The following is a 57671-nucleotide window of genomic DNA, read 5'->3' as shown; positions in this document are numbered from 1 at the left end:
AGACAAAGAGTCGGTTCATAGACCACAGGCATCGGAACGGTCGGCGAATCCGAGCGAACCAGGCTGACACCGGCAATCGGTGTCGGGTGTATGCCGTCAGTCGGAGTGTGACGGCGGATGAGATCGACCAGCGTTTCCAGAGAGCCCATGTTTGCTCCTTTGAGGGTCAGGCCTGTTGCGCACCCGGATAATCGTGCAAGGACACAGGACGATCCGGCTACAGGCAGGCGCACTACTGAATGCAGACTGACGCCTACGGATTTCAGGTTCCACTTTCTGTCAGGAGTTCAGTATGTCCACTCTTTCAGCACTCGACCATTACCGCCTGCTCGGACGATCAGGCATGCGCGTTTCGCCACTCGCCCTTGGCACCATGACCTTCGGCTCTGACTGGGGCTGGGGCGCGGATGAAGCCCAGGCCCGGCAGATCTTCGACACGTACGTCGATAATGGCGGCAATTTCATCGATACCGCTGTCAATTACACCAATGGAGCCTCGGAGCGAATCCTGGGCCAGTTCCTCAAGGGCAAGCGTGACCGCCTGGTAGTCTCGACCAAATACACCATGGCCCGCGACCCTGGCGACCCCAATTCCGGCGGCAACCATCGCATGAATCTGGTTCGTTCGGTGGAAACCAGCCTCAGGCAACTCGACACGGATCGCATCGAATTGCTGTATCTGCATGCCTGGGACTTCACTACCTCTGCCGACGAAGTGATGCGGGCACTGGATGATCTGGTGCGCAGCGGCAAGGTGCTCTACCTCGGTATCTGCAACACCCCGGCGTGGAAGGTCGCGCAGTTGCAAACCCTTGCCGACCTTCGCGGCTGGTCGCCTCTGGTGGCCTTGCAGATCGAATACAGCCTGGTCGAACGCAGCGTCGAACACGAGTTGATCCCGATGGCACAGGCAATGGGCCTTGGCGTGCTGCCGTGGTCGCCGCTGGGTGGCGGCATCCTGTCCGGCAAATACAGCCGTGACGATCTGAGCCAGGCCAGCGAAGCGAATGTTTCCCCGACCCGCAAGGGCGTGATCAGCTCATCCGGCCATATGAATGAACGCTCTCTGGAAATCGCCAGTGTGGTCAGCGAGATCGCCAAAGAGACCAATGCGACGCCTTCCCGGGTAGCGCTGGCCTGGACACTGCTGAACCCCGCCGTCGTCGCGCCAGTCATGGGTGCCAGAACCCTGGCTCAGGCGCTGGACAACCTGGCCGCGCTCAGCCTGCAACTGGACGACGAACATATTGCGCGCCTGGATCAGGCCAGTGCGCCCGAACCGATCTTCCCGGCCCGTTTCGTATCAAGGCCGATGGTGCAGCAACTGATATTTGGTGGCTCTCGTGGGCCTGGCCTGGAAAGGAGTCTTTGACATGGCCCTATCAAACCCTGGAAAAGCCCTGGCGTTCGTTGTGCTGATCATGTCGAGCATGGTTACTGCAGCTTCGGAGCCAGACGTTGCTGCACGCAACAAGCAAATCGTCAGCGAGGCATTTGATCGCTGGGCCGCGGGTGGCAACAGTTTTTTCAGTGAAATGCTGACACCGGACATCGTCTGGACGATCAAGGGCTCGGGGCCGAGTGCCGGAGTCTACCGAGGCCTCGACCCGTTTATCGAGCAGGCCATCCGGCCATTTGTATCCCGGCTGTCCAGACCGGTAAGGCCCGTCAGCAAGCAGGTATGGGCGGATGGCGATCACGTCATCATCCAGTGGGAGGGTGCCGGTATGGCGCGTGACGGGCAGGCCTATAACAACAGCTATGCCTGGATCTTTCATATGCGCAACGGCAAGGCAGTGGAAGTCACTGCCTTTCTCGACCTTGCGCCTTATGACGATGTCTTGCGGCGCATTCCCGAGGCTACGGCGTCACGTCAACCAGTGCCATAACAGCAGCGTGCCGATCAGCCCGACGACCGAAACGATGGTCTGCAGCACGGACCAGACCCAAATCGTCTGCTTCAGTTGCAGCCCGAAGTATTCGCGGACCATCCAGAAACCGGCATCGTTGACGTGGCAGAAAAACACCGAGCCCGCACCGATCACCAAGGCCACCAGCGATGCCTCGACCGGTGCAAGACCAGCCATCATCGGTGCCAGGATGCCCGCGGTCGTGGTGGTTGCCACGGTGGCCGAACCGGTTGCCTGTCGCAGCGCCACGGCAATCAGCCAGGCCAGCAGCAGATACGGCATGTGTGCGCCCTCCGCCACTTTGCTGATGGTCTGGCTGACACCGGCATCCAGCAGTGTCTGCTTCAAGCCGCCACCGGCACCGATGGTCAGCAACAGCACGGCGATTGGTGCCAGGCTTTTACGCAAGGTCCCGCCTACATGCTCACGGGAAAGACCGTTGGCCCAGCCCAGACACACCGTTGCAACCAACACCGCGATACCCAGGGCAACCAGCGGCTCGCCGAGAAACTTCAAGGTCAGCGCGACGCTGCTTTCAGGCTCCATGAGCACCTTGGCCAGGGTGCTGCCGAGCATCAGAATCACCGGCAAAAGAATGATCAGCAACGAAATGCCAAAACTCGGCTGGCGGCGGACATCGGGCTTGGCACTGAACAGTTCGCCCAGCTCCGCTGGCTCTTCAATGTGCATGCGTTTCGACAGCCAGTTGCCATAAAGAGGCCCCGCAAGAATCACCGCAGGCACCGCAATACACAGCCCCAGCAACATGGTCAGCCCCAGATCGGCGTGCAAGGCACTGACCGCAATCAGCGGCCCGGGATGCGGAGGCATCAAGGCATGCAGCGTGGTCATGCCCGCCAGTGCCGGAATGGCGATTTTCAGCAGCGGCTGATTGGACTGACGCGCCATGACAAAAATGATCGGCACCATCATCACCAGCCCGACCTCAAAGAACAGCGGCAGGCCGATAACCATTGCCACCAGCGCCATGACCCAAGGCAACGTCTTGCCTTTGCCCAGCCCGAGCAAGGTGGAAGCAATCCGGTCCGCCGCCCCCGATTCGGCCATCAACGCACCAAGCATCGCGCCCAGGGCAATGATGATCCCCGCCTCGCCCAGAATACCGCCCGCGCCTTTACTGAACGCTTTTGCAACGGCCTCAGGCGGCAACCCCGCGCCGATACCGGCAATGAAAGTCCCCACCAGAATCGACAAAAACGGCGGGAGTTTGGTGGCGCTGATCAGCACGATGATCGTGGCAATCGCAATCAGGCAGCAGATGATCAGGCGGGTGTCATGCAACACCCACGCAGCAGACGACAGATCCAACGTAAACCCCTTCTCGGCATGGTTTCATCACGAAAGAATTGAAACAATTTGTCTCAATTTTTCAGAACCATACCGGAATGCGGCATTGTGACGCAGTTAAATTTTCACAAAAGGTCACATGCAGCGCGGTCGTGCAGCAAACAGGGGCTGGTGATTGCTGAGAGGAAACGGATGAATCTTCTTGTGTGGGAGCGAATTTATTCGCGAAAGGTCGCTACACCCGACAAATACTGGTCGTCTGGAATAGCGTCTCAGTGCTTGTGCACTGGCGAAGTTTCTCGGCAATTCATGACCACATTCAAAGGTTTGTGCAAGCGCAGACCAAAGGTGTCGAACCCGACACCAGGGGCACGCGACAGTCAATGTTCTGGAAAAGTGATGGCGGTGAAATATGGCAGATAAGGCGCAGTTGATCGAGCAGGCAAAACAGGCATCCGAGACTCTGTTTACCTGGGCCGACTTTGTCGCACACACCGAGTTTCTGTGGCAGGACAACACACTGATTGAAGATGCCGAAGCCTGGCAACGCCAGTGGTTTGAGCTGGAGATCCTCAATGGCCTGGCGCTGGCCGAGTGGGAAGAACAAGGGCGGCCTGCCGACTGGTCAGCAGCCTGGCGCAACACCTATCAGCAGGGCGCACGTGAGTTGGCGGCTGAACTGCTGACGTTGATTGCCTGATCGCTGATTCACGGAGAAGAGTGCATGTATCGCAAAACCGCCGTCGCCCTGTTGCTGATGTTATCCAGCGGCTGTAGCCAGTTTCCCCACAATAGTTTTTTCACCCCGCCCGCCGCTGGCCCGGATACGGCGCGGGTGCGTATTGTGGGCGGCACCGAACTGGCCTCTATCGAGCAGGAACTCAATGGCCAACGCACTGGCGGCCTGGTGCGCAGCAGTGAATTCATACTCACACGAACCCAGGATCTCGGGATGCCTGTGGACAGCGAACAGGACAAATCGACCTGGAGCGATTATTACGAAACGCCTGTGATTGCAGGCCGGAAAACAAGCATCGGCCTCGCCTATCACGGCCCTGATAACCTGTGCAGCAGCCACATGACCTTTGTGCCGCAGAAGGGTCACTATTACCAGTTCGGCCTGCAAGTCGATGTGCGCCTGCGCCAGTGTCGCGGTTTACCGTATGAACTGATCAAAAATGAGCAGGGACAGTGGAAACTCCAGCGTCAGAAGGATGTAGTCTGGGGCGGGAAATATGGCCATGAAGATGAGAACTGGCAGAAGATGCCAGACTGACTGATGCCTCCTGCTGTTTCGTATGAGATTCGGTGAGAATGTGGGCAATTCGATGTCTGCAGAATTAAGGTCTTCAATCATGGCCCTATATCGAAACATCGCGCTGGCAACCCTTTTAAGCATTCCAGCCCTTTCTCATGCTGAACCGAACATTCAGGTCGGATTCTCTCCGGAAGGTTCGGCGCGAACGCTGGTCTTGCAAACCATCGCCAGTGCGCAGCACAGTATCCAGATGCTTGCCTACTCATTCCAGGCCCCCGACATCATGCAGGCTCTGGTCGATGCAAAAAATCGTGGAGTCGATGTACGCATCGTGATCGACAAGAAACGAAACCAGAATAAAACCAGCAAGGCCGCCATGGACTTTGTGACCTCGAACGCTGTGGAACTGCGGACCAACGACCGCTTCCATATCCATCACGACAAGACGATCATCGTCGACGGCAATACCGTCGAAACAGGCTCCTTCAACTTTGCGTCATCCGCCGAAACGGCCAACTCCGAGAACGTGGTCGTCATTCGCGACATGCCAGAAGTTACGCGCCAGTACGTTGCGCACTGGCAGTCACGCTGGGACCATGGCGAGCCTTATCCGAATTCTGCTCTACCGAATTGAATTGAAGTCATATACCGCTGAATGACCGGGCTGCCCTTTCGGCACCGGAACGCCTTTGGGGATGAAAAACGTTGCGGTATGTGCGCCGTACAGGCCGGCCGGAGTGCTTAGCTGCTCTGTATGGCGCGCTTTCGCTCAATCTGTGTCTAACATTTTCCTCTTGACCGCCCTAGCATCGGCCGCTCCGTCCAGGTGCATGCAATGAAAGATATCCCCGGCAACCTTGATTTTTCAGGCTTGACGGCCCGTCGATTAGAGCCAAATGACCGTGAAATCATTTGTGTGCACCGCGAAACGATGTTCCTTGAAGCGGGAGGAGACCCATCGGAGTTGCAGGTAATGACTGAGCACTTTCGGCCTTGATTGCACCAGCGCTTAATCGATGGCCGCTACTACGGTTTTGCGCTGATGGACACAGAGCAGCCTGTGGCGGCGATAGGACTGATGAGCATCGACTGGCCACCTCATCCGTCCCATCCGACCTTAGACCAGCGCGGCTATGTACTGAACGTTTTCGTCGAACCCGCTTACCGGTGCCGGGGCCTGGCCTCAACCCTGATGAAGTTGGCTGAAGCCGAGTTCGCCCAACGCGGAATAAGTTTTGCTGTACTACACGCGACCAAGGCCGGCAAATCGGTGTATGAGACTGGGCTGGTCGGCTACCTTTGAGATGGCGAAAACCGTTTCGTGATTTGACTGCTTGGCTCAGGAGCCTGGTCGCCGCTTCCGACCCTTTATGAAAGGCTTTTCCGGGTCGATTCGGTCAGTCGCGGAAGTCAGAAATCGACCCAAAGTTACCCGTTGCATCAGGCAGAAAACGGCCAAAAGCGGTCACTTACCTCTTGGGTAAAACTCTCACTTGTAGTCCGCGCAGCCACGCCACTGTCCTGCATCAAGTGCTGGCTTCAGCTTGTGCAAAACCACGCGATGGTGAAATATCACTAATTATCACGGTTCATCACCAAACGATCAGTGGTGGCGTTTTTCCCAGTTGGTAGGCTGAGCTCTCTACTCACATAGCTAAGGAGCACCAACATGACCAAGCAGAACGATGACAAGGCAAACGCCCACAATCGTAACCCTGGCACCAACGGCACCAACAAGACCTGGGACAAAAACCACGGTCACACTGGCTGGCAAAAGAACCCTGAGAACCCACAGAATCAGGTGAAAAAGTCATAACGTGTTAGGGGGAGCTTTGCTCCCCTTATTTTTTTAAGCGGGAGATACATGGAAGATCAGTCCGAAAGAAGTAAAGGGAAAAGTGCTAAGAAAAAGCCTTTTAAGCTGACGCGACAGCTGATTCGTCTCGCGCTCAATGATGGCTGGGCGCAGAGAGAAATTGCAGAAAAGTGTCGAGTTCAGCAATCCATTGTAAGTGCCTGGAGCAAGGGGGCCAAGTGCGCGACTGAGGTACAGTTAATGCCGTTGCTTGAGATCTACGGGCACAAGTTAAGAAGACATACATTCCGTGTGTATTGGGCGTTCGACTCGAACACGCAAGCCAAGACGTTCTTCCGGATTGAAGGAAAGGTGGTGCTTGCCGAAGTGGTGTTTGAGCTTAAAGAGTCCAGCGGAAAGGCAACCAAAAAAATACCCGTGATGAAATTGATAATTCACCATCAGGGTGCCGATAGTTTCAGAAGTGTGGTTCAGCGCAGAATTGAATTAGATTCACCTATCACGCTCACTCTAAGCAGTGCGGAGGATGCGGTGTGGTCATCCGAAGTATCGGATCAGAAAAGTAGCGCTGAGCTCATTGCCTGGTTAGATGGCTACGCCAATAGCTTAAGCGAGAAACACCCGCACATTGGGCTTACTCTGCCATTTTTGCTTCGGCAGGCACTAATGAATCATGGCTTTCCAGTAGAGGGTGTTGTTGACTATCCGACTGTATGGTAGGTTGATCGAACACTAATCGGAACGAGGGCACCGTAATGCCCTCACTGCGGTATATCCGCGTTGGCCTGTACACCCTTTGGGGTTAGCCCCGTGAAAAGCCTGTCGCTTTCACGGCGCGATTCAGGCCTTTTTAGGACGGTAGATTGCGGCCTTTGCAGGCTAGGCGAAAGGGAAACTGATTAGCCGAAACGCCATCAGCCTAAAGGGTATGGGGTGGGACGAAACCCAAGCCGCCAGTCTCTGGCCGCTTGGGTTTTTTAAGTCTATCAAACATTAATCACCCAATTGAGTCGTACCAGCTTTCGTAGGCATAGGGCGACCGCGTCTGGCCAGTGCCTGTCTGGTGCGACAGGCGAGTCCCGGCCAAGAGCGGACGCTCCACCGCCCAACTGATTGCGCCTCTTACAAGACAAAGCTTGTAGTGGTCGCTCGCTAACGCAGTGCCGAAAGTGGAGGCGGGTATATGTCGCACTTGAAGAAAGTCCTCAAGTATTCCCAGGGTGATCCTATCTGGGTCTTTTTTGCCCCCCCTTAAAAAAACGTGAAACCTTTAACATCTTCGTCGGGTTAGTCATTTAAAATTTGGCAGTGAACGAGAGGTTTGAACCCACGTTGCATTAGCTGCTCCCTTCAAACCCATCCTGGCTCAATGACTGCTTTTGGCCGATTGTGTTGAAAAAAGCGATTTTTTCGGAATTCCAAATCATGGGTTGATGAAAGCGCCTCTTTTTAGCGCGCTTCTGCGTAAAATCTGAGTCCGAAAGGCTCTGCGGAGATTCAAGATTTCAATCTCCGACGCGTACCTTTTTCCCTCATAAGTCGCAGCCAACTTTTTCAACACAATCGGCCGAAAACTGCCACTCTAAGGCATCGACGAAAAGTCGGGAGCTCAGCTTTTGTTGATTGACGCGATGGCTTAATAAGGCCGCATGGAAGAAGCCTTGCCGTTGGCCAAGGTTTCTGCGTTTTTCGTGAGCAAGGTCACTACCTTGCGGCTGGCATACTGACCCCGTCCCGCACCTGCATCAGCGCAAACCCCAGTAGATTCAAGCCTTTCCACAGATTTGGATTGTTCGCATCCGCGTTGTCCTGTGCGAGCCCTATACCCCAGATGTTATCAACCGGGCTGGCTTCGACAATAACGCGCGAACCTGTTTGTAGAAGATATTCCTTTAACTGCGGATTCTGAGAAAACTTGGCCTGGTTCGCTCGAACGACGATGTCGTATCGGTGTTGTAGCCAAACCTTATCATCAAACCCGCGCACGTTACGACCAAGTGCTTTGGCAGCATTGGGAGTAGACGCTTGGAGCACCTGCGCACGAATTTCCTGATCGTCGAACAAGGCCGCTTTCTCGGCCATCATGAAGTGTTCGGCCGTTGGGTAATGTTGACCCTCGACAGTAAACCCGGCCTCGAACCATTGGCTGAAGCACGAAGCTGTGACGACAGCTTTGCTGCGCTGGTGCCCCCAGAAAAACAAAAAGCTCAGGTGCTCTCCTGAGTTGAAACGGGCGCACAGTTCTTTCAGATGTTCAGAGTTGTTCAATGAGATGCCCTCGCTAGCTGAAGATCGAAGCTACAGCTACAGTGCTGACCAAGGCAACCACGAAGTTTGGTAGGTTTTCGGCTGACAAATCAGTATAGGGTTCTCGCATATTAACCAAACAGCAATCCGGTAGACCTATTCTGGTCGTTAGCAGTCGTCTGCAAAGCGCTGCCTTGGGCCGAAAGCAATCCCTGTCACCAACCTTCTACGCCCCCCATCAAACCGCCCCCGCGCCGCCCGAAACTCCTCCGCATTCTCCAGCAACCACGTCCACAACGGCACCATATGCGCCAGAAAACTCCGCCCCAGCGGAGTCAGCTCATAATCAACCCGCGGCGGGACCTCGCCGTAATCGCAACGCGAGATCAGGCCGTCTCGTTCGAGTTGCCGCAAGCTGCGGGTCAGCATGCGTTGGGTGATGCCTTGCAAGCGGCGGCCGATTTCGGCGTGGCGCAGTTTGCCCTCTACTCCCAGCGTATGGACGATCCCCAGTGACCAGCGATTGCCTGCATGGGTCAGGACTTCGCGTTTGAGGCCGTCATCCTCGGCGCTGAGCGCGTCGCAGGTGGCTTGGGAAAGGCGGATGACCTCATCTTCACTCATTGCTTTCATGCGGTATCACTCGTGTGCCTTCTTCTGAATGTTCGTCAAGGATGACAGGATAAAACATCGCTGATCATTCACCGGGAATTCCTGATGCACTCACACGACTCTGCAAAAACCGACACTATTCTGGTCCTGGGCGCGGGCGAGCTGGGCATGGCGGTGCTTCGCGAACTGGCAGCGCAGCCGGCTGCGCGCGTCACTGTCATGCTGCGGCCATCGGCTCTGGACACGACGTCTGAACCTAAACGCCAAACTCTCGACGAGCTGAACGCTCTAGGCATTGAGGTGGTGTCTGCCGATGCTGCAAACGACTCCGAGGAAAGCCTGGCTGCGCTGTTCAGCGGATTCGACACGGTGGTCAGTTGCCTGGGTTTTGCGGGCGGTGCCGGGACACAACTCAAGCTGACCCGCGCCGTGTTGCAGTCCGACGCGAAACGTTATGTGCCGTGGCAATTCGGTGTGGATTACGACGTGATCGGCTATGGCAGCCCTCAAACCCTGTTTGACGAGCAACTGGACGTGCGTCAATTGCTGCGCGGCCAGTCGCGTGTGCAATGGCTGATCATTTCCACCGGCATGTTCACCAGCTTTCTGTTTGAACCTGCGTTTGGTGTGGTCGATCTCAGCCAGAACATCGTACGTGCCTTGGGCAGTTGGGACACTGCCGTGACGGTCACCACGCCGGAAGATATCGGCCGCCTGACCGCGTCCATCCTCTTTGAGCCCGCTCTGATCAATGAAGTGGTCTTCACGGCGGGCGACACCCTCACCTACCGGCAATTGGCGGACACGGTTGATCAGTTGCTCAATCGCACGGTTGAACGTGTGGAGTGGACGGTGCCTGCGCTCAAGGCCGATCTGGCAGCGGCACCCGACGATTCGCTGCGCAAGTACCGGGCGGTGTTCGCTGAAGGCAAAGGCGTCGCCTGGCCCAAGGCGCACAGTTACAACGCCGAACGGCAGATCGATACCATCACTGTTGGTCAGTGGATTGAGCAACATCTGCTCTGAGCAGGTGGCGTGAGCTGCGACCTGCCCTTTACCTGACCAGACTCAAGACCGCATCCCCATCCAGATCACCGCTTCAGTCCAGGCCGTCACAACCGGTGTCAGCGCCCTGAACCAGGGATCGCGAACATCGATCTGCGCGGCTGAGTGGTCATGATGGTGCTGCTCTTCTTCCACGATCGAGGTAATGGCCGTTACTGCATGAGGATCGATATCGCGTAGCTCATGCAGTTGATGGGCAAGGTGTTTAAGCACCACACTTTCAACCGCGACGGTGGTTGCGACAATGGCTTTGCGGCCACAGAGGCCGGTGATCAGGCCCAGCGCCAGGCCGCCGATACCGCATAGCCAGTAACTGCGGCAGCGGGGATAGTTGCGGCGTTGCAGTTCTGCCTGAAAGACGGTTCGATGGCGGCGTTCGTGGGAGAGAAATTCCTTGAGTTCATCCACCATGCCCGGCGCGAACAACCGGGCCATGAACAGCTGGCCGCTGTAGATGCAAATCGCGCCATGCTCGCCTGCATGGTCAACCTTCATCATGCGGTTGCCGAGGTCACTTCCATTAGCCATGTCGTCTGGGGAGTTCACGCTGAGATGCCTTGTTCGATGGGGAGCAGCTTGCTGTAACGTCAGGCAGATAAGCAAGCGCTGACTTGGGGCCTAAGCCCCCAACAACTCGGTAATCCAGCAAATCTGCCGGTTAATTTCCTGCATCTTCTCTTCGGGCACGACCTGTCGTGCCTGGGCGAAACTGGTCAAGGTCTTCTGCCTCTTGAGTAGCAAGCGCTGCCATTTGAGCAAGAAAGCCGGGCTGCGGGCCTGCATCTGCAGCGGGCCGAAGAACAGCTCTTCGGCAGAGTAGACCACCGGCCCGGAGCGGTCGGCAACAATGATTTCGTAGTCGAAACGGTTTTCCCGCAGCACTTCTTCGCAGAGGATGCGGTAGCCATTTTCCATCAGCCAGTGGCGCAGCGGTTGCTCGCCGCCGTTGGGTTGCAGGACCAGACGTTCCTGACCGCTCAGATACACGTTGCCGCTGTCGAGGATGTCACGAATCGTCTCGCCGCCCATGCCGCACAGGCTGATCGCGGTGATTCCGTCTTCCGGTCTGATCGCCGCCAAGCCATTGGCCTGGCGCACGGTAATCGATTGCTCAAGGTCGTTCTCACGCACGGTACGTTGCGCCGCATGGAACGGCGTCAAGGCCACCTCCCCCGCCACCGCTGACACGATGGCGCCACGGCGCATCAGGGCCACGGGCAGGTAAGCGTGGTCCGAGCCGATATCGGCCAGACGCGCACCTGCTGGTACATGTGCAGCTACACGCTCCAGGCGCATGGACAATGTCTGTTCGTTCAACTGCCGCCCCTTTTCAACACGAACGACCCGCACTGTTGGCCGATCGGGGCGGGATTCTGTCGAGTAATGGCGGGGATTTCAAATGTTTGGCCAATAACGTAAAGACAAGCCGAACTAGCACACCCCTGAAGAGGTTTCAATAGACTGCCTGAGCTATAGGTTTTATCGAGCCCGCGTGGAGAATGTCTTGTTGAACAGTGTTGCCGCTTATCAGGCCCTGCACTACCTACCTGTACATCACGTGGATACGAAAAATGACCCTGAATAAAACTGTTATTCAACTACTCATGGCCGGCGCGGCGGTTTCGTTGCTTCAGGGTTGCGGGATCGTGGCATCCAAAACCGTCAGTGATACGAGTTTGCAGGAAAAGGCAGCTGTGACCCTCAACACCACGCCAGAGAAAGTCAGGATTTTCGACAAGCGCGGTGAACTGGACTCGGTGAAGTTCAAGGCACAAAGCAGCAAAGGTGTTTATAACTGCTACTACACAACCCTCGTAGCTCTGGATTCAGACACGCTTTGCTCGGGCCCGGTGGAAGGTTCCGGTAAACAGACACCGTCCGACACTGCGGCCCCAGCCAACTGCAATGCGCTGCTGAAAGCAGCCGGGCGCTGCGGATCATGAAAGGCGCCGTTAGCGCGCTGTTCACGCTGACGCTGGGCAGCCTGACACTGAGTGGTTGCGTGCCGATAGCGCCGCCCGGTCAAGGGTTCAACGCCATGTCGGCCCAGCCGGTTTCGCAGCCAACTTCGATGCTGGAAGCACGCAAGGCTCATGACGAGATGTTTGCCCGGTTCAAGACCTCAGGCAAAGCCATTCTGGTCGTGCCAAGCGCCAGTCTGGACAGCCTCAAGACAGACTTCGGGAACAACGATGACATCGCCCTGTTCCTGCGACTGCGCTCTGGCGTTACCGAATGGACCAACACTTCTCGCCCGTCTTCCAGGATCAAGGTCGGTTACGACACCAGTAACAACACCGATGAAAACAACAGGGAAAACTCATACTTCCAGCTGGTATTCGGCAGAACGCTCTACAAGATCTACCTGGTCGATCCCGGCCATTACAGCATCAGTGGCGTGAGCTACAACTTGCCCCGCACAGCCGCATTCGAGCCGCCTGGCGGACGCAACATTCAGCCTTCGTCGCTGGGTTACGCCATGCTCAAGTCGATAACATTCGATGAGTTCGAGCGGGGCAAGAAATGGCAAGACGCCAGCTACCGCAACGAAACCGTGCAGGAGGATTACTGCACCTCCGTGCGCGTGGTCAATAACGAATGCACGAGCTGGGGGAAGAGCTCCTACGACGTCAAACGAGAGAGCTCGCCAGCAGGCTGGACGGAAAGCATAAAGCAGCGAACCATTGAAGCCCGCAGCGTGACGGCCAAGATCAACAAGGAGTTCGCGAGCTTCGATATTGCCTCGGGTGAAGTGATCCTGATCGATGGCTTCTTTGCCGAACCACCTGCCGCCGAACTGCGGGAAAACAGTTGCAAGCAGGCCGATCAGGAACAGATGCGCTGTGAGCTGAAGCAACTGACCCTGGTGCAACTGCTGGGGGAAGTCGAGGAAGTCAGGAAAAGTCAGAACCCGGCGGACTGGGGTTTGCCGAAAATGGCTGAAGTCCTCAAAGAGCTGACCTATCGACCGATCACTATCAAGGCGCGTGAAACCAGCGGCAAGTCGGTGTGGGGGCCGTCGTATAGCGTGAAGGCGAACTGAGGAAGAGTGATCGCCTTGCCGCCAGCGTGGGGCAAGGCGTTGTCATTCGTTTTCACAGATCAGCGTCGCCCGCTGCGGGTGCTCACATCGACCCACACGGCCAGTACCAGAATGCTGCCCTTGACGATCATCTGCCAGTAGCTGTCTACGTCGAGCATGGACATGCCGTTGTCCAGGCTGGTGATGACCAGTGCTCCGAGCAACGCGCCATACACCGTGCCGGAGCCGCCGCGCATGGAGGTGCCGCCGATAAAGCAGGCAGCAATGGCGTCGAGTTCGCCCATGCTGCCAGCCGAGGGCGAGCCTGCGGCCAGGCGTGCGGTGTTGACCATGCCGGCAAGCGCGCACATCACGCCCATGATGCCGAAGATCCACAGCTTCACGGCCTGCACGTTGATGCCGGACAGCCTAGTGGCTTCCATATTGCTGCCCACGGAATAGACGCGACGTCCGAAGACGGTCTGGCTGGTCACGTAGCTGAATACGCCCAGCAGAACCAGCAAGAGCAGCACCGGCACGGGAATGCCGTCGTAGCTATTGAGGGTATGAACGAACCCGGCCAGCACCGCGCCAATCAACACCACCCGCAGGATGTCGCGCACCAGTGAGTGCGCCGCCAGCCCGTGGAGGGCGCGATTGCGGCGTTGTTTCCAGGTCAGGAACAGCGTCAGTGCAAACAGCACAATCCCAAGGCCCGTTCCCACCGCATGCGGCAGATAGCCCTGCCCCACGTAAACAAGCTCCGGCGAAACCGGGGCGATGGTGGTGCCGCCGGTGATGCCCAGCAGGATGCCGCGAAACGCCAGCATGCCGCCCAACCCGACAATGAATGACGGGATGCGCAGGTAGGCGGTCATGTAGCCGTTGGCGATGCCGATCATCAGCCCGCACAGCACCACAATGCTCAGGTTCGCCAGCAGCGGTACGTGGTAGATCACGTCGAGAATCGCCGCCAGTCCACCGAGCAGGCCCAGCAATGAGCCCACCGACAGATCGATCTCGCCACTGATGATCACCAGCACCATACCGCAGGCCAGAATCCCGGTGATGGACATCTGGCGCAACAGGTTGGAAAGATTGCGCGGGGTAAGGAACCCGCCTTCGGTCTGCCAACTGAAAAACAGCCAGATAATCGCCACGGCGATGACCAGTGCGAGCATTTTGTAGCGGGTGAAGAGCTGTTTGACCTGGTTCATCTACGCAGACTTCCGATCATTATTGTTATGGCCAGCGGACTGGCTGAGGGCAGCGGCGAGCACCTGTTCCTGAGTGAGATCGCGGTTGATGAAGTCGCCGCGCAACTGACCTTCGCCGATTACCAGCACCCGATCCGACACGCCGAGCACTTCGGCCAGCTCCGAGGACACCATGATGATCGACACGCCTTCAGCCGCCAGCGCGCCCATCAACTTGTAGATTTCGTACTTGGCACCGACATCCACGCCACGGGTGGGCTCATCGAGAATCAGCACTTTGGGCTTGGTCAGCAGCATCTTCGCCAGCACGGCCTTTTGCTGATTGCCGCCAGACAGGCTGGTGATCGGCAGCGACGGGCTCGCGGTCTTGAGGTGCATGCGCGAGATTTCCTGATCGATGCCATGCAGCTCGGCTTCGGCGTCGATACGGCTCAGCCGCGAGTAGTTCTCCAGCACGGCCAGGGTGATGTTCTGACCGACGTCCAGATCCGGAATGATGCCCTGGCGCTTGCGGTCTTCGGGGACCATGCACAGGCCGGCACGGATGGATTTGAGCGGCGTGCTGGTATCGACTCGCTGACCCTCCAGCCAGACTTCGCCTTCATAACGACCGGGATACGCGCCGAACAGCGCCGAAACCAGCTCTGTGCGCCCCGCTCCCACCAGCCCGGCGATACCGAGGATTTCGCCGCGCTTGAGGACGAAGGAAATGCCGTCGACCCGCTTGCGTTTGGGGGTGTCGACGTCATAGCAGGTGATGTGGCGTGCCTCGAAAATCACCTCGCCAATGCTGTGGGGTTCGGTGGGATACAGGTTGCTCATTTCCCTCCCGACCATCTGGGTGATGATCCGGGGAATGTCCATGTCCGCCATGTCGGTCGTGGCGATGTGCTTGCCATCACGGATCACCGAAATGGTGTCGCACACGGCGGCCACTTCATCAAGCTTGTGGGAGATATAGACGCACGCAACCCCCTTGGCCTTGAGGTCGCGGATGATGTCCAGCAGCACCTCGATTTCCGAACGGGTCAGGGCCGAGGACGGCTCATCGAGGATCAGCAGACGCGCCTGCTTGTTCAGCGCCTTGGCGATTTCCACCAGTTGCTGGTAGCCACCGCCGTACTGGGAAACCGGCAGCGAGACGTTCATGTCCGGCACTTTCAGCTCACGCATCAGGGCTTCGGCGCGGCGGGTCATGGCCGGGTAATTCATGCGTCCGCCGAACAATGTCAGCTCATGGCCCATGAAAATGTTTTCGGTCACCGACAGGTCGGGAACCAGGGTCAGTTCCTGATGAATGATGACGATGCCGGCGGCTTCGGTTTCGCTGATCGACTGGGCCTTGAGCGGCTGGCCGTCCCAGAGAATTTCACCGTCCCAGGTGCCATGGGGATAGACCGCCGACAGCACTTTCATCAGGGTGGATTTACCGGCACCGTTTTCGCCGCACAGCCCGACGCACTCTCCCGGCCTGATCCTGATGTCGATGCCATTGAGGGCTTTGACACCGTCAAAGGTTTTGACGATGCCGTTCATTTGCAGCAGGTACTCGGACATGGCAAAGGCTCACACAAGGGGTCCACTCCCCGGCATCGCCGGGGGTTGTACTCGGGTCAGTCAGATCACTGCCCGGCTATCTGCGCCTTGGTATAGAAGCCGTCCTTTTCCAGCAGGTCGATGTTGTCCTTGGTCAACGGCGTCGGGGTGAGCAGGATGGTGTCGACCTTCTTGCTGCCATTGTCGTACTGCGAGCTGTAGGTGGGTTTCTCGTTACGCGCCAGTTGTACCGACAGCTTTGCGGCTTCGGAAGCGATCAGCTTCAGAGGCTTGTAAACGGTCATGGTCTGGGTGCCATCGATCACCCGCTTGACTGCTGCCAGGTCTGCATCCTGCCCCGAAATCGGCACCTTGCCGGCCAGTTTCTGCGCGGCCAGTGCCTGAATCGCACCGCCTGCGGTGGCGTCGTTGGAGGCGACGATGCCATCGATCTTGTTGTTATTACGCGTCAGGGCATTTTCGACAATGCTCAGCGCTTCGGTGGGGTTCCACTCCTTGACCCACTGTTGGCCGACGATCTTGATGTCTCCCTTGTCGATGGCCGGTTGCAGCACTTTCAACTGGCCTTCGCGCAGGATCTTGGCGTTGTTGTCGGTGGGCGCGCCGCCCAGCAGAAAGTAATTGCCCTTGGGCGCAGCTTGCAGCACACCACTGGCCTGCATCTCGCCGACCTTTTCGTTATCGAAGGAAATATAGGCGTCGATATCGGCGTTGAGAATCAGGCGGTCATAGGACACTACCTTGATCCCGGCTTTCTTGGCTTCGGCGACGGCGTTGGTCAGCACGGTGGCGTTGAACGGCACGATGACGATCACATCGACGCCACGGGAGATCAGGTTTTCGATCTGGGAAATCTGCTTCTGCTCGTTGGCATCCGCTGACTGGACAAAGACCTTGGCATTGAGTTTTTCGGCCGCCGCGACGAAGTAATCCCGGTCCCGCGACCAACGCTCAAGGCGCAGGTCATCAATGGAGAAACCGATTTTCGGGTTGGCAGAATCGGCCATGGCCGGGATGGACAGCAGGGCCAGAGCACTGGCCAATAAGGTGCGTTTGACTTTATTCATGGTGGTGCGTCCTTTTATTGTTGTTTGAAAGACACTGCCTGACGATGAGTATCGTGCTGGTACAACTGTAGAGCGTCGTGAAGCCGGACCCGTACAGATTTGTCGTGGGAATGTAACAACCGCGCCAAACCGACGAACGGGGCTGACCGTCAGCTGTAAATGAACCGGTTGACGACGTTTTCGAGCATTTCCTGCCTGCCGCTCACGGCCTGCGGGTTCAGTTCCTGGGCGAAGGCATGTTCGGCCAGTGATTCCAGGCTGAAGCCACCCGCCAGCACCTTTTGCCCCAACGGCTGCTGCCAGCCTGCGTAACGTTGATCCTTGAACTGCTGAAGCCGGTCGTTCTGCAGCATGGCCGCGGCACGCTCCAGGGACAGGGCGAGGACATCCATCGCGGCCACATGGCCATGGAACAGGTCCACTTCATCGAGACTCTGGCGGCGCACCTTGGAGTCGAAGTTGAAGCCGCCATTCTTGAAACCACCGGCCTTGAGAATTTCGTAGGTGGCCAGGGTCATCTCTTCGACGCTGTTGGGAAACTGGTCGGTGTCCCAGCCGTTCTGCGGATCGCCACGGTTGGCATCGATGCTGCCAAAGATCCCCAACGAAGCGGCGGTGGCAATCTCGTGATGGAAGCTATGCCCCGCCAGCGTCGCGTGGTTGGCCTCGATATTGACCTTGATTTCGTTTTCCAGACCGAACTGCTGCAAGAAGCCGAAGACCGTGGCGCTGTCGTAATCGTACTGGTGCTTGGTGGGCTCCTGCGGCTTGGGCTCGATCAACAGGTCGCCCTTGAAACCGATCTTGTGCTTGTGCTCGACCACCATCTGCATGAAGCGGCCCATTTGCTCGCGTTCGCGCTTCAGGTCGGTATTGAGCAGGGTTTCATAGCCTTCACGCCCACCCCACAACACGTAGTTGGAGCCTTTGAGGCGCTGGGTGGCGTTCATGGCGCTGAACACCTGAGCGGCTGCGCAGGCGAACACTTCAGGGTCCGGGTTGCTGGCGGCACCTGCGGCAAAACGCGGATTGCTGAAACAGTTGGCGGTGCCCCACAACAACTTGATGCCGCTCTGTTCCTGATGCTGCTCCAGATGATCGACCATCTGCGCAAAGTGGTTGCGATACTCCTTCAGCGAACTGCCTTCCGGGGCCACATCGGTATCGTGGAAACAGTAATAGTCGATCCCGAGTTTGGTGAAAAACTCAAAGGCCGCCTCCGCTTTGCCAATGGCCACTTCCAGCGGGTCGCCCGCACGCTGCCACGGACGCTTGAATGTCCCCGCCCCGAACACATCGGAGCCCGGCCAGACGAAGGTGTGCCAATAACAAGCAGCCATACGCAAGTGCTCGCGCATGGGTTTGCCGAGGATGACCTTGTTGGCGTCGTAGTGGCGGAAAGCCAAGGGAGAATCGCTGGCCGGGCCTTCGTAGCGAATCCTGTCGATATCGGGGAAGTACGGCATGGGGCGTGTCCTTTTGTTGTTCTTGTCGGTGCCTCGATACTAGCAACGGCGCTGTGCCCGAAAATTATGAAAGTCACCAAGACAGAGTGCGATTTTGAGTATTGAGATTCACCCCAAGCGCGCCTAGGCTGTGACGACCACCTTGGTGTTGGCAGACCCGGGACAATAACAATGAAAACCGTACCGCCCGTTCACCGCGTTGCACTGTTGTTCAACGGCAGCAAGATCTACGACCGCGGCATCATCAGCGGCATCGGCAATTACCTGAGCAGCACCCGCGCCTCCTGGGACCTGTTTCTTGAGGAAGATTTCCTGTGCCGGTTGAAAGGCATCGAACGCTGGCAAGGCGACGGGATCATTGCCGACTTCGACGACCCGCTGATCGGCGAGGCGCTGGCTGGAAGCAAACTGCCTGTAGTGGCTGTGGGCGGCTCGTACCAGGATGAGCGCGCCTACCCGCAAGGCATCCCCTACGTCGCCACCGACAACAAAGCCATGATGACCTTGGCCTACGAGCACCTGATCGAAGCCGGATTGACGCGCTTCGCCTGCTTCAGCCTGCCCGAAGCCCAGGCCAATCGCTGGGCACAGGAACGGGAAAAGGCCTTTCGCTGGCTGATGCAGCGCGATGGCCTGCATGCCGAGGTCTATCGCGGCATGGGCACCAGCGCGCCGCTGTGGGACAGCGCCGTCGAACAACAGATCGCCTGGCTGCAAAGCCTGCCCAAACCCATCGGCATCATCGCCGTCAGCGACGCACGCGCCCGACAATTGCTACAAGCCTGCCTGACCGCCGGGATTGCCGTGCCGGAACAAGTGGCCCTGATCGGCATCGACAACGACCCGCTGACCCGCAGCCTGACCCGAGTACCGCTGAGTTCGGTCATCCAGGGCACCGAAACCATGGGCCGAACCGCAGCACGCCTGCTCCACCAGATGCTGCACGGCATGCCGGCCAAAGGTACACAAATCCTGATCCCGCCGGAATCGATCAACGTACAGGTATCGAGCCTGCATCAACCCTTGGGCGACCCCTACGTCATGCAAGCCCTGCTGTTCATCCGCCAATACGCCTGCCAGGGCATCAAGACTGCACAAGTGGCGGCTTATGTCGGCGTATCGCGCTCATCGCTGGAATCGCACTTCCGCACCGTGCGCGGTTGCAGCGTCCACGACGAAATCCTGCGCTTCAAACTGGCGGCGGCTGCCAATGGGTTGAAGAATACGGATTCAACGATTGCAGATACGGCGCGTAATTGCGGATTCAAGTCTGCGCAGTATCTGCATACGGTGTTCAAGCGGGAGTTTGGGTGTACGCCGCGCGAGTATCAGTTGGATAGGGTCGTGTAGATCCACATTATTCGTGGGAGGGAGCTTGCTCGCGACGGCAGTGTTTTGCACGGCACATCTCTATCGGATGTAACTGCCCTTCGCTCCTGCGATCAGGTTCTACTCACCTCAACATGTGCCAGTGAACGCTCCAGCTCGGCCTTGGCCATGCCGATCAGATGCACGACCGAACAAGGGTGGCGGCTTTGACGCGGGTTAGCAGACCGGTGAGGAACAAGCGCAATTAACCGGCGCACCCGAAGATGCCCCACGCAAAGCCGCCATAAGCACTTGTCATCCACAAACAGGCTGCTAAGCCCGACTGCGGATGCTCAGCGACCGACGCAGCCTTGTGTCGGGGTTTCACAGGTGCAAGGGCTTGAGATTTTCCAGGAAAGTTCGCATAGAAGAAATGGTAAAGACTGCAGGAAAGGGCCTGCGCGGGTGGGGTTTTCGTTAGGGGGAGTAACGGATGCACATCAGCCGCGTAGGAGCGAATTTATTCGCGAAGATGGTGTTGAAGACGACATATACCTGTTGCGTGATTGGAACGACTTGGGTAGCTAGCTGTTTGCATATGGCCTGATCAGTCATTTGCATGGTAATTGGCCGCTGCATATAGTGGTGATCGACAAATCTCGATTTAGAGCATCCGGGCGAGCGGCAGAAAACGAACCAAAGCTGCCCGTCATTTATGTGCGGCGTGTAAGAACTCACCGTGCCTGTATAGCGCTTTCTAAAACTATGACATTAGGGGCATAGCGCTGGATGGCCTGAAAAACAGCCTCACGATCTTCCTCACTAATACCTGATCCCAACGTTACTGTCATGCGGTCAAGCATCAAGGTGTCTATTGGTAGATCTATAAAAGGAAGCTCTGGTGGTGGTACTCCTGTTCCCAAGGAATACCACTTCTCCATAAGATTAAGAAACTCATTCTCATATTCATCAGGATTGTCTTCATAGGTTAACTCTGGCCCTTGAATAGCCATTAGCGCAAACCGAAATTCAGATTGATCTTCCCAATGAGCGGCCTTTATTCGGGCTAACCTAGAGCCTCCAGCAATCTCTGTCATCTCTGGATCTGAGCGAACGAACTGCCTCACATAGGCAGCAGGATCTTCGACATATAGAACGTCGCCCCCGAAGGACTCCTCGTCTGCCCATGGCATAAGCACGAAGCCCTTACCGAACATTGTTCCTTTTGTAAATGGTGCTGGCACATCATTTAGTTCAAGTCCCACCGTCTTTAACTCGCCGTCCTTGGCTGTGTATGAACGACTAAGATCACATCGCAGCTTTGTCACCGGAAATGGGGAGCTTTTGAAGCTCAAGCGAACGCCTCGGTGCTGATCCGCGTACCGGTACCATTGTCCTGATTTCTCAACAGCTGATTTGACCCAGGAGTTTACAAAGTAAGCCTGCCGCGACAGGTGAAAAGTCTCAAAAGGCAGCTCCATAAGGTCATCCAAGTGATCAGCTCTTGTAAACCGGAGCTTGCCGCTTTGTAAGATTAATGGAAGGGTGGATGCTCGCGTGTAGTGGTGAATTTCCATTTTTCAGATCCTCAATAGACCCTTAGTCGTTAATGCATCCTGAGTATGACGAAATGATAGCAAATCAACATAATTGTACGAGATAGCGATGACGACCATTTGGGCTCAAAGCAACTATTTCTGGATATCCACTTGTGGCTGATGCTGTTGAAAAAGTCGGCCAATTTTTCTGAAGCAGAAAAATGCGCTTGAAATTGAAGTCTTCACTTTCGGCAGAGGTTAGCGGGCTCAGACTTCACGTAGCAGCATACTGAAAAGGCACTCTCTCCTGTTAATCTTCTGGCTGCTTAAGAAAATCGACTTTTTCAACAGAGCAGGCCGAAAGCTACCCCTTCAGCACAGTGCTCGGTCATTGGTATCGTTGCCTGAGAAAGGCGCTATCCCCCCGACATGTTTCAACCAACCCGCAGCGAATACCATGCAATGCCTCTATTTAACAAACCTCAAACATGCGAACCCAGTCTTGATTTTCAGCTGTTGAATGGGTTCGATGCTCTCCTGATCGCCGACTTTCTTGATGACGCCTACACCGCAGAATTGTTCGTTGCGGTTGAAGATCGGAAGAATGCCTGCCTTGGGCTCACTCCAGGAGCCCTGGATCAAGGTGTAGGTGGCGCCGTTCTGTGGCGTGAAGGAGAACGGTATCTGACAAACACTGCTTCCTGCGATCTGCCCATAGGTCAGGATCAACTCCTTGTTCACGGCGACCCGGGATTCGATGTAGTCGCCGTCAGAGGGCAGGATGGTGTAACCCGCATAGCATCCATTTTCACTGAACGTCATGGCATCCAGTCTCGCACCATTTCCAGCCTTGAGGCGAACCGTTGCAGAGGGTTCATCGGGGCCGGGAACGACATACTGCTTGCCCTGCAAAAACGAAGTGCAACCGCTGATTACCAACACGCCGGCCAGCAAGATACAGCGGCTGGACTTTTGATTGAGGTACATCTATCTCTCCCTGATTCTGTTGCTGGGGACTGCCGAATAGCGGGCTGATGATAATGGTTTCGGTGATGTATCAACCAGAACGAAGAGTATAGGTCTATGTTCTTCGTTTCATGCCCTTCGCGAATGAATTCGCTCCTACGGTCAGGCTCTACACACCTCGACACGCGCCAGCGAACGATCCAGCTCGGCCTTTGCCATGCCGATCAAATGCACGACCGAAAAAGCCAGATCACGTTTGGGGCCATTGAGGGTGTCGCCGGTTTTATAGGCTGTTGCGGCGGCGCAACGTAGCAGGTCACTGACATGCAGCAGGGACTCTTCCAGTGATGGAAGGGGTGGTGACGGTGTTGAATCGATCATTGGGAAAACTCCGATAAAGCCACCGGATGTTTGCTGCTAAACGAACAAGGGTGGCAGCTTTGACGCGGGTTAGCAGACAGGCAGTTTTCCCAATTCCGGCGCACTCGAAAGTGCCCCACGCAAAGCCGCCATAGCGGAACTTGCGTCGGAAAAACTGATTCAGGCTGCTAAACCCGACCGCCGATTTTCAGCAACCGACGCAGCCAGGTGTCGGGATTTCACAGGCGCAAGGGCTTGAGATTTTCTAGGAAAGTTCACACAGAAGAAAAGGCAAAGCCTGCGGGAAAGGTCCTGCGCGGGTGGGGTTTTCGTTAGGAGAAGTAACGAATACACATCAGCCGCGTAGGAGCGAATTCATTCGCGAAGACGGTGTTTCAAACGACATATACCTGTTTGACTTGAGCTACTGACACCCATTTGAATTTGATCTGATCGCTCACCATATACCCGCCAACACTGATAGCTGCCAGCTCAACCACATCGTAAAGGCAGTGCCTGTGTAGTAGTAATGTGCAAAACGCCCCAGTTCACCGGACGAATAGCCAAGGGTGCAGAGCGCGTAGGACTGGTCAGAGAGCATGTAGGTCAATGGCCACAGACGACGTCGGGGAATGCGGTGCTGATGGGGAGCCAAGGAGGCGCTGTACATGACGAAGCGCAGGTTGATCACCAGGGCGGTGGCGACAATCGCGACAGGCACCACGCCGCTGCCAAGCAGTTGCAAGGCAACCATCTGCGCAGATCCGGAATAAAACAACAGTGTCATGCCCATTGCGGGGAATGGTGTCATGCCGAGCTTGATCGCCATGATCCCCGTGACCAGACCGAAGGGAATGACTCCGGGCGTCAAGGGCAGCAGCGCGCGGACACCTTGCATGAAGGCTTCCCGGCCGGATTGATAGCTCATCAAGCCTCCTTTCTCATGATCCTGGGAGATCAGCTCTTGGGCGCTTTATATAAACCAACAGACCGCTGGCAAAGATGAGCCCCATTCCGGCTATCGACCAAGGACTGGGAGTCGTCCCAAACAGCACGACCCCATACAGCGCGGCGAAAATGATTTGCAGGTATCCCAATGGAGCCAGATCAGCAGAGGATGCATAGGCATAGGATTTGGCCATTAGAAAATGTGCGCACAAGCCCAGGCAGCCGAGCCCTGAAAGAAGCATCCATTCAAGAAGTGTGGGCTGCACCCAAAAGAAAGGCACCGCAATCGTCAGGATCGCAGTGCAAAAGACGCCGACGTAGAAACTGCAGACTGCGGGGCTATCCACCTCACCCGCCAATTGCGTCAGCATCTGGTAGAGCGCGAAAAAGAAAGCGGTCGCCAGTGGGAACAGCATATAAGGGGTGAATGCTTCGCTCGCCGGATTGATGATGACCAGCACACCGCAAAAGCCGATAACAACCGACAACCACTGATACCGGTTCGCCTTGATGCCAAACAGCAAAGGCGAAAGTATCGTGACAAATGCGGGAGCCAGAAAAACCAGGGCCGTGGACTCGGCAATCGGCACATACTTGAGCCCGAACAGAAATGTCAGGCTGTCTGCCAACAAGCAAAGTGCCCGCAGCAGGTGCAACCACGGCCGCCGCGTCCGATAGCTTCCGGATCGCTTGCCCAATGCTATGACCGTCGTCACCAGCCCCGTATGAACGAAGTACCGCACCCAGGCAACAAAGATGACCGGCAGCGAAAAAATGAGCGTCTTGGACAGCGCATCATGGCTGGCGAACACCAGCGCGACACAGGCCATCAACCACATGCCGACGAGATGCCCCTGATGGGCAGCAATCAGGCCTTTCCCCGCGTCCTTGCTGAAAACTTCTGCCACCACGCCACCTCTATGTTCGCTGAAAAAAGCTGCTCTATTTGACTCGACGCTTTTCCATGGAAGGTCGATAGCCAAAATACGAGCTGTAGCACTTGCTGAAATGGCTGGGAGAAACAAAACCACAAGCCAACAGCACTTCTAGCTGGGACAACTCAGTGTGCTGCAATAATCGCCGCGCCTCGGTGATACGTAGCTCCAGATAATAGCGCTGAGGCGTCGTGCCGAGCTGCTCCTTGAAAAGGCGTTCGAGCTGGCGACGGGAACGCCCTGCGTGCATCGCCAACTCATCCATCTCCAGGGGCTCTTCGAGATTGGCATCCATCAATTTGATGACTTCCCGCAGCGGGGTACTTATCGATAGCCGCGGCGAGGCTTTGATGCGTCGGTACCGTGACTCCTCGAAAGACAGGATGTCCTCGATCCCTTCGACCAGGGCTTTGTCGTGCAGACTCCTGATCCAGTGCAGGGCCATCTGGAACGCACCTGCGGGACTGGAAGCCGTCAGCCGGTCGCGCTCGATAACAAAGGGCTCGCTGGTCACCGACGCCTCGCGCGCAATTTCTGCCAAGGCAGGGCGATGTTCTGGATGGATTGCACAACGGTATCCCTCGAGCAGCCCCGCCGCCCCCAAAAACCAGGCACCATTCCACAATCCCGCCAAGGTAACGCCACGCGCAGCGGCCCCCTGCAGCAACTCGATCAGATCATCGCTGGAGGCCAAAGCTGTGCGATAGCCACCGCAGATAACCAACAAGTCCAAATCGCGGATGCTTTCTTTGCTCAATCGCTGGTCAGGCCGGATAACCAGCCCAAGATCGCTGACGATCTCGCTGTCGCCCAATCCCAACGTGATGGAAGTAAACAGCCCAGGCCGCAGTAGATTCGCCGTAACGATGGTGTCCAGGACTTGAGTGAATGCCGGCAGTGAAAAATGCTCCAGCAGCAGAAACCCGGCGCGGCTCTGTCTTATAGGCTGGGGTTGGGCCGCCTGCAGAAAACGCAGATTCTTGCCCTGCATGTTGTCACTGAACTGACGCCGAGCAATCACGATACTTTCCTTTTCAAGCCGGTTGAAAGCCATGGGCAAGAGGGTTTTCGTCGTGCACGGAAATGATGTTGGTACATCCGACAGAGATATGTCGTTTGAAATGACATCTCGCGAATGAATTCGCTACGCAGTAGTGCCAATCATTCAGTGCCGAAAATGTGTTGTTCTGGCCAAGGCCCCTCCCACATTAGTCGGCACAAGACCTCAATCACCCCGCCACCGGCACCGTAAACCTGAACTCGCTGCCCTGCCCCACCTGACTGTCTGCAGTCAGCACGCCGCCGTGGGCCTTGATGATGCCTTGGGAAATGTAGAGCCCAAGGCCGGTACCGGTCGGGTTACCTTCCTTGATGGTCCAGTAGCGCTCGAAGATGTGTGGCAGTTGTTCCGGCTGGATGCCTTCGCCGGAGTCGCGCACGGTGAAGACGATTTCATTGCCGTTGGGCACTGCGGCCACGTCGATCCGGCCTTGTTTGGGCGTGAACTTGATGGCGTTGCCGATCAGGTTCGACAGTACCTGGAACAGGCGCTCCGGGTCGGCGCTGACTCTCAGGTCCGGCTCGGAATGGAAGAAGAGATCGATGGATTTATCCATGGCCAGCGGTGCCAGCAATGAATAGGCCTCTTCGAATATATGGCCCACTTCCAGCGGCTGAGGGGAAATGATGTAGCGGCCTGCTTCGATTTTCGAGGTGTCGAGCAGGTCTTCCAGCAGGACGTTCATGCGGCTGGCAGCCTGTTGCATGGTGTCGATGGCGGAAGAGATACGGCGCGAGGTGTGCGGGCCATCGGAGCTGAAGGCTTTTTGCATCATGCCGCAGAGCATCGAGATGACGGTCATGGGGTTGCGCAGGTCGTGGGACACAACGGCAACCAGTTCGTCACGGGCGCGTACGGCCTGTTGCTCGCGGCGTACCTGACGGGCCAGGTCATCTTCCAGCGCCGAGCGGCGCAGGTCGTTGGCAGCGAAGATATCGCCGTGGGTCCATTTGTTGGAAATGCCCGCCATCTCGACTTTCCAGATCTCGAACGAGGTGCGCGGCCTCAGGCGCAGGCCCGCGCCGGAGCCTTCCGTGTCCAGTGGCTTGTCCGGGTTGCCGCTCCACTGAATGCTTTCCTTGACCTCGGGACGGAACCACAACACGCCGTTGTCGACCGGTTTTGGCAGGCTCATGGCCAGAACACCGCTGGCGTGCTGTTGATAAGCCTCGGCCGCCGGGTAGACGCTCGACAGATGATGGCTGGAGAAAACCTGCTGCCCTGTTGCCATCAGCCATTTATGCAGAGCCTTGATTTCATCAGGCTCGGGGCACAGACCAAAGGTATGCAGTTGCCTGTCGTCGATGATCGCCACACCCGAGGCGCCCACCAGATCCATAAGGATTTGCGGTTGCTGCTCAAGGCCGTCGAAGACGTTTTCCGACGCCGACACCATGGAGTCATTCAGGCTTTGCAGCATCTGCAGCTTTGCCTCGCGCTGGCGACTGACTTCCAGAGCCTCCATCGCACGGATCTGCAAGGACAAGACCTGACCGATGGCCTGACATGCACCGCGCAGTTCATGGGAAACGTACAGCGGCGTGCGGTGCCCGCAACTGATAAGGCCCCAGAGTTTGTCGTCCTTGAGCAGAGAAACACTCATGGAAGACAACACGCCCATGTTCTTCATGTACTCGCAGTGGATTGGCGAGACGCTGCGCAAGGTCGAAAAACTCAGGTCCAGTGACTGCCTGGTATCAGGGCGCAGCTGTGGAATCAGCGGAACCGGCGTGTAATCGGCATCGGGAATGATGCGCAGCCAGTTGCGACGATAGAGTTCGCGAGCCTGCTCGGGAATGTCCGAAGCAGGAAAGAACAGGCCGCTGAACAGCTCCATGCCAGGCGAAGAAGCCTCGGCAATGACCTGACCATGCCCTTCTTCCTCGAAACGGTAGATCAGCACACGGTCATAGCCGGTCAGCTTCTGGATTTCGCGAACGCTGATCTCATACAGCGCCTGAAGTGTCTTGGCCGCCTGCAACTGACGCAGCATGCGCCCAAGGTTGGCGATTCGCTCACTGTTGGCGACTTGCGCTTCCTTGTCCTGGATTTCGAGTTCCAGCACCAGAACGCCCTGATGCCGATGCAGCAGAGCCTCGAATTCACGGCCATTGACGGTAACGATCAGTTGCGGGATGTCGTTGAACGATTCCTGGGTGCTGGCGCTTTTGAGCACAGTGGCCCAGCCGTCACCCACCGCGAACTCCAGCGGCTGTCCCACCACATGATCGGGGTTCTTGCCGAGCAGTTCCTGCACGTTGGCGCTGACTTGCAGCACCACGAAGTCCGGCTCGGCCAGGGTAAAGAGCACGCCGTGAGGCTGAATGGCGCCCGGATACTGGATCGGCTCGTTGGCACAATTGGCCAAAAGAGCTTCAAAAGCGTCTTTGTCGAGTTGGCTCATAACAGTACCTCTTGACCATCGAGCCAGTGCTCGAAACATGCAAATGTGGATTGGGCCGCCAGCACGGCAGCTTCTGTGGTTGCCGCATCGGCCGGCACGCTGTCCATAAAGGCCAGAAACGCTTTCCAGTGCATGCCGGTGGCGCTGCCGTAGACATTCAGAAACGCTGCGCCAGTGTACTCGTCCAGCCCCAGTCGCTTGTGGATTTCACGGCGCAGGATCTGGCCGCCCAAGGTGGCGCCCTCCAGAACGTACAGCACGCCAAGGCAAGCGCCCGGTGAGTCGATCACCGGCAAGTGCCTGCATTGTGCAAGTGAATCCATCGCTTGATCTGTCATGCCCAGTGCACGCAGATCCTGAAGCAATGCAGGTGTTTTGACCCGCTCGGGCACAGCCAGTTCAGCCGGAACGAGGCCACTGGCCAGCAACGCGGACTCCAGCGGCCTGTAAAAACCGTGGTAGGCCTTGATCAAACGAAGGTAATAAGCGCTGTTCAAGACAGGGGAGAAAAACGGCAGGCGCTTTTCCAGACCGACATGTAACTGATTCGTTTCAGAACGAAGAGCATCAAGCAATCGGGCCGGGGAAGCCTGGTTAAACGGTGCCAACATCCACTAATGCTCTCAAGGGTGGGAACGACAAAAACCGCATCCAGGCGAAATAGGGCCCCAACATACAGACTGCCGACGATATCTGACAGAGCTTTACAAGAATTACCGATGAATAACAGAAGGTTAAGCGTCGGAAAAAGCCTGTTGATGACGTGCGAAATTTTACCTTAGAGACAATTCCCAGCGTAGCAGACTGACAGGAATACTCGATACACACTTCACACTATCCGGTGATCCACCGCCAGACGCGAAAGAGTGTTTACGTCATGCAAGCGTTTCTGGATCACAGCCACAGAAAATTCAGTCCGCACAGACCGCGACGAAGGGATAAATCAGGAGAGCGTTACAGATAAAGGCATGCCCCTTTTGCAAGGGGCATGTGAGTGGCGTGAATCAGCGCACGTTGCGATACAGCATCAAGCGCGAACTCTCGTGTAGCCCGCGAGTGAGGTCGCGTAGCCGCTCGAACTCTTCAGGGTTCTGCTCGGCAACGTTGTCCAGCGGGGTGCGGGACGACAGGTCGTGCAGGGTCGGCGAACTGCCATCGTGTTCCATTTGCAGCAGGTAATGCCGGGTGACAGCGCCGATCAGCGGGAAGGTGCCTTCACGCAATACCAGCGGTACCACGCGCTCGCCTTCCGGTGCCGGTTGCTGAATGTCACGCCCCATCGCGCCGTTGCTGAACTCGACGCCCGCCATGCCCGCGACCGTAGGCAACAGGTCTGCCAGCCCGACCGCTTCTTCAATGACCCGCGAGCCCAGCAGTGCAGGCGCGTGAATCAGCAGCGGAACGTTATTGCTCTCCAGCCCCAGTTGCTCGAAAGCCGGTGCCATGTGAGGGATCTGGCTGATGCGGGTGTTGTGGTCACCAAACATCACGAAGATGGTGTTCTCGTAGTAACCGCCCGCCTTGGCCATTTCCATCAGCCGACCGATGTTGAAGTCCAGCAGACGCACGGCGTTGTACTGCTCGACGCTGCGCGAACCCGCCGCCTGCACCTGCTCCAGCGTCAGGTTGCTGACCTCGAAGCCGTCGTTCTCCTTGGGAATGGTGAAAGGCCGGTGATTGCCCGCAGTCTGCACGTACGCGAAGAACGGCCGGTCCTTGGGCAGCTCGCGCAGGATCTTGTCGCTTTCCTTGAAGAGGTCCAGATCGGAAATGCCCCACACATCCACCTGCGGCGACTTCCAGTCACGCTCGTCATAGAGGCGCACGTCATCGATGCTGCGACGAATCAGGGCATTCATGTTGGCCCAGCCCGAGTTGCCGCCGATCATGTACAGCTTCTGGTAATCCTTGAGGTCATTGATGATCGTGTTCTGGCGGGTCAGCAACGGATGGCGCGTCGCGGTTTCCTGACGGGTGACATCCGGAACCCCGGTGATGCTGGCCCAGACGGTCTTGGCGGTGCCGGTCACCGGTACATAGAAATGCCTGAAGAACCAGCTTTGGGTCGCCAGACGGTCCAGGTTCGGCGTCGGGTTGAGCGGGTTGCCATAAGCCCCCACGGCGCTGGTGCCCAGGGATTCGAGCATCACGAACATCACGTTCGGCGCACGCTCGCCGTCGATCCGGTAAGGCTGCACGGCTTGCTGACGCTTGAAGTTCAGGGTCTGGGCATCGGGCTGCTGGACACTCAGGTATCTGGCGACCACGTCATAGTGCTGACGCACCTGATCTTCGTCGTAGCGGGATTGGGAAACCTTGAGGGTGTCATACAGAAACAGCGCAGGGTTGAGCCCCAGAGCTGCCACCTGGTTATTGCCGGAGAAAAACGCATCGCTCCAGCGCAATGGCACCGGGTTTTCCAGGTTGAGGTTTTCCACACGGCCCAGTAACCCCAGGAAAGTCGCGCAGACAATCACTGCCGCACCCCAGGCCACCGACCAGCGTTTGACCGGGCGCGGCGTGCGATCAAGCGTGATGCGTTCCAGCCAGAGCAGGACGCGGCCCAGCACCAGCAAGGTCAGTAACCAGCCGAGGCTGATCCATACCACCGGATAGGTTTGCCACAGCATGTCCCGGGATATCTGGGCATCGTCCAGATAGCGCAGGACACTGGCGTTGAGCCTTACACCGAGGTAGGCGTAATGGCCGAAGTCGATGACATGAATCACCGTCAGCGCCAGCAATGCCAACATCAGGTATGAGCGGGCGAACCAGCGCAACGCACGGACGCTGACCATGTTCCAGCGCGGCAGCCACAGCAGGAATGCCATCGGCAGCGACACCAGCAGCGCCAGACGCAGGTCGAAGCGAAAACCTATGCTCAGGGTTTGCAGCACGGTCGGGTCGCTGAACAGCTTCTCGTGCTCAACCCCGGAAAAACTCCAGAAGAACACGCCCCTCAACAAGGCTGACAGCAGGAAAAACAGCACGATTGTGCCTGCCCAATACTGCAGGCGCCGTGATTGCAGCCAACTCATTTTTATTCCTCGACTAATGCCCCATTCGCGAATGAATTCGCTCCTACGGGTGATATGCCTGTAGGAGCGGATTCATCCGCGAAGAGCAGGTACATCCGACAGATATGTATCGTTTGAAACACCGTACCTACAGGTTCTGTGAGCGGCTGCAAGACAGGCGTCGTGCAATGAATACCAGCAACGCAATGCAGCCGTACAACGCCAGAAACGGGTCGATCAGGTAATCCCAATAGTTTTCCGAAGGCTTGATGCGGAAGGTGAAGGCCAGTGTGGCCAGCGCCAGCATCAAGGCCCCCAGATGGCTGCGCAGGTACAACAGGCCAAGGGTGATGATTCCGACAACAATAATCATTGGCCGTGGGTTGAAGCCCCAGCGGTAAGGATCGAAATAGGTGATGCCCAGTGTGGCCGGATAGAGCACCACCGCAAGGGCCGCGAGCACCGACAACACCAGAAAACGCTGGCGACTCTCCAGAGGCTGGATGAGCCCCAGGCGCTGGGCGGTCAGCCAGACCAGGCCGACAAGGCTCGGGATCGCCAGGTCATCGCTCAAGCTGCGCACGTAAGACGCCAGAGACAAGCCATCGATGGACACCACACTCGCCAGCGAAGCACCGGCCAGTATCGCCAGACGCCAGCGCTGGGAGGATGTCCAGGAAGACAGGATCAGAAACAGCACCAGCGCAAACGCCAGATGTGTCAGCCATTGCGCGATCATAGCAAGTGCTCCGCCAGCCAGGCTTCGTTGAAGCTGACATGCTTGATGAAGGTGTTATTCCAGGAGTAGACAAGGTGATACATGCCGTCCGGGCTACGAATGAAATACGGGTATTCGTATTCAAAATCGCACCCTTGAGGCGAGCAGACTCGCTGGTCCAGATTGCTCAGGAACTCGGCCTCAAGAGGCTGGCGCCGAGCACCACTGGAGGCCCGGAAACCTTCACCGAGGATTTCCCGATAGGCTTCCAGCGAGAACGGATGACCCAGCGGATCGGGGGATTTATCCAGGTCGATCACCGGACGCCACTGGTTCATCTGCTCATCGGTGCCGTACAGGCTCAGTTTGAAGCGACCGTCACGCAGGTCATTCAAGGCCACCAGCAAACCGCGCCCCGGCACACCGACTGCCGCCAGCGACGAGTTGGGGTTGCTCGGCTCCAGCGGGTGCGGCTCGCTCCAGGTCTGGCCGCCATCTTCGGTGCGGCTGGCCAGTACGCGGTGATAGGTATTTCCCGCATAGCGCAGCAAGGCCACTGCCCGCTGCCCGTCCAGCGGTACGACCGTGGGTTGCAGGGAATTGGTGCCACGGCTGATGCGGAACTTGTCGATCACGTCACCGCTTGGGCTCAGGTAAAGGTACTCGGCAAACTTGCCCAGAAACTCGTGATAGACCGGCAGGCCGATGGAGCCATCAGCATGAAACACCGGCGCCGCACGAACCAGGGTGCTGATGTTCAGGAAAGGCGAAGTGATCAACTGACGAGGCTGCGACCAGGTGGCGCCCATGTCCTGAGACACCATGGCATTCACCGAACTCCCGGCCCAGCCGCCCACCGACACCGACACATAAAACAGCCAGAGGCGTTGGTCGGGAGCCAGTGCGACCACCGGATTACCCAGTTTGCGAATGTATTTGCCTGTGCCGTTCTGGGTGGACTCACGGGTCGCGAGCACCTGCTCATTGCCCCATTCACCGGCGCTGGCATCGAATCTGGAGGCACGAATCTCCACATCCCCAGCACCTTCGCGAGAACCGGCGAACCACACCGACATCAGGTCGCCGCCGGGCAAGGCGGTAACCGCAGACGAATGCACGAAATCGTCGAGGTCGGAGGATGCGAAACGCGAACTATAAGTCGCCGCTGTAGCGACAGCGCCCTCGGCACTGATCGGCGTCTCGCTGACCGCGAAAGGTGAAAGTTTGTGCAGCGGATGGCTGAGCCAGGCGCTGAGAAAAATCAAGACAACAGCAAGGCCTGCGCTCCATGCAGCCAGGTTTCGGGAAATAACGGGCATGAAAATCCAGCACCTTAGCGAAGGGAGTTACGGGTCTGTTCAGTTGTCGGTTTGCTCGGGCAATGAGCGCCGCTTGCCGGTCAGCATCGACAGCGGCAGGTTGTCACGCACCTGAAAGCTCTCGAATATCGCGGCGGCCATGTGCAGCACCACCAGTGCGCAAAGCGCGTCGGCCAGGGTTTCGTGAATCTGCAGCGGCCAGTCGGCGCCCCACAGGGCATCCACTTCTTCCATCATCCAGCCGGTCAGGCCGATGGAGAAAATCAGCACCATCATCAGGACCATGACCAGCGCCCCCAGAGGCGAATGACCGAGCCGGTGAATAGGTCGCCTGTCGATCAGCGACTGCACATGAGCCCGCAAACGGCTCGGGCTCGGCCAGAAGTCACTCCAGCGGGCACTGCGCGGCCCGATGAATCCCCACACCACTCGCACGCACAGCCAGGCAACAGCGTAATAGCCCAGCCAGACATGCCAGTCGCCGCCTGCTTCATTAAAGAAGTAGTTGGCAATGAAGACGCCCGCGACAGAAAGATGAAACAGTCTGACCAACGGGTCCCACAGGCGCAGGGAAACGCGGCTCATCAGCCCTTGATCTCGGTCTTCACGGCCTTGCCGGACACAGGGTCATGGTAGATTTCTACTTTGCGCTTGTCCTTGTCGAAACCGTAGATCTCGTAGCAGTTGCCGTCGGTGACCTTGAACTTGCTGATCTGGTAACCCTGAGCCTTGAGTTGCTCCTGGAACTTGGCCTGGTCCTGCCACTGGGATTTGTCGGCGGTGGTGCATTGCGGACCGGCAAGTGCCAGAGGGCTGGCCATCAGCAAGGAAATCAGCAGGACTTTACGCATGTTGGATACTCGCAGCAGTTAAGGAGTCGCTACTGTGCGAAAGCAATCTTAGGAAAAGCTTAAGGTGTAACAGGTCGTTACATCTTCTCGACATATGGCTCTACGCGAGCCACGGCCATAACGGCATCATGGCGCCCCGTCCTGCCCCCAATCCATTGCCCGGAACCTCTTATGCGTCTGCTTCTGGTGGAAGATGATCGTGCCATCGGCCAAGGCATCAAAGTCGCCTTGAACACCGAGGGCTATACGCTTGACTGGATCGAGGACGGGCTCAGTGCCCTGCATGCCCTGCGCAGCGAACGCTTCGACCTGTTGCTGCTGGACCTCGGTCTGCCGCGTCTGGACGGCTTCGACCTGCTGCGCCAGTTGCGCGCCGAACAGCAATCGCTGCCGGTGCTGATCCTGACGGCCCGTGACGGCACTCAGGACCGTATCGCCGGGCTGGATGCCGGAGCCGACGATTATCTGATCAAGCCTTTCGACGTCAACGAACTGAAAGCCAGGGTGCGCGCCCTGCTGCGCCGCAGTCAGGGTCGGGCGCAACCGCTGCTGGAGCACGCGGGCATCAGCCTGGACCCGGCCTCGCAGCAGGTCAGCTTTCAGGGTAACGAAGTCCCCATGACGCCGATGGAGTATCAATTGCTGCACCAGTTGATGATCCGTCCCGGCAAGGTCGTCACTCGCGAGCGCCTGTCCACCACGCTGTACGGCTGGCAGGAGAAAGTCGAAAGCAACACCCTGGAAGTGCTGATTCACAACCTGCGCAAGAAACTGTCCACCGACCTGATCCGCACCGTTCGCGGCGTCGGTTACCTGCTGGAGCTCAAGGCATGACCTCGGTACGCGCACGAATCCTTGGCCCGGTATTGCTGCTGTTGCTGCTGGGCGATCTGATCATCGGCCTGCTGGTGCTGCGCGACAGTCACCATGAAATCGAAGAAGTCTACGACGCCCAGCTGGCGCAAAGTGCCCGCTTGCTGCAAGGGGTGCTGCGCCAGCGAGCCGAGGGTGAAAAGGACCTGAACAAGCTGTATGAGGCGTTTGATGAAGCCATGAGCCGGGTCGGAACCAGCGGCGTGGCGCATCCTTACGAAACCCGCCTGACTTTTCAGGTCTGGCGTACTTCGGGAGAGTTGCTGGTGCGCTCGGCCGAAGCCCCGGTGCTCACTGAGCCGCCAAGAGAAGAAGGCTCCCACGATCTGGTGGAGAATGGCCGGGAATGGTGTGGCTTCCTGCTGGCCGATCCGCAGCAGGGTTTCATTATCTGGGTCGGCGAGCGCGACGATGTGCGTCAGGGTCTGATCCAGATCATTGTCAGCCATACCGTCTGGCCCACCGTGATTGGTGTTCCGCTGCTGATCCTGTCCATCTGGCTGGTCATCGGCTGGGGCCTGCGCCCGTTGCAATCCATGGCGCAAGTGATCCGCAAGCGTGATGCAGAGAGCCTGGAGCCTCTGGCGCTGTCGCCATTGCCCAAGGAGCTGGAGCCCATGCAGACCGCTCTCAACCGTCTGCTGACCCAGATCGACAATCTGCTGGAACGCGAGCGACGCTTTATTGCAGATGCCGCCCATGAACTGCGCACGCCCTTGACCGTGCTGCGCATTCACGCGCAGAACGCCCGTCAGGCCGAACTCCCCGAACAACGTCTGGAAGCGCTGGATTTTCTGGTCAGCGGCGTCGACCGGGCAGCCCGTCTCGCCAGCCAGTTGTTGACCATGGCAAGGCTTGAACCGCACTTGAGTCCAGAGCAATTGAAGACCTTTGAGCTCAATACGCTGGTCCAGGAAGAAATGGCCGAACTCACGCCGCTGGCGCTGGAGAAACGTGTGGAGCTGGTGCTGGAAGCCGATGAGGTGTGCGTGATCCACAGCGATCCGGGCGCCATCACCATCGCCTTGCAGAACCTGCTGACCAACGCCCTCAACTTCGCCCCTGCCGCCAGCGAAATCCGGGTGGTGTTGCAGCGTCAGGACGATGGCAGCGCCCATTTGTGTGTCGAAGATGCAGGTCCCGGTATCGATGAACACCACAAGGCACGGCTGCTGGAACGCTTCTACAGCCAGGGCAACAGCAATGGCGCGGGATTGGGGCTGGCGATTGTCGACATGATCGTGCGCAAGCTTCAAAGCAGCCTGCATCTGCACAATTCGCCTCAGGGCGGGTTGCGGGCGGAGTTACGGCTTAACAGTGCGCTTGCGCGCCCGTAGGAGCGAATCGGGCGGCGCTCCGCTCATTCGCGAGGGACCGTACATCTGAAGAAAATGTATCGGCCTCACGGACGTCTCGCGGATAAATCCGCTCCTACTCAGACCGTGTGAAAACGCAGCATGATCAAGCGCAGTAGTTTTCACACAGTCTGTACTAGACAGGATCAAACCCCGGCCGCATACGCCCCTGTCACTGTCTTGCGTCGCACCAGGGCAATCAACAGAATCGTCCCGGTAACCGCTGCGGTCATCAGGGTTTCATAGCGGTAGTTGGGGCTGATGAGCATGTAGCCCAGCACCAGAGTGATCAGCCCGATCACCAGCCAGGTCAGCCAGGGGAACAGCCACATTTTGAAGGCTGGCTCCTGCCCTTCCCTCTCCAGCCTTTTGCGCATCCGCAACTGGGAAACGGCAATCACCAGATACACCAGCAGCGCAATGGCGCCCGTGGTGGACAGCAGGAAGCCGAACACCTTGCCCGGAAACGCGTAGTTCACAAAGCAACCGACAAAACCTGCCAGGGTGGAAGCGATCACCGCCACGGTCGGCACACCGCTGCCGGAAACCCGCTTGATCTGTACCGGAGCTTCGCCGCGTGCGCCCAGGGAATACAGCATCCGCGAAGCCGTGTAGAGGCCGGAGTTCATGCAACTGGTGACCGCCACGAACACCACGATATCCACCACCATCTTGGCGCCCGGCACATTGATGATTTCCAGCGCCCGCTGGAATGAACCTACTTGCAGCAGGCGCGGATCGTTCCAGGCCACCAGCGAGACAATGAAGAAGATCGAGAAGATGTAGAAAATCGCGATGCGGTACACCACAAGATTGGTGGCCCTGCGAATCTTCTCTTTGGGGTTGGCCGTTTCGTCGGCGGCGATGGTGACGATTTCTGCGCCGAAAAACGAAAAGATCGTGATCAGTACCCCGCCCAGTACCGCGCCGAATCCGTTGGGCATGAAGCCGCCGTTCTGCCAGATCTGCGAGATGCCGGAGGTTTCGGCCAGTGGCCAGAAGCCCAGTACGGCCAGGGTGCAGACACCGATGAACGCCAGAATCGCAATCACCTTCACCAGCGCGAACCAGTACTCGAACTCACCGAAATTCTTCACGCTCACCAGGTTGGTACACGACAGCGTGATCATGATCAGGAAGGCGAACAGCCAGGACGGCACCGAGGGCATCCAGGCGTGCAGGATGTCGGCACCGGCAATGGCTTCGACCGGAATGATCAGCACCCAGAACCACCAGTAAAGCCAGCCGATGGTGAACCCGGCCCATGGCCCGATGGCTTGTCCGGCATAGGTGGAGAACGAACCGCTATTGGGATTGGCAATCGCCATTTCACCCAGCATGCGCATCACCAGCAACACCAACAGGCCGGCAATACCGTAGGAAATCAGAATCGCTGGCCCAGCCGTGGCGATGGCCTTGGATGAGCCGATGAACAGGCCGGCACCGATGATGCCGGCAATGGAAATCATCGAAACCTGCCGGGATGTCAGCCCGTGTTTCAGGGAACGGTGCTCGTTCTTTTTATGGGAAACCATGTTCTACCCTCAACGTTGAGGTTGCACAGGGCGGCCCACGAAAAGGCAGCCCGACGGCGCAACCTGTTTTTGAATAAGCATTCTTGTTGGCGCAGTGTTGTCACTGCTTTTATGGGCTTACTTTCAAACGGAATTCAGATAGACCGGATGCCGAAAGACCGCCACGGCAAAGCCGGGCGAGGTATGAAACTTGCCATGTGTATTTCCTTGAGTCGATTTCGTACGGCAGCAGAAATTGAACGAGAACTTTTGTTGTATGGCGTTTTATTCGTTGTAGAAAATCAGAGTACGACCCGCAGACACTGCCCGGCGTGATACAGCGTAAAACCGGCATCGTAGGCCAGTGTGCGCAATGAACTGCCCACGACCGCCTTGCTCTTCGAAAAGCTTACTGGCAGAGCCTTGGCATCGTTGGTCAGCAGGTAATCCGCAAAGCATTTGCCCACCAGCGTTCCGGTCGTCACGCCACGGCCATTGAAACCGGTAGCGGCCAACAGACCGGGAGCCGGCTCGAACAGACGCAGCAAGTGGTCTGGCGTAAAGCCGATACGGCCCGTCCAGGTGCCTTCCCACTCGACCTTGCCCAGTTGCGGAAAGTAGTGCTGCTGGATGCGGTCCGCCCACTGGCGGATAAACCACAGCGGATAATTGCCCGCATTGCCCAGACTGCCAAGCACCAGGCGCCCGTGCGCGTCGCGGCGAATACTGCTCAATACCTTGCGGGTGTCCCAGGAGCCCTGCCCGCCGTGAAGAATGCCTTCCTGCTCGGGACCCGTGAGCGGCTGCGAGGCCACCTGATAGTAGTAACCGGCAAAGATATGACTCTTCACATCGGTCCATTCGCCTTCGGTGTAGGCATTGGAAGCGATGATGACCTTTTCGGCCCGCACGCTGCCCTGACCGGTGCTGACCTTCCAGCCATCATCGGTGCGCTGCAGCCCGGTTACCGGGGAGTCACCGAAGATCACCCCGCCCCGCGTAACCACACTGTTCGCCATGCCTGAGACATAAGCCATGGGGTTGACGGTCCCGGCCCGATAATCCAGCAGAGCACCGGATATCCTGGTTGTCCCGCAGGCATCTTCGCAGACCTTGCCGGTCAGCAGTTCGACATTGGCACCACGGCGCTGCCATTGCTCGGCGCGGCTGCGCAGGTCAGCCAGGCCACTGGCGTTATGCGCCATGTGCAGGGTGCCGGTACGGGTGTCCTGACAATCGATCCTGTATTTGTCGATGGTGGAAAACACCAGAGCCGGTGCCGCGCCCAATGCGCCATTGAGGCGATTGGCCTCGGCGCTGCCCAGAACTTTTTCCAGATCGTCCGGCGCCACCCAGGTCCCGGCGTTGACCAGCCCCACGTTGCGACCCGAACCACCGTGGCCCACCTGATGGGCTTCAACGATGCACACCGACTTGCCGCCTTCAATCAACTGAAGAGCGGCGGACAGGCCGGTATAACCACCACCGATCACGCAAACGTCAGCCGTTCGCTCACCGCTCAATGGCAGATGGCTGGGCCTTTGCGGCGTCAGTTGCTCCCACAGGCACTCTTGACGAAATTGCGTCATTGCAACACTCCAGCCCCATGAAGTTTCAGGCTCGCAGTGCGAGCCTGATGCCCTGTCTGTCAGTCGAACACGATGCCCTGAGCGAGCGGCAGTTCGCGGGAATAGTTGACGGTATTGGTCTGACGACGCATGTAGGCCTTCCAGGAATCGGAACCGGACTCACGCCCGCCGCCAGTTTCCTTCTCGCCGCCAAATGCCCCACCGATCTCTGCCCCGCTGGTGCCAATGTTGACGTTGGCAATGCCGCAGTCACTGCCCGCCGCACTCTGGAAAGCCTCGGCTTCACGAAGGTCGGTGGTGAAGATGCAGGACGACAGGCCTTGTGGCACTTCGTTGTTGAGGCGCAGTGCTTCCTCGAATTCGTCGTAGGCCAGCACGTAGAGAATCGGCGCAAAGGTTTCGTGACGCACGACCTCACTCTGGGCCGGCATCTCGGCAATGGCCGGAGTCACGTAGTAGCCATTGGGGTATTTGTCCTGCAACTGGCGCTCGCCGCCGAAGACCTGGCCGCCCTCATCACGGGCCTTGCCCAGCGCATCCTGCATGGCTGCAAAAGCCTGCTTGTCGATCAGCGGGCCAATCAGGTTGCCGGCACGCGGATCGCCGACACGCACCTTGGCGTAGGCCGCTTTCACACGCGCAACCACTTCGTCCTTGATGGAGCGATGGACGATCAGGCGACGCAACGTGGTACAGCGCTGACCGGCAGTACCGACCGCGCTGAAAAGAATGCCGCGCACAGCCAGATCCAGATCGGCACTCGGGGCCAGGATCATGGCGTTGTTGCCGCCCAGTTCCAGAATGCTGCGACCGAAACGAGCCGCGACACGCGGACCCACTTCACGGCCCATGCGGGTGCTGCCAGTGGCGCTCACCAGCGGCACACGCGAGTCATCGACCAGCGCTTCACCGGCTTCACGGTCACCGATGACCAGTTGCGCCAGACCTTCGGGCGCATCGCCGAAGATTTTCAGGGCTTTATCAAACAAGGCCTGGCTGGCCAGAGCGGTCAGCGGGGTTTTCTCGGAAGGTTTCCAGATCACCGGGTTGCCGCACACCAGTGCCAGCGTGGTGTTCCAGGCCCAGACCGCCACCGGGAAGTTGAAGGCGCTGATAACACCCACCACGCCCAGCGGATGCCAGGTTTCACGCATATGGTGACCAGGACGCTCGGAAGCGATGGTCAAGCCGTACAACTGACGGGAAAGGCCGACGGCGAAGTCGCAGATGTCGATCATTTCCTGCACTTCACCCAGACCTTCCTGAGTGATCTTGCCGGCTTCGATGGACACCAGTTCGCCCAGCGCAGCTTTATGTTCGCGCAGCACTTCACCAAAGATGCGCACCAGCTCGCCACGACGTGGCGCCGGAACCGTGCGCCATTTCAGAAACGCGTTGTGGGCGCGGTCGATGCGGGCCACGACCTGCGCCTTGCCTTCCAGGTTGACGGAGGCAATCTGGCTGCCATCGATTGGGGTGTAGACAGGGTAGTTCCCTTCTGTGTAAGCACTTTTCGCTACGCCCAGGCTTTCTAACAAATTGGCAACCACATTGATTCTCCTGTACATGACACTGGTTGAAATCATTGATGTGGATCAGTATTGACCCGCAACAGTCCTTGTCACAAACGACCATTTAGAAAAACATGATTCCGTTTTGGAATGAACCATCCCGCACGTCAACAGGTAACCATGAATGTCCAAGCGTTTGATGCCCTCGACGACCGCCTTGCAGTGTTTCGAAGCGTCGGCCCGTCATTTGAGCTTCACTCGCGCAGCCCAGGAGTTGCACCTCACCCAGAGCGCCGTGAGCAAACAGGTCGCGCAACTGGAAGAGATGCTCTGCCACCCGCTTTTCCAGCGTATCCGCCGCCGTCTGCACCTGACGCCTGCGGGCGAGTTGTACATGGCCGAGGTGAACAAGATCCTCATTCAGGTCGACATGTCGAGCCGCTATATCCTGACCTATGGCGGCGAGACAGAGGTACTGAAAATCGCCACCCAACCGACGTTCGGCGACCGCTGGCTGGTGCCTAACCTCAAGGGTTTCGGCAGCCAGAACCCCGGCATTCACCTGGACATCCGCAGCGAGCTGGAACCCTTCGATCTGGTCAGGGCCAAGGCCGATGTCGCGTTCTTTTTCGGTCAGGGCACCTGGCCCGGCGCCACCTGTATCGAGCTGTTCAAGGAGGAAGTGGTCCCGGTCTGCGCACCGGACCTGCTGGCCCACAGCGGCAGCGGCATCACCAGCGCCCAGGCCCTGACCGGCCACACCCTGCTGCAATGCACCTCGCGCCCGGAAGCCTGGCATGAATGGTTTCTGGAGCAGAACCTGCACTCGCAAAACAGCTATCACGGCCCGCGTTTCGACACGTTCTATATGTGCATCCGGGCCGCCCAGGCCGGTTGCGGCATTGCCCTGATTCCTCGTTATCTGGTCAGTGAAGAACTGGCTGAAGGCAAACTGGTGATTGCCTGGGATCACCCGATGCAGAGCGATGGCTCGCACTTTCTGGCCCATGCCGAACACGCGGCCCAGGTCCCCAAGGTCAAAGCATTCGTGGAGTGGATAAAACAGCGGGTAAAAGCCCGACATTCAGAATTATTGGAATGACTCGACGATTTTATTTCGTTTGCGGGGCATGTCCGTTGTTCGTTTAGATAGACCCGACGTTCAACACAGCAGGATGCCCCCATGTCTTCGCCGAACACCTTCAGAACCCGTCGCGATTCGTTGCTGGAGCGTTTCCAGTGAGCAACGAAAATATCAGCGCGTCCATTTCATTCGTTCACCCTGTCACCCTTTCCCACGGCAGAAACGCCGAGGTCTGGGACACGACCGGCAAGCGTTATATCGACTTTGTGGGCGGCATTGGCGTGCTGAACCTGGGCCACTGCAACCCGCTGGTGGTCAAGGCCATTCAGGAACAGGCCGAAAAGCTGACCCATTACGCTTTCAACGCCACGCCCCATGATCCGTATATCCAGTTCATGAACACCCTGGAGCAGTTCATGCCGGTCAGCTACCCGCTCAGCGGCATGCTGACCAACAGCGGCGCGGAAGCGGCAGAAAACGCCTTGAAGATCGTGCGCAGTGCCACCGGTCGCACGGCGGTGATTGCCTTCGATGGCGCCTTTCATGGCCGTACCCTGGCGACCCTGAACCTCAACGGCAAGGTCGCGCCCTACAAACAGCGTATCGGCGTACTGCCAGGCACCGTCTATCACATCCCGTTTCCGAGCAAGGACACGGGCGTCACCACTGCCGAAGCGTTGAAGGCGATGGATCGTCTGTTCAGCGTCGAACTCGATGTCAGTGACGTGGCCTGCTTTATCTTTGAAGCGGTTCAGGGCGAAGGCGGGTTCCTGCCCATGGAGCCCGAGTTCGCCCAGGCGCTGCGCACATTCTGCGATGACAAGGGCATTGTGTTGATTGCCGACGAGATCCAGTCCGGCTTCGGTCGTACCGGCCAGCGATTTGCCTTCAGCCGACTGGGGATCGAGCCGGACCTGATTCTGCTCGGCAAAAGCATCGCAGGCGGCATACCACTGGGCGCGGTGGTGGGCCGCAAGCAACTGCTCGACACCTTGCCCAAAGGCGGACTGGGCGGCACCTATTCCGGCAACCCCATCGCCTGCGCGGCCGGGCTGGCGTCGCTCGCGCAAATGAGCGATGAAAACCTGTCGCTGTGGGGCGAAACCCAGGAAAACATCATCGTCAGCCGCTACCGTTCCTGGCAGGAGAAAAAACTCTCGCCTTATCTGGGCAGGCTGACCGGCGTCGGGGCCATGCGCGGTATCGAACTGATCACCCCCGAAGGCAAACCGGGAACCGCACAACTTGCCCGGTTGCTGCAACTGGCCAGGGACGCCGGGCTGTTGCTGATGCCCAGCGGCAAGTCACGGCACATTATCCGCCTGCTGGCACCGTTGACCATCGAGCCAGATGTACTGAATGAAGGGCTGGATATTTTCGAGCGCTGTCTCGCGGCCCTCGACTGAATGCGACCTGTTAGCGGAGAAACGATCCAGATGAGCACTGCAAGCTTTGCAAACCGTGATGAGATTCGAGCCAGCTTTTCCCGCGCCATGTCGCAGATGTACAAGACCGAAGTGCCGCTCTACGGCACCTTGATGGAGCTGGTGTCCGAGGTCAACGACAGCGTCATGACCCATCAGCCCAAAGTGCTGGAAAGCCTGAAACAGACCGGCGAAATCCAGCGCCTGGACATGGAGCGCCACGGCGCGATCCGGGTCGGCACTGCACTGGAACTGACTACCCTCGCCCGCCTGTTCGCGGTGATGGGCATGGAACCGGTGGGCTATTACGACCTGACGCCTGCCGGTGTGCCGGTTCACTCCACGGCGTTTCGGGCGGTACACGAGCAGTCGTTGCAGGTCAGCCCGTTCCGGGTCTTCACCTCGCTGCTGCGCCTTGAACTGATCGAAAACGATGAGCTGCGCACCTTTGCCGCCGGGGTTCTGGCCCAGCGAATGATCTTCACGCCCAGAGCATTGGCGCTGATTGAAAAGCACGAGCAGCAAGGCGGCCTGAGCGATTCGGACGCTGAAGAGTTCGTACAACAAGCACTGGAAACTTTCCGCTGGCACAACAGCGCGACGGTTTCGTTGCAGGACTACAAACGGCTCAATGCCCAGCATCGTCTGATTGCCGATGTCGTGGCCTTCAGAGGCCCGCATATCAACCACCTGACCCCGCGCACGCTGGATATCGATGCCGTACAGGCCGGCATGCCCGGCAAAGGCATTACGCCAAAAGCCGTGGTGGAAGGCCCACCCCGTCGCCAGTGCCCGATCCTGCTGCGCCAGACCAGCTTCAAGGCGCTGGACGAAGCCATCACCTTCAGCGGTGAATCCGGCAGCCATTCAGCCCGCTTCGGTGAAATAGAACAACGCGGCGCAGCGCTCACGCCCAAAGGCCGGGCGCTGTACGACCAATTGCTGAATGCTGCCCGTGATGAACTGGGCGAATTCCCCAACGAAGCCAACTCGGTGCGTTATGCACAACTGCTGGAAAAAACCTTCCAGGCGTTCCCCGACAGCTATCAGGAAATGCGCGATCAGGAGCTGGCCTACTTCCGCTACTTCTCTACCGGAAAAGGCACCGTCCCGCAGAACGGCGATCTTGAGCAGTTGATAAAGGACGGCCATATTCGTTTCGAGCCACTGGTGTATGAAGACTTCCTGCCGGTCAGCGCGGCGGGCATCTTTCAGTCCAACCTGGGTGACGACTCGCAGTCGCATTACGCGACCAGCTCCAGTCAGGAAGAGTTCCAGAAAGCCCTTGGCCGTCAGACCATCAATGAGCTGAAGCTGTATGCCGATACCCAGCGCCGGTCACTGGAGGCGCTGGGGCTGTAACCTCTCCCATACCCGGGCGTAGGAGCGAATTCATTCGCGAAAAAGGCATACCACATATTTCTGTCGGGCCTTCGCGAATGAATTGCTCCTACCGGGTTCTCCTGAAAACCCTACTTTCTGTGTTCTGATTAAGGCAACGATAAATAAAGTTCGCAATATTGGTGTGCAGCATGCTGCTCTGCATACTCCAGCCAAAGGTTCAAAGCAGCCTGGGCCGATATGACTATGCGGTCTTACAAGAATATTCAGCCCCACAAGGGCTTCCATGGACGCCATGGACTTTTAAAGCTGCCCCGGGCGCCACAACGCGCCCTCCTGAAAAGCATAACAACGATTGATAAGGCCTCTTAAAAGGTCATTCAGCAGGCAAGGGGATCATCATGCAACACTCACAGGCCGCAGTGGCGGGCGACAAGCAGGCTGTTTCAGCCACCGTAAAACTGTATATCTGGGCCGCGATCATCCTTATCGTCGCCGAAATGATCGGTGCCATCAGCATCCCTCTGGGCCCCGGCAAAGTTGTCTTGCTGCCCATGGTCTGGGCACTGGTACTGGGCGCGGTGATCGGTATCGCCAGCCGCCGCATGCCAGGCACCATCGGTGTCGACCACGCCACGCAACTGCGCTCAGCGTCCATCCTGCAACCTGCCCTGCTGATTTTCATCGCCAAACTCGGCCTGGTCGTCGGCGGTTCGCTTCCAGTGGTATTCGCTTCTGGCTGGGCGCTGCTGTTCCAGGAATTTGGCCATTTCGTCGGCACAGTGATTCTCGGCCTGCCGGTTGCACTGATGCTGGGTATCAAGCGTGAAGCCATCGGCGCCACTTTCTCTGTCGGCCGTGAGCCGAGCCTGGCGATCATCGGTGAGCGCTATGGCATGGATTCCCCCGAAGGTCGTGGCGTACTGGCCGAATACCTGACCGGCACCCTGTTCGGCGCGCTGTTCATTGCCATCGTGGCCGGCTTCATCGCCAGCCTCGGCATCTTCCACCCCAACTCCCTGGCCATGGGCGCGGGCATCGGTTCGGGCAGCATGATGGCCGCCGCCGCAGGCGCCATTGCCGCTCAGCAGACCCCGGAAGTCGCCAAGGAAGTCATGACGCTGGCGGCAGCCTCCAACCTGATCACCACCACCATCGGCACCTACTTCACCCTGTTCATTTCCCTGCCGCTGGCGGTCTGGGGTTATCGGGTGCTGGAGCCGCTGATCGGCCGCACCACCAAAGCCTCCATCAGCGACGAAAACATCAGCAGCAAGGACGTCTCACTGGATGTTCCAGAACTGAGCTGGGCCGGCAAGGTCAGTGCCTGGCTGGCAGCCGGTACGCTGGCGCTGATCGCCAACTACGTCGGTTACAAGACCCTGTCCACCGATGCCCTCACCGGCATGGGCATCATGATCTTCTGTACCTTCGTGGGTGAAATGCTCTGCAGCCTGCTGCGTCGCAAGATCCCGGCTGTGTGTACGGTGTCGCTGGTGGCAATGTTCCTGACCTCGCCTGCCTGCCCGTTCGCTGCGGAAATCACCCGCCTGACCAGCTCGATCAACATGCTGGCGGTGATTACCCCGATGCTGGCTTTCGCCGGTCTGTCGGTTGCCAAGGATCTGCCGGCGTTCCGTCGCCTGGGCTGGAGGATCGTACTGGTCTCTTTCCTCGCCAACTTCGGCACCTTCATCGGTGCCGTGCTGATTGCTGAACTGTTCCATTGATCCACTCTGATGGACATTGAAGAGGCGCGTCGACTGACGCGCCTTTTTCATTTATCCGGTACGGCCTCGCTCACCAGCCAGTCATGCACCGCACGCCTGGAGGGTGTACTCAACGCACCTTCACGATAGGCCAGCACGTACTTTTTCTTGGCCTTGATCGGATGCCCGAAAGGCACGATCAGCGAGCCCTGCTCCAGCTCGTCGGTAATCAGCGCCTTGCGGGCAATGGCCACACCCATGCCCATTCTCGCGGCATCAATGGTCAGGTGATTGCGGTTGAAGGTATGCCCGCGCCGTACATCGATGCCGGCTGCACCGATAGCCGCCAGGTAGAACTCCCACTCGGCATACTCGTAGCTGCCACGCCAGGCCGTGATGTCGTGCAACAGCGGGAAATGCACCAACTGGCTGGGTGTATCCAGCAGCGGCTTGCCTTCCAGCAGCGCGGGCGAGCACACGGGGAACAGTTCTTCTTCCAGCAGCGGCGTAGTCATCAGGCCCGGATAGCTGCCGTCATTGAGATCGATGGCCAGATCGAAGTCGTCGTCCCGCAACGAGCCGCTGCTGTCTTCGGCAATGATCCGCAACTGGATATCCGGGAAAGCCTCCTGCAAGCGTGGCAAGCGTGGCATCAGCCATTTGCCGAGAAAGGAAGGAATGCAGCGCAGCTTGAACACGCCGCCGATCCGTCCGGAATGCAGCAGGCGCAGTTCATCGCTGATACGGCTCTGCACTTCGTTGGCAACCAGCGCCAGCCGCTGCCCTTCGGCGGTCAGTTCAAGCCCGCGCCCGACCCGGTGAAACAGGGCGAAGCCCAGACGCTCTTCGAGCTGACGCATCTGCTGACTGATGGCACCCGGCGTCACGTGCAGCTCTTCGGCGCAACGGGTGAAAGAAAGATGTCGGGCGGCACAGGCAAACACCTGTAACCAGGCGTGCATCTGCGCGTTGAAAATTCTGCTCATTGAAGAGTTCCGCTAAAGCGTTGCATAGGAACAATCGTTTGTCGTTTGATGGCCCTGAGCCAACTATGAGAGCCATGAACAGGGAGCCCATGACTCCCATGGAAACTCATTTGCAGGACCTCCGTGATGGCTATTAGCGTCTTCGACATGTTCAAAATCGGCATTGGCCCTTCCAGCTCGCACACCGTAGGGCCGATGCGGGCCGGGGCGCTGTTTGTAACCGACCTTCGCGAGCGCAACCTGTTGCATAGCGTAGAACGGATCGAAGTGCGATTGTACGGATCTCTGTCGGCTACGGGCATCGGTCACAGCAGTGATCGTGCGACTGTCATGGGTTTAATGGGCGAATGGCCAGACCAGATCGACCCCAGCCAGGTCAATCAACGCATCGACGCCCTGCTGGAAAACGGCCAGTTGATGCTGGCTGGCGAGCGGGAAATCAAGTTCCTCTGGCAGCGCGACATGTGCCTGCTGGACGAAAGCCTGCCCTATCACCCCAACGGCATGACGCTGTGTGCCTACGGAGCGACCGGCGAACTGCACGAGCAGACTTACTATTCGGTGGGTGGCGGTTTCGTGATCGACGCTGCGCAAGCGGCCAGCGGCGTGCTGGATAACGATGAAACCGTGCTGCCTTATGACTTTTCCAGCGGTGCTGAACTGCTCAAGCTGTGCAAGACCCATGGCCTGAGCGTTTCCGGGTTGATGATGGCCAACGAAAAGGCCTGGCGCAGCGAGGAAGAAATCCGCGCGAAGATTCTGGTCATCTGGGAGGCGATGCGTGAATGCGTGAACAAGGGCCTGAACGAAACCGGGATTCTCCCCGGAGGCCTGAAGGTCCGTCGTCGTGCCTATCGCCTGCATCAGAACCTGCAGAACCTCGATAACCCCAACGTGATCGGCTCGACCCTCAGCGCCATGGAGTGGGTCAACCTCTTCGCCCTGGCGGTGAACGAAGAAAACGCCGCCGGTGGCCGTATGGTGACAGCGCCTACCAATGGCGCAGCGGGTATCGTGCCTGCGGTGCTGCATTACTTCATGAAATTCAACCCGGCAGCCAATGACGACGACGTGGTGCGTTTCTTTCTCAGTGCCGCTGCAGTGGGCATTCTGTGCAAGAAAAACGCTTCCATCTCAGGCGCGGAAGTGGGCTGTCAGGGGGAAGTCGGATCGGCCTGTGCCATGGCAGCAGCCGGGCTTGCCGAGATTATCGGAGCCTCGCCGGAGCAAGTGGAAAACGCCGCGGAAATCGGCCTGGAACACAACCTTGGCCTGACCTGCGACCCGGTCGGCGGGCTGGTTCAAGTGCCTTGCATCGAGCGCAACGCAATAGCTGCCGTGAAGGCGATCAATGCGGCACAAATGGCCATGCGCGGGGATGGCGAGCACTTCATCTCTCTGGATCACGCCATCCGCACCATGCGCGATACCGGTGCCGACATGCACGACAAGTACAAGGAAACGTCACGGGGCGGATTGGCGGTGAATCTGGTGGAGTGCTGATTGCACCCTGTTCGGGAATGAATTGGCTCCTACCGGGTTGCCCGTAGGAGCGAATTCATTCGCGAAAGACCCGGTAAAATATCAACTCACCGGCAGACACTGCTCCACCAGCGCCGTCCACACGGCAACGCCGGGCTCGATCACCTGATCGTTGAAGTCGTAATACGGGTTATGCAGCGCGGCGGAAGGTTTCTCGCCGTCCACACCCAGCCAGACATAAGCACCCGGACAGGCATGCAGCATGAAGGCGAAGTCTTCGGATGCCATCGACGGGTTGCAACCCCACTGCACATTGGCCTCGCCCACCGCCGCAACAGCCGCACGACGAATCGTGGCAGCGGCTTCGACATGGTTTTCGGTGACCGGGTAGCCGACGTTATAGACCAACTCGCCCCGCACCCCGAAAGCCACCGGCAAGCGCTCGACGAACTCGCCGATCAGTTGCTGGACCTTGTCGCGCACCGGCGTCTGCAGGCAACGCACCGTACCACGCAATACCGCCGTTTCCGGGATGACGTTGATCGCCTCCCCGGCATTGAACTGGGTGATGCTGACCACCGCCGAATCCAGCGGTGAAAGACGCCGCGATACGATGGTTTGCAGGCCCAGTACCAGTTCGGCAGCCGCCACAATCGGGTCAGTGCCCTTGTCCGGCATCGCGGCGTGGCTGCCTTTGCCGGTCAGGGTGATCTCGAAGGTATCCAGCGAAGCCATCATCGGACCCGGGTTGATCACGACATTGCCCGCCGGGACGCCCGGCCAGTTGTGCAGCCCGTAGATGGCGTCCATCGGGAACTGCTCGAACAGGCCGTCTTCGATCATGCGCTGGGCGCCGCCCAGATTTTCCTCGGCTGGCTGGAAGACAAAATGCACCGTGCCACGGAATTTGCGTGTTTCAGACAAGTGCCGCGCAGTCGCCAGCAGAATCGCGGTATGGCCATCGTGTCCGCAGGCATGCATGCAGCCCTTGTGTACCGACTTGTGGGCGGTGTCGCCCAGTTCCTGGATCGGCAGCGCGTCCATGTCGGCACGAATGCCGATCACCGGGCCATCGCCATTGCGCAGGGTGCCGACGACTCCCGTGCCGCCGAGGCCACGATGGACTTCGATGCCAAAGCTGGTCAGCAGATTCGCTACCTTGTCGGAGGTCTGCAGCTCCTGGAAACCCAGTTCGGGGGCCGCGTGGATCGTGCGACGCCAGACAGTGGCCTGATCGATCAGGGCTTTGGAAATCTTCATGACGGTTACTCCAGACTCGCGCCATAGCCAAAACTTGCAGCAGGCTTGGCGGCAGTTTCAACCCAGACGCTTTTCACTTCGCTGTACTCACGCAATGCATCGAGGCCCGAGGAGCGGCCATAACCGCTTTCGCCGTAACCGCCGAAAGGCGAGCTGACGTGAATGGTCTTGTAGCCGTTGACCCAGAAGGTCCCGGCGCGCACTTGTTTGGCAACGCGATGGGCACGACCGACATCTCGGGTCCAGACGCCACCGGCCAGACCGAAGCGGCTGTCGTTGGCGATGCGGATGGCATCTTCTTCGTCCTTGAACGGAATCGCCACGACCACAGGCCCGAAGATTTCTTCCTGAGCGCAGTACAGGTCGTTGGTGCCGGCCAGTACGGTCGGATTGACGTAGTAGCCAGGTTTGTTCGGGATGGGATCTGCATCTTTGCCCACCAGTTTCGCGCCGTCTTTCAACGCGCCTTCGACCATGGTTTTCACATGGTTGTATTGCCTGGCGTTGTTGATCGGGCCGATCTGGGTTTCCGGGTCGCTCGGGTCACCGACCTTGAATTGCGTGGCGGCCACGGCCAGGGCGTTGGTGAATTTTTCAAAGATCGATTCCTGCACCAGCAGGCGCGAACCGGATACACAGCTTTGCCCTGCACCGGAGAAAATCGCCGCCTGAGCACCGCGCAAGGCAACTTCCAGATCGGCATCTTCAAACACGATATTGGCCGATTTGCCGCCCAGTTCCAGCACCGCCGGAATGCAACGCTGAGCGGCAGCCACGGCGATATGGCGACCGGTTGCAGGCGAGCCTACGAATACCACCTTGCGAATATCGGCCCTGGCGATAAAAGCCTGGCCAATGGAGTGGCCAAAACCGGCAATCACGTTAACCAGGCCTTTCGGCACACCGGCACGCTCGATCAGCACGCCGATCATCAGCGAGCTGAGGGGTGTCAGTTCGGACGGTTTGAGAATCACCGCATTACCGGCAGCAATCGCCGGCGCGATCTGCCAGCCGCAAGTGAAGATCGGCGCGTTCCAGGGCGTGATCTGCAATACGGTGCCCAGCGGCTCGTAGGTCACGTAGTTCAGGTGCGTGGTAGGGACCGGAATGATCTCGCCATGCAGCTTGTCGGCCCAACCGGCGTAGTACTCGAACATCTCGGCCACTTTGAGCACTTCGACACGAGCATCGCGAATCGGCTTGTTGGCGGTCAGGGATTCGATCTGGGCCAGGTTTTCCTGCTCTTCACGAATCAGCGAACCGATCTGGTACATGGCCCGGCCACGGGCCTGGGCGGTCAGTGCCCACCATTGCGCCTGAGCGGTCTTGGCGGCCTTGTCGGCCAGTTCGACCAGGGACTCATCGGCATCGGGGAAACTCAGCAGGACGCTGTCGTCATGGGCGTTGCGCACTTCGACCGGAGCACCGTGGCCTTCGACGAATTCACCGCCGACGTAGCTGGCAATGACACTGCGATCGCCCCAGTAAGGACGCAGCAGATCAAGGATTTTTGCAGTGCTCATCAGTTACTCTCCACGGCCGTAAAGTTGGGCATCGGTACGCTGCACGATTGCGCAGAAGTCTTCGTTATCCGCCAGGGTTTCGCTGCTGGCTTTCCACAGTTGGGCAACCACACGGGACAGCGGCAGCTCCATGTCCAGGCTGTCCGCCAGATCGCTGGCCAGCCCCACGTCCTTGCGCATCAGGCCCATGGTGAAACCGGAGTCGTAGGCCTTGTTGAGCACCCAGGTCGGGAACATGACTTGGGTTGCGCCACTGCGACCGGAACCGGCGTTGAGGCCTTGCAGGAGTTTTTCCGGATCGACACCGGCCTTGGCGGCCATGGCGACGGCTTCGGCGGTGCTGATCAGGTGACAGGCCGCCAGCATGTTGTTGGCAATCTTGGCGACGTTGCCAGCACCACACTGTCCGACGTGAACGCGGGTGCCGCTCATGCCTTCAAGCATGGGCATGACGCGAGCCAGGTCATCATCCTCAGCACCAATCACCATGGACATGGTGCCGGTGGCTGCGCCTTTGGGGCCGCCGGAAACCGGGGCATCGATAAAGGCCACTCCGGTCTTCAACAGTTCAGCAGCGACCTTGCGGCTCATTTCCGGTGTAGAGGTGGTGGTGTCGACGACAACCAGCCCCTTGCGACCGAACTCTATGATGCCAGCCTCGCCCAGGCAGACCGACTCGACGTGCTCGGCCTTGGGCAGCGACAGGATCAGAATGTCCGAGTCCTGGATCAGTTGTTTGCGGTCGGCAACCGGCTTGACGCCTTTGCTTTCGGCTTGCGCCAGTGCGGCCTGAGACAGGTCGAAACCGCTCACATCGAAGCCTTTGCTCGCCAGGGTGGCCGCCATGCCGCCGCCCATGTTACCCAGTCCGATCACACCTACTTTCAAAGTCATGTTCCGTATCTCGGTTAAAAGTTTTGTACAAATTCAAGGATGACGTTGCCCGCCGCTTCGGGTTGCACCATGACGCGGCCAGGCACTTGTTCGTGGGGTACTTCGTTGTGTTCGAGGATGAAACGCACCGTGTCCAGGCTTTTGGTATGCAGGCAGATGGCGATGGCATGGGCTCGATCGCTGGCGGCGTGAGGCAGCCTGACGCCGGGGTATTGAAGGGCAGCGGTGGCGGCATCCATGGCTCGCAGAAGACCGCAGCGGGTATCGGCTTGCAAGATGTTGCCGTTATAGGTGACGGCATCGCCATACAGGGCTTTCCAGCGTGGCTCCAGTTCTGCCGGATCAGCCAGGTAGGTCACGCTGAAAATCCCGTCCACTCCATTGCAGTGGTTCTGCCAGCCCGGTACCCAGATCAGTTCGGGGCGGTGCTGATGGCAGATAAAGTTCGAGGCGTCGGGCAGCGCCGGGTCGATGAACAATCCCAGGGACACAACCGCTTCATCGGGACGACCGTCAGGCAACGTCATGCTGCGGCGAAAATCGATACGCCCCTGGCTCGGCAGACCTGCTTCGACCAGACGTGCGTGATCGGCGTCCGCATCCTTGCTGTGCAAGGCCACCAGCGAAACGCCCTCTTCGCCACGGTCCAGAAACTCGCCCAACTGGCGACCAAAGCAGAAACCGTTGACCGAGTTGGTGCCGAACTTTGCCGGATCGTCGATCCCGATCAGTTCGATGAAGTTGCTTTCAAACATCATCAGCGAGGTCACGCTGCCCCATGGGTGATAACTGACCGGAGACGGCATGAAGCCCATTTTCCGATAGAGCTGCAGCACATGGGCATGGTCACGCACCGTGACCAGCGGATGATCGATACCTTGTGGAAACTGAGCGACGGCTGCCATATATGAACTATCCCTGCATTATTCTTGTGATTTTGTCGTGAAGGTAGCGAGTGAAGCCGGTGCAGTGCCGACGGGTCTGGCGGGCGCACCGGCCACCACGACGCCCGCAGACACGGGTTTGAGTACAACGGAATTGGCGGCCACGATGGCGCGCTCGCCCACCTCGATATTGCCCAGCACGGTCGCGCCGGCGCAGATCAGCGCGCCGCGACGGATCTTGGGGTGTCGATCCCCTGCTTCATTGAGGGTGCTGCCCAGCGTGACGCCATGCCAGAGGCTGACTTCATCCTCGACCACAGCGGTCTCGCCAATCACCAGCCCGATGCCGTGATCGACGAACAGGGCTTTGCCAAGCCGGGCGGCGGGATGAATATCGATACTCCAGGCACTGGCAGCCCAGTTCTGTAGCAGCACGGCACTCTGGATGTCGCCGTCATTCCAGAGCGAGTGGGCAATGCGATAGGCCTGCACGGCCTGGATGCCGCGAAAGGTCAGGAATGCCGTCAGGTGATCGGGGCAGGCAGGGTTGACGATAACCAGATGGCTGATGTCCACAGCCGCCGCTTCGGCGATGGTCGGATTGGACTGCAAAACAGCCTTGAACCAGCTTTGCAGGTCGGCATCAGGCACTTTGTCCTGTAGCTGGTGAGCCAGGTTGGCGGCCAGCGCAGACTCAAAGGACGAATGCGCCAGAATCCGGTTATGTGCATGCAGGGCAAGCACCGGATTACGTTCACCAAGCTGTTGCGCCTGTTGGCGCAGACGTTGCCAAAGAGCTGTCATACACCCTCCCGTTTGCCTATGGATCGAGTATGGACAGCGCTGACCCCCATCAGCAATAATCAAAAAATTGAATTTATGTTGCCTTTACCGCAACACAGGAAAAATCATGAGCCTCGTTCAGGATCGGCGGATTCTTTATTTCTTCGAAGCAGTGCGCCTGGGCAGTGTCAGGGCTGCGGCTGATTTCCTGAACGTTGCGCCTTCGGCCGTCAGCCGACAGATCGCCCAACTGGAACAGGAGCTGGGATCACCGCTGCTGGAAAGGCATCGCCGTGGCGTCAAACCCACTGAAGCGGGCGACAAGGTGCTGGCGTATTACCGGCAACGGCTCACCCAGCAGGAAGTGCTGCTGGAGTCCATTCAGGCGTTGCGCGGGCTGCACAGCGGTTCGGTCACGCTGGTATCGGGGGAAGGTTTTCTGGAAAGCCTGGCGCAACCGCTGGCAAAGTTCTCGACGCTCTATCCCAGGATAGAACTGATCGTGAATGTCTGCGGCAGCAACGAGGTGATCCGTCAGGTGGTGGAGGATGAGGCCCATATCGGCCTGGTCTTCAACCCGGCCGCCGACCCGAAAATCCGCTCTCATGCCCATCAACGGCAACCCGTCTGCGTGGTGACCAGTCCTGCTCACCCACTGGCTCAGGAAAAAGGCCCTCTCGAACTCAAGGGCCTGGATCGTTACCAATTGGCTCTGCCAAGCGTGTCCTACGGCATCCGCCAGATTCTTCTGGAGGCCGAGCATCAACTGGGCGTTTCAGTGAAACCGGTGCTGACCTGCAACACCTTTTCCATGCTCAAGCATTTCGCCATGCATGGCGGCGTCACGCTGCTGCCCACCTTCGTGATCGAAGAGGAAATGAAGGCCGGAAAACTGCTGGCACTGCCCTTGCAGCATGAAGTGTTCAGCAGCCCCCAGACTCACCTGATAAGCCGCCTGGGGCGTCAGCTCAGTGTCGGTGCCAGCCGGCTCATGACGCTGCTGTTGCAGGAAATGACCGCGTTCAAGAACTGAGGCTGACAGCCCGCATCAGGTCGGAACCGGAGCATGTCCGGCAATGAGGCGCTCCTGCTTGAGTTCGGCCCAGAAGTCAGCCGGGATGGCGACTTTCATGGACTGGGCATTACTGGCGATCTGTCCCGGTACGCGTGATCCAGGCACGATGGCAGACACCAGCGGGTGCGCGGCAGCAAACTGCAAGGCGGCGGTACGCATGTCGATGCCGTGACGACCGGCTATGGCGGCCAGTCTGGTACGACGTTCGACAGCCAGGGGCGGCAACTCGGTCGAAAAGTTGAAACGCCGACCGCCTCCCAGGAAACCGTCATTGAGCGGAGTTCCAACAACCACGCTTGTGCCTTTCTTGGCTAATGCGGGCAGAGTGCGGTCAAGCGCCTGTTCGTGATCGACAATGGAATACTGGCAAGCCAGCAAGACGATGTCCGGCACAGGATCATCATGCTCTACAGCACGAACAGCGGCGTCAGGACGGTTGATTCCGAATCCCCAGGCTTTGATCAGCCCCTCTTCGCGCATCTTTTCCAGTTCTCGCATGGCTCCCGTGCGAGCAACCTCATAGGCCGCCTCCCAACCGCCCTGCAACTCCGTGTTGTCTGGCGACAGGTCGTGGATGTAAACCACGTCTATACGCGCCAGGCCGAGCCTTTGCAGGCTGTCCTCGACAGAGCGCCTGGCTCCGGCGGCGGTGTAGTCATAGTGGTATTCAAAAGGTGCCGGGGACGTCCAGATCGAGCTATCGCCACGAGGCTTGCCTGCCGCCTTGAAGACGCGCCCGACTTTGGTGGAAATGACATAGTCATCCGGGTTGCGGTTATGCAGGAAACGTCCGAGGCGATATTCGCTGAGGCCGAATCCATAGAAGGGCGATGTATCAAACAATCGAACGCCCGAATCCCAGGCCGACTGCAAGACAGCTGCCGCCTGCTCATCGCTGATGGGGGCAAAGATATTACCGATTTGCGTCCCACCCATGCCGAAACGGTAAGGCGTCATGTAACGAAGGTTGTGCCGGGCCAGGTTTGTCTGCAGCGCCGTGCGCACCACATTGCCACGAGTCGGCAGCACGCTGCCGCGCTCGCCAAATGGAACACTGGTCAAAGACTGGGCATTACCAGTCATGGGCAGCAATGTGGCCGCAAGTGCGCCGCCTGCCGAAAGCCTGAGAAAATCACGCCGATCCATCACAGATTCCTTGCTCAATTCGTGGGTAACAACAGGAAGAGCCTCACGATAGACGAGCGGTTTTGCGGGGCGTGATCACAATCCGATACTCTTTTTGCACAATCCTGCCGCCCCACTTGAGCAGATGACATCTTCTACGCACACTGCAATCTTCGTCTTTGCAGGGTTACGTTCATGAATCAATCGTTGGCGTTATCTGCCCTCAGTCCCGTTCGGGAAGGCGATGGTCTAAAGCGGCTAACTTCGCGGTTGCTTGCCCATACTGCCGGTAGAGAGGCTCACCACAGTGCCATTCAAGGCCTGACCTTCTACCGCATGGAGGCACCGGGATTACCGACCTATTGCGTCTACGAACCCTGCATGGCGCTGATTGTTCAGGGCACCAAGCACACGGTATTCGGCAATGAAGAGTTGTTGTCCGTGCCAGGCGACTTTTTCGTCACCTCGATTGATATTCCCACCACCGCAAAAGTCATAGAGGCCACTGCCGAGCGTCCTTACCTCTCAGTGGTATTGAAACTCGATATGGCGATTCTTCACGATGTTGTCCAGAGCATGCCTGTGGTCGATGGCCGCGCTACTCCGACTCGCTGCTACGCTGCCGGGCAAGCATCGGAGGAGTTGATTGATGTGTTCAATCGTCTGGCCGGCCTGCTGGATCGACCTCAGGAGATTCCGCTGATGGCAGAATTGGTGAAGCGAGAAGTCTGCCTGCGGCTGCTACTCAGTGAGGCCGGGGACTGGTTACGCTGGATCGTACGGGAGGGGTATCGCTCACGGGGAATCGTGAGGGTCATTGACTGGCTCAAGCGCAACTACGCCAAACCGTTGCGCATAGCCGAACTCGCTGAAATTGCAGGCATGGCTGGCTCTACCCTGCACCATAACTTCCGCCAACTCACCGGCACCAGTCCATTGCAGTATCAGAAGACACTGCGCCTGCATGCAGCACGTAGCCTGATGCTGACGGAGCGGCTGGACGCCAATACAGCGGCATTGCGAGTGGGCTATGAAAGCGTTTCACAATTCAGTCGCGAGTACGCCCGCCACTTCGGCGCGCCACCTTCACGCGACATTCGCCAGACACGGACTTCAGTCCCAACGTAGCGAATGAATTCGCTCCTTGGGGGAGGCGATGTTTTAATCGCCAGAAAGACAAAACCCCCACCTGCTTTCGCAGATGGGGGTTCTGAGTTTGAATCTTGACGATGACCTACTCTCACATGGGGAAACCCCACACTACCATCGGCGATGCATCGTTTCACTGCT

52 protein-coding genes and 2 pseudogenes (1 of these 54 running past the window's edge) are annotated in these 57671 nt (G+C 58.1%); 21 read left to right on the top strand and 33 right to left on the bottom strand.

Features of this window, described 5'->3' with window-relative positions:
- On the bottom strand, positions 1 to 149 hold the start of the coding sequence (locus tag K5D32_RS06495; RefSeq protein ID WP_221599527.1) for an AraC family transcriptional regulator. 772 nt of this gene lie to the left of the window's left edge; only the first 149 of its 921 coding nucleotides appear in the window; it begins with the start codon at positions 147 to 149; its stop codon lies off the left edge, out of view.
- A gap of 143 nt (positions 150 to 292) precedes the next feature.
- Here K5D32_RS06495 and K5D32_RS06490 point away from each other — a divergent pair, with 143 nt between their 5' ends.
- Complete coding sequence (locus K5D32_RS06490) at positions 293 to 1372, top strand: aldo/keto reductase (RefSeq protein ID WP_221599526.1); 1080 nt, start codon at positions 293 to 295, stop codon at positions 1370 to 1372.
- Position 1373: 1 nt separating this feature from the next.
- The gene (locus tag K5D32_RS06485; protein WP_221556050.1) at positions 1374 to 1889 is read left to right on the top strand and encodes a nuclear transport factor 2 family protein; all 516 of its coding nucleotides are present in this window, start codon (positions 1374 to 1376) and stop codon (positions 1887 to 1889) included.
- On the opposite strand, the gene K5D32_RS06480 is transcribed toward K5D32_RS06485, so the two are convergent.
- A complete protein-coding gene (locus K5D32_RS06480; protein WP_221599525.1) occupies positions 1869 to 3239 on the bottom strand; it encodes a gluconate:H+ symporter in 1371 nt (456 codons plus the stop codon). The genes K5D32_RS06485 and K5D32_RS06480 overlap by 21 nt on opposite strands.
- Before the next feature lie 391 nt (positions 3240 to 3630).
- Between K5D32_RS06480 and K5D32_RS06475 the strand changes: the two genes are divergently transcribed.
- The 6 genes and pseudogenes from K5D32_RS06475 to K5D32_RS06450 all read left to right on the top strand — a co-directional run bounded on the left by K5D32_RS06475 (position 3631) and on the right by K5D32_RS06450 (position 7012).
- Entirely contained in the window at positions 3631 to 3918 is a 288-nt protein-coding gene (locus K5D32_RS06475) for a hypothetical protein (protein ID WP_221599524.1), read from the top strand.
- Positions 3919 to 3942: 24 nt separating this feature from the next.
- Positions 3943 to 4494, top strand: a complete 552-nt coding sequence (locus K5D32_RS06470) for a hypothetical protein (protein WP_221599523.1) — start codon at positions 3943 to 3945, stop codon at positions 4492 to 4494.
- A 52-nt stretch (positions 4495 to 4546) separates the two neighbouring features.
- A complete protein-coding gene (locus K5D32_RS06465) occupies positions 4547 to 5110 on the top strand; it encodes a phospholipase D family protein (RefSeq protein WP_409372858.1) in 564 nt (187 codons plus the stop codon).
- 201 nt (positions 5111 to 5311) lie between these two features.
- Positions 5312 to 5801, top strand: a pseudogene (locus tag K5D32_RS06460) (GNAT family N-acetyltransferase).
- 344 nt (positions 5802 to 6145) lie between these two features.
- Positions 6146 to 6292 carry a hypothetical protein gene (locus tag K5D32_RS06455; RefSeq protein WP_221599522.1) on the top strand — a complete coding sequence of 49 codons (147 nt, stop codon included), beginning with the start codon at positions 6146 to 6148 and terminating at the stop codon, positions 6290 to 6292.
- A gap of 48 nt (positions 6293 to 6340) precedes the next feature.
- A complete protein-coding gene (locus K5D32_RS06450) occupies positions 6341 to 7012 on the top strand; it encodes a hypothetical protein (protein ID WP_221599521.1) in 672 nt (223 codons plus the stop codon).
- 984 nt (positions 7013 to 7996) lie between these two features.
- Here K5D32_RS06450 and K5D32_RS06445 read toward each other — a convergent pair.
- Both K5D32_RS06445 and K5D32_RS06440 read right to left on the bottom strand, forming a co-directional pair.
- The gene (locus tag K5D32_RS06445; RefSeq protein ID WP_221593439.1) at positions 7997 to 8560 is read right to left on the bottom strand and encodes an NADAR family protein; all 564 of its coding nucleotides are present in this window, start codon (positions 8558 to 8560) and stop codon (positions 7997 to 7999) included.
- 147 nt (positions 8561 to 8707) lie between these two features.
- The gene (locus tag K5D32_RS06440; protein WP_221599593.1) at positions 8708 to 9163 is read right to left on the bottom strand and encodes a helix-turn-helix domain-containing protein; all 456 of its coding nucleotides are present in this window, start codon (positions 9161 to 9163) and stop codon (positions 8708 to 8710) included.
- Between the two features lie 93 nt (positions 9164 to 9256).
- Here K5D32_RS06440 and K5D32_RS06435 point away from each other — a divergent pair, with 93 nt between their 5' ends.
- On the top strand, positions 9257 to 10177 hold the full coding sequence (locus K5D32_RS06435; RefSeq protein WP_221599520.1) for an aromatic alcohol reductase: 921 nt from the start codon (positions 9257 to 9259) through the stop codon (positions 10175 to 10177).
- A 42-nt stretch (positions 10178 to 10219) separates the two neighbouring features.
- Here K5D32_RS06435 and K5D32_RS06430 read toward each other — a convergent pair whose 3' ends face one another.
- Positions 10220 to 10762 carry a demethoxyubiquinone hydroxylase family protein gene (locus K5D32_RS06430; protein WP_311775771.1) on the bottom strand — a complete coding sequence of 181 codons (543 nt, stop codon included), beginning with the start codon at positions 10760 to 10762 and terminating at the stop codon, positions 10220 to 10222.
- A 72-nt stretch (positions 10763 to 10834) separates the two neighbouring features.
- Positions 10835 to 11533 carry a tRNA (adenine(22)-N(1))-methyltransferase TrmK gene (locus K5D32_RS06425; protein WP_311775770.1) on the bottom strand — a complete coding sequence of 233 codons (699 nt, stop codon included), beginning with the start codon at positions 11531 to 11533 and terminating at the stop codon, positions 10835 to 10837.
- A gap of 254 nt (positions 11534 to 11787) precedes the next feature.
- On the opposite strand from K5D32_RS06425, the gene K5D32_RS06420 reads away from it, so the two are divergent.
- Together K5D32_RS06420 and K5D32_RS06415 are read left to right on the top strand one after the other, a co-directional pair.
- Entirely contained in the window at positions 11788 to 12159 is a 372-nt protein-coding gene (locus tag K5D32_RS06420) for a hypothetical protein (protein WP_216705194.1), read from the top strand.
- Entirely contained in the window at positions 12156 to 13259 is a 1104-nt protein-coding gene (locus K5D32_RS06415; RefSeq protein ID WP_260407264.1) for a hypothetical protein, read from the top strand. Before K5D32_RS06420 ends, K5D32_RS06415 begins: the two co-directional genes overlap by 4 nt.
- A 59-nt stretch (positions 13260 to 13318) precedes the next feature.
- On the opposite strand, the gene K5D32_RS06410 is transcribed toward K5D32_RS06415, so the two are convergent.
- The 4 genes from K5D32_RS06410 to xylA form a co-directional block, all read right to left on the bottom strand.
- Positions 13319 to 14455, bottom strand: coding sequence for a sugar ABC transporter permease (locus K5D32_RS06410; protein ID WP_221599519.1), 1137 nt, complete (start codon positions 14453 to 14455; stop codon positions 13319 to 13321).
- Entirely contained in the window at positions 14456 to 16012 is a 1557-nt protein-coding gene (gene xylG / locus K5D32_RS06405) for a D-xylose ABC transporter ATP-binding protein (RefSeq protein ID WP_221599518.1), read from the bottom strand. It abuts the gene before it with no gap.
- A gap of 65 nt (positions 16013 to 16077) precedes the next feature.
- A complete protein-coding gene (gene xylF / locus K5D32_RS06400; protein WP_221539651.1) occupies positions 16078 to 17079 on the bottom strand; it encodes a D-xylose ABC transporter substrate-binding protein in 1002 nt (333 codons plus the stop codon).
- A 149-nt stretch (positions 17080 to 17228) separates the two neighbouring features.
- The gene (xylA, locus tag K5D32_RS06395; RefSeq protein WP_221599517.1) at positions 17229 to 18545 is read right to left on the bottom strand and encodes a xylose isomerase; all 1317 of its coding nucleotides are present in this window, start codon (positions 18543 to 18545) and stop codon (positions 17229 to 17231) included.
- A gap of 171 nt (positions 18546 to 18716) precedes the next feature.
- Between xylA and K5D32_RS06390 the strand changes: the two genes are divergently transcribed.
- The gene (locus tag K5D32_RS06390) at positions 18717 to 19895 is read left to right on the top strand and encodes a XylR family transcriptional regulator (RefSeq protein ID WP_221578491.1); all 1179 of its coding nucleotides are present in this window, start codon (positions 18717 to 18719) and stop codon (positions 19893 to 19895) included.
- A 692-nt stretch (positions 19896 to 20587) separates the two neighbouring features.
- Here K5D32_RS06390 and K5D32_RS06385 read toward each other — a convergent pair.
- From K5D32_RS06385 to K5D32_RS06325, 13 genes and pseudogenes are all read right to left on the bottom strand, one after another.
- Complete coding sequence (locus K5D32_RS06385) at positions 20588 to 21430, bottom strand: DUF2971 domain-containing protein (protein ID WP_221599516.1); 843 nt, start codon at positions 21428 to 21430, stop codon at positions 20588 to 20590.
- Positions 21431 to 21859: 429 nt separating this feature from the next.
- Positions 21860 to 22378, bottom strand: a complete 519-nt coding sequence (locus K5D32_RS06380; RefSeq protein WP_221599515.1) for a hypothetical protein — start codon at positions 22376 to 22378, stop codon at positions 21860 to 21862.
- Positions 22379 to 22519: 141 nt separating this feature from the next.
- Positions 22520 to 22738 (bottom strand): DUF6124 family protein, encoded by a 219-nt coding sequence (locus K5D32_RS06375; protein ID WP_221599514.1) that lies wholly within the window; start codon positions 22736 to 22738, stop codon positions 22520 to 22522.
- A gap of 439 nt (positions 22739 to 23177) precedes the next feature.
- A pseudogene (locus tag K5D32_RS06370) lies at positions 23178 to 23645 on the bottom strand (AzlC family ABC transporter permease); the annotation flags it as partial.
- A gap of 13 nt (positions 23646 to 23658) precedes the next feature.
- Positions 23659 to 24573, bottom strand: coding sequence for a DMT family transporter (locus K5D32_RS06365; RefSeq protein ID WP_221599512.1), 915 nt, complete (start codon positions 24571 to 24573; stop codon positions 23659 to 23661).
- A 34-nt stretch (positions 24574 to 24607) separates the two neighbouring features.
- Positions 24608 to 25621 (bottom strand): GlxA family transcriptional regulator, encoded by a 1014-nt coding sequence (locus K5D32_RS06360; RefSeq protein ID WP_221599511.1) that lies wholly within the window; start codon positions 25619 to 25621, stop codon positions 24608 to 24610.
- Between the two features lie 208 nt (positions 25622 to 25829).
- A complete protein-coding gene (locus tag K5D32_RS06355; RefSeq protein ID WP_221599510.1) occupies positions 25830 to 28064 on the bottom strand; it encodes an ATP-binding protein in 2235 nt (744 codons plus the stop codon).
- The gene (locus K5D32_RS06350; RefSeq protein ID WP_221539670.1) at positions 28061 to 28675 is read right to left on the bottom strand and encodes a biliverdin-producing heme oxygenase; all 615 of its coding nucleotides are present in this window, start codon (positions 28673 to 28675) and stop codon (positions 28061 to 28063) included. Before K5D32_RS06350 ends, K5D32_RS06355 begins: the two co-directional genes overlap by 4 nt.
- 393 nt (positions 28676 to 29068) lie before the next feature.
- Positions 29069 to 31102 (bottom strand): LTA synthase family protein, encoded by a 2034-nt coding sequence (locus K5D32_RS06345; protein ID WP_221599509.1) that lies wholly within the window; start codon positions 31100 to 31102, stop codon positions 29069 to 29071.
- Between the two features lie 127 nt (positions 31103 to 31229).
- On the bottom strand, positions 31230 to 31820 hold the full coding sequence (locus tag K5D32_RS06340; RefSeq protein ID WP_221599508.1) for a hypothetical protein: 591 nt from the start codon (positions 31818 to 31820) through the stop codon (positions 31230 to 31232).
- Complete coding sequence (locus K5D32_RS06335) at positions 31817 to 33118, bottom strand: exo-alpha-sialidase (protein WP_221539677.1); 1302 nt, start codon at positions 33116 to 33118, stop codon at positions 31817 to 31819. Before K5D32_RS06335 ends, K5D32_RS06340 begins: the two co-directional genes overlap by 4 nt.
- 39 nt (positions 33119 to 33157) lie before the next feature.
- Positions 33158 to 33703: a cytochrome b/b6 domain-containing protein gene (locus K5D32_RS06330; RefSeq protein ID WP_221539678.1), complete on the bottom strand. Its 546-nt coding sequence runs from the start codon at positions 33701 to 33703 to the stop codon at positions 33158 to 33160.
- Positions 33703 to 33969 carry a PepSY domain-containing protein gene (locus K5D32_RS06325; RefSeq protein WP_025259114.1) on the bottom strand — a complete coding sequence of 89 codons (267 nt, stop codon included), beginning with the start codon at positions 33967 to 33969 and terminating at the stop codon, positions 33703 to 33705. The genes K5D32_RS06330 and K5D32_RS06325 overlap by 1 nt, the downstream gene beginning before the upstream one ends.
- 171 nt (positions 33970 to 34140) lie before the next feature.
- Here K5D32_RS06325 and K5D32_RS06320 point away from each other — a divergent pair, with 171 nt between their 5' ends.
- Both K5D32_RS06320 and K5D32_RS06315 read left to right on the top strand, forming a co-directional pair.
- On the top strand, positions 34141 to 34803 hold the full coding sequence (locus K5D32_RS06320) for a response regulator (protein WP_117167547.1): 663 nt from the start codon (positions 34141 to 34143) through the stop codon (positions 34801 to 34803).
- On the top strand, positions 34800 to 36179 hold the full coding sequence (locus tag K5D32_RS06315; protein WP_221578503.1) for an ATP-binding protein: 1380 nt from the start codon (positions 34800 to 34802) through the stop codon (positions 36177 to 36179). Before K5D32_RS06320 ends, K5D32_RS06315 begins: the two co-directional genes overlap by 4 nt.
- 164 nt (positions 36180 to 36343) lie before the next feature.
- On the opposite strand, the gene K5D32_RS06310 is transcribed toward K5D32_RS06315, so the two are convergent.
- From K5D32_RS06310 to K5D32_RS06300, 3 genes are all read right to left on the bottom strand, one after another.
- Positions 36344 to 37732 carry an amino acid permease gene (locus tag K5D32_RS06310; protein ID WP_221599507.1) on the bottom strand — a complete coding sequence of 463 codons (1389 nt, stop codon included), beginning with the start codon at positions 37730 to 37732 and terminating at the stop codon, positions 36344 to 36346.
- Positions 37733 to 38013: 281 nt separating this feature from the next.
- Positions 38014 to 39300, bottom strand: a complete 1287-nt coding sequence (locus tag K5D32_RS06305; protein WP_221578505.1) for an FAD-binding oxidoreductase — start codon at positions 39298 to 39300, stop codon at positions 38014 to 38016.
- A 59-nt stretch (positions 39301 to 39359) separates the two neighbouring features.
- Entirely contained in the window at positions 39360 to 40850 is a 1491-nt protein-coding gene (locus K5D32_RS06300) for an aldehyde dehydrogenase family protein (RefSeq protein WP_311775769.1), read from the bottom strand.
- Between the two features lie 145 nt (positions 40851 to 40995).
- Here K5D32_RS06300 and K5D32_RS06295 point away from each other — a divergent pair, with 145 nt between their 5' ends.
- The 4 genes from K5D32_RS06295 to K5D32_RS06280 all read left to right on the top strand — a co-directional run bounded on the left by K5D32_RS06295 (position 40996) and on the right by K5D32_RS06280 (position 46390).
- Positions 40996 to 41913 (top strand): LysR family transcriptional regulator, encoded by a 918-nt coding sequence (locus K5D32_RS06295; protein ID WP_221599505.1) that lies wholly within the window; start codon positions 40996 to 40998, stop codon positions 41911 to 41913.
- 137 nt (positions 41914 to 42050) lie between these two features.
- Positions 42051 to 43301, top strand: coding sequence for an aspartate aminotransferase family protein (locus K5D32_RS06290; protein WP_221599504.1), 1251 nt, complete (start codon positions 42051 to 42053; stop codon positions 43299 to 43301).
- 30 nt (positions 43302 to 43331) lie between these two features.
- Complete coding sequence (locus K5D32_RS06285) at positions 43332 to 44681, top strand: VOC family protein (RefSeq protein ID WP_221599503.1); 1350 nt, start codon at positions 43332 to 43334, stop codon at positions 44679 to 44681.
- 380 nt (positions 44682 to 45061) lie between these two features.
- Positions 45062 to 46390 (top strand): DUF3100 domain-containing protein, encoded by a 1329-nt coding sequence (locus K5D32_RS06280; RefSeq protein WP_221599502.1) that lies wholly within the window; start codon positions 45062 to 45064, stop codon positions 46388 to 46390.
- A gap of 47 nt (positions 46391 to 46437) precedes the next feature.
- Here the strand turns inward: K5D32_RS06280 and K5D32_RS06275 are convergent, their stop codons facing one another.
- Entirely contained in the window at positions 46438 to 47355 is a 918-nt protein-coding gene (locus K5D32_RS06275) for a LysR substrate-binding domain-containing protein (protein WP_221599501.1), read from the bottom strand.
- A 126-nt stretch (positions 47356 to 47481) separates the two neighbouring features.
- On the opposite strand from K5D32_RS06275, the gene K5D32_RS06270 reads away from it, so the two are divergent.
- Complete coding sequence (locus K5D32_RS06270; protein ID WP_221599500.1) at positions 47482 to 48858, top strand: L-serine ammonia-lyase; 1377 nt, start codon at positions 47482 to 47484, stop codon at positions 48856 to 48858.
- A gap of 81 nt (positions 48859 to 48939) precedes the next feature.
- On the opposite strand, the gene K5D32_RS06265 is transcribed toward K5D32_RS06270, so the two are convergent.
- From K5D32_RS06265 to epsC, 5 genes are read right to left on the bottom strand one after another with little or no spacing between them, the layout of a single operon-like run.
- Positions 48940 to 50097: a M20 aminoacylase family protein gene (locus tag K5D32_RS06265; RefSeq protein ID WP_221599499.1), complete on the bottom strand. Its 1158-nt coding sequence runs from the start codon at positions 50095 to 50097 to the stop codon at positions 48940 to 48942.
- A 5-nt stretch (positions 50098 to 50102) separates the two neighbouring features.
- Positions 50103 to 51620, bottom strand: a complete 1518-nt coding sequence (locus tag K5D32_RS06260) for an aldehyde dehydrogenase family protein (RefSeq protein WP_221599498.1) — start codon at positions 51618 to 51620, stop codon at positions 50103 to 50105.
- A gap of 3 nt (positions 51621 to 51623) precedes the next feature.
- Positions 51624 to 52514 (bottom strand): NAD(P)-dependent oxidoreductase, encoded by an 891-nt coding sequence (locus K5D32_RS06255; protein ID WP_221599497.1) that lies wholly within the window; start codon positions 52512 to 52514, stop codon positions 51624 to 51626.
- Positions 52515 to 52528: 14 nt separating this feature from the next.
- On the bottom strand, positions 52529 to 53419 hold the full coding sequence (locus K5D32_RS06250; protein WP_221599496.1) for a VOC family protein: 891 nt from the start codon (positions 53417 to 53419) through the stop codon (positions 52529 to 52531).
- Between the two features lie 18 nt (positions 53420 to 53437).
- Positions 53438 to 54202 carry a serine O-acetyltransferase EpsC gene (gene epsC, locus K5D32_RS06245; protein WP_221599495.1) on the bottom strand — a complete coding sequence of 255 codons (765 nt, stop codon included), beginning with the start codon at positions 54200 to 54202 and terminating at the stop codon, positions 53438 to 53440.
- A 106-nt stretch (positions 54203 to 54308) separates the two neighbouring features.
- On the opposite strand from epsC, the gene K5D32_RS06240 reads away from it, so the two are divergent.
- Positions 54309 to 55214 (top strand): LysR family transcriptional regulator, encoded by a 906-nt coding sequence (locus tag K5D32_RS06240; protein ID WP_221599494.1) that lies wholly within the window; start codon positions 54309 to 54311, stop codon positions 55212 to 55214.
- A 15-nt stretch (positions 55215 to 55229) separates the two neighbouring features.
- On the opposite strand, the gene K5D32_RS06235 is transcribed toward K5D32_RS06240, so the two are convergent.
- A complete protein-coding gene (locus tag K5D32_RS06235) occupies positions 55230 to 56213 on the bottom strand; it encodes an aldo/keto reductase (protein ID WP_221578522.1) in 984 nt (327 codons plus the stop codon).
- 363 nt (positions 56214 to 56576) lie between these two features.
- On the opposite strand from K5D32_RS06235, the gene K5D32_RS06230 reads away from it, so the two are divergent.
- A complete protein-coding gene (locus tag K5D32_RS06230; RefSeq protein WP_221578517.1) occupies positions 56577 to 57509 on the top strand; it encodes an AraC family transcriptional regulator in 933 nt (310 codons plus the stop codon).
- Positions 57510 to 57671: the final 162 nt, after the last annotated feature.

The sequence above is a fragment of the Pseudomonas cichorii genome (genome assembly GCF_019719005.1).
GTDB lineage: Bacteria > Pseudomonadota > Gammaproteobacteria > Pseudomonadales > Pseudomonadaceae > Aquipseudomonas > Aquipseudomonas cichorii_E.
The sequence above is the reverse complement of the archived record's forward strand: the minus strand, read 5'-3'. Positions and strand labels throughout refer to the sequence as shown.

What these genes read in the sequence shown, in the direction of transcription:
- K5D32_RS06490 (WP_221599526.1), top strand. Translation starts at nt 293, where the DNA reads ATGTCCACTCTTTCAGCACTCGACCATTACCGCCTGCTCGGACGATCA.
- K5D32_RS06485 (WP_221556050.1), top strand. Translation starts at nt 1,374, where the DNA reads ATGGCCCTATCAAACCCTGGAAAAGCCCTGGCGTTCGTTGTGCTGATC.
- K5D32_RS06475 (WP_221599524.1), top strand. Translation starts at nt 3,631, where the DNA reads ATGGCAGATAAGGCGCAGTTGATCGAGCAGGCAAAACAGGCATCCGAG.
- K5D32_RS06470 (WP_221599523.1), top strand. Translation starts at nt 3,943, where the DNA reads ATGTATCGCAAAACCGCCGTCGCCCTGTTGCTGATGTTATCCAGCGGC.
- K5D32_RS06465 (WP_409372858.1), top strand. Translation starts at nt 4,547, where the DNA reads ATGTCTGCAGAATTAAGGTCTTCAATCATGGCCCTATATCGAAACATC.
- K5D32_RS06455 (WP_221599522.1), top strand. Translation starts at nt 6,146, where the DNA reads ATGACCAAGCAGAACGATGACAAGGCAAACGCCCACAATCGTAACCCT.
- K5D32_RS06450 (WP_221599521.1), top strand. Translation starts at nt 6,341, where the DNA reads ATGGAAGATCAGTCCGAAAGAAGTAAAGGGAAAAGTGCTAAGAAAAAG.
- K5D32_RS06440 (WP_221599593.1), bottom strand. Translation starts at nt 9,163, where the DNA reads ATGAGTGAAGATGAGGTCATCCGCCTTTCCCAAGCCACCTGCGACGCG.
- K5D32_RS06435 (WP_221599520.1), top strand. Translation starts at nt 9,257, where the DNA reads ATGCACTCACACGACTCTGCAAAAACCGACACTATTCTGGTCCTGGGC.
- K5D32_RS06420 (WP_216705194.1), top strand. Translation starts at nt 11,788, where the DNA reads ATGACCCTGAATAAAACTGTTATTCAACTACTCATGGCCGGCGCGGCG.
- K5D32_RS06415 (WP_260407264.1), top strand. Translation starts at nt 12,156, where the DNA reads ATGAAAGGCGCCGTTAGCGCGCTGTTCACGCTGACGCTGGGCAGCCTG.
- K5D32_RS06410 (WP_221599519.1), bottom strand. Translation starts at nt 14,455, where the DNA reads ATGAACCAGGTCAAACAGCTCTTCACCCGCTACAAAATGCTCGCACTG.
- xylG (WP_221599518.1), bottom strand. Translation starts at nt 16,012, where the DNA reads ATGTCCGAGTACCTGCTGCAAATGAACGGCATCGTCAAAACCTTTGAC.
- xylF (WP_221539651.1), bottom strand. Translation starts at nt 17,079, where the DNA reads ATGAATAAAGTCAAACGCACCTTATTGGCCAGTGCTCTGGCCCTGCTG.
- xylA (WP_221599517.1), bottom strand. Translation starts at nt 18,545, where the DNA reads ATGCCGTACTTCCCCGATATCGACAGGATTCGCTACGAAGGCCCGGCC.
- K5D32_RS06390 (WP_221578491.1), top strand. Translation starts at nt 18,717, where the DNA reads ATGAAAACCGTACCGCCCGTTCACCGCGTTGCACTGTTGTTCAACGGC.
- K5D32_RS06385 (WP_221599516.1), bottom strand. Translation starts at nt 21,430, where the DNA reads ATGGAAATTCACCACTACACGCGAGCATCCACCCTTCCATTAATCTTA.
- K5D32_RS06380 (WP_221599515.1), bottom strand. Translation starts at nt 22,378, where the DNA reads ATGTACCTCAATCAAAAGTCCAGCCGCTGTATCTTGCTGGCCGGCGTG.
- K5D32_RS06375 (WP_221599514.1), bottom strand. Translation starts at nt 22,738, where the DNA reads ATGATCGATTCAACACCGTCACCACCCCTTCCATCACTGGAAGAGTCC.
- K5D32_RS06355 (WP_221599510.1), bottom strand. Translation starts at nt 28,064, where the DNA reads ATGAGCCAACTCGACAAAGACGCTTTTGAAGCTCTTTTGGCCAATTGT.
- K5D32_RS06350 (WP_221539670.1), bottom strand. Translation starts at nt 28,675, where the DNA reads ATGTTGGCACCGTTTAACCAGGCTTCCCCGGCCCGATTGCTTGATGCT.
- K5D32_RS06345 (WP_221599509.1), bottom strand. Translation starts at nt 31,102, where the DNA reads ATGAGTTGGCTGCAATCACGGCGCCTGCAGTATTGGGCAGGCACAATC.
- K5D32_RS06340 (WP_221599508.1), bottom strand. Translation starts at nt 31,820, where the DNA reads ATGATCGCGCAATGGCTGACACATCTGGCGTTTGCGCTGGTGCTGTTT.
- K5D32_RS06335 (WP_221539677.1), bottom strand. Translation starts at nt 33,118, where the DNA reads ATGCCCGTTATTTCCCGAAACCTGGCTGCATGGAGCGCAGGCCTTGCT.
- K5D32_RS06330 (WP_221539678.1), bottom strand. Translation starts at nt 33,703, where the DNA reads ATGAGCCGCGTTTCCCTGCGCCTGTGGGACCCGTTGGTCAGACTGTTT.
- K5D32_RS06325 (WP_025259114.1), bottom strand. Translation starts at nt 33,969, where the DNA reads ATGCGTAAAGTCCTGCTGATTTCCTTGCTGATGGCCAGCCCTCTGGCA.
- K5D32_RS06320 (WP_117167547.1), top strand. Translation starts at nt 34,141, where the DNA reads ATGCGTCTGCTTCTGGTGGAAGATGATCGTGCCATCGGCCAAGGCATC.
- K5D32_RS06315 (WP_221578503.1), top strand. Translation starts at nt 34,800, where the DNA reads ATGACCTCGGTACGCGCACGAATCCTTGGCCCGGTATTGCTGCTGTTG.
- K5D32_RS06310 (WP_221599507.1), bottom strand. Translation starts at nt 37,732, where the DNA reads ATGGTTTCCCATAAAAAGAACGAGCACCGTTCCCTGAAACACGGGCTG.
- K5D32_RS06305 (WP_221578505.1), bottom strand. Translation starts at nt 39,300, where the DNA reads ATGACGCAATTTCGTCAAGAGTGCCTGTGGGAGCAACTGACGCCGCAA.
- K5D32_RS06295 (WP_221599505.1), top strand. Translation starts at nt 40,996, where the DNA reads ATGTCCAAGCGTTTGATGCCCTCGACGACCGCCTTGCAGTGTTTCGAA.
- K5D32_RS06285 (WP_221599503.1), top strand. Translation starts at nt 43,332, where the DNA reads ATGAGCACTGCAAGCTTTGCAAACCGTGATGAGATTCGAGCCAGCTTT.
- K5D32_RS06280 (WP_221599502.1), top strand. Translation starts at nt 45,062, where the DNA reads ATGCAACACTCACAGGCCGCAGTGGCGGGCGACAAGCAGGCTGTTTCA.
- K5D32_RS06275 (WP_221599501.1), bottom strand. Translation starts at nt 47,355, where the DNA reads ATGAGCAGAATTTTCAACGCGCAGATGCACGCCTGGTTACAGGTGTTT.
- K5D32_RS06270 (WP_221599500.1), top strand. Translation starts at nt 47,482, where the DNA reads ATGGCTATTAGCGTCTTCGACATGTTCAAAATCGGCATTGGCCCTTCC.
- K5D32_RS06265 (WP_221599499.1), bottom strand. Translation starts at nt 50,097, where the DNA reads ATGAAGATTTCCAAAGCCCTGATCGATCAGGCCACTGTCTGGCGTCGC.
- K5D32_RS06260 (WP_221599498.1), bottom strand. Translation starts at nt 51,620, where the DNA reads ATGAGCACTGCAAAAATCCTTGATCTGCTGCGTCCTTACTGGGGCGAT.
- K5D32_RS06255 (WP_221599497.1), bottom strand. Translation starts at nt 52,514, where the DNA reads ATGACTTTGAAAGTAGGTGTGATCGGACTGGGTAACATGGGCGGCGGC.
- K5D32_RS06250 (WP_221599496.1), bottom strand. Translation starts at nt 53,419, where the DNA reads ATGGCAGCCGTCGCTCAGTTTCCACAAGGTATCGATCATCCGCTGGTC.
- epsC (WP_221599495.1), bottom strand. Translation starts at nt 54,202, where the DNA reads ATGACAGCTCTTTGGCAACGTCTGCGCCAACAGGCGCAACAGCTTGGT.
- K5D32_RS06240 (WP_221599494.1), top strand. Translation starts at nt 54,309, where the DNA reads ATGAGCCTCGTTCAGGATCGGCGGATTCTTTATTTCTTCGAAGCAGTG.
- K5D32_RS06235 (WP_221578522.1), bottom strand. Translation starts at nt 56,213, where the DNA reads ATGACGCCTTACCGTTTCGGCATGGGTGGGACGCAAATCGGTAATATC.
- K5D32_RS06230 (WP_221578517.1), top strand. Translation starts at nt 56,577, where the DNA reads ATGAATCAATCGTTGGCGTTATCTGCCCTCAGTCCCGTTCGGGAAGGC.